This window comes from Acetobacter oeni (genome assembly GCF_011516825.1).
GTDB lineage: Bacteria > Pseudomonadota > Alphaproteobacteria > Acetobacterales > Acetobacteraceae > Acetobacter > Acetobacter oeni.
Genome location: NZ_WOTA01000019.1, coordinates 1 through 57,671 on the forward strand (window position 1 = coordinate 1; position 57,671 = coordinate 57,671).

Annotated in this window: 48 protein-coding genes and 1 pseudogene (1 of these 49 running past the window's edge); 18 read left to right on the plus strand and 31 right to left on the minus strand. The window is 57.2% G+C overall.

From position 1 onward, the window contains the following. Window positions 1-111: 111 nt before the first annotated feature. Window positions 112-297, minus strand: a pseudogene (locus GOB90_RS12420) (HNH endonuclease); the annotation flags it as partial. Window positions 298-502: 205 nt separating this feature from the next. Between GOB90_RS12420 and gluQRS the strand changes: the two are divergent. From gluQRS to GOB90_RS12435, 3 genes are all read left to right on the plus strand, one after another. Further along, a complete protein-coding gene (gene gluQRS / locus GOB90_RS12425) occupies window positions 503-1,390 on the plus strand; it encodes a tRNA glutamyl-Q(34) synthetase GluQRS (protein WP_146887931.1) in 888 nt (295 codons plus the stop codon). A 289-nt stretch (window positions 1,391-1,679) separates the two neighbouring features. Continuing rightward, the gene (locus GOB90_RS12430; RefSeq protein WP_146887929.1) at window positions 1,680-2,882 is read left to right on the plus strand and encodes a pyridoxal phosphate-dependent aminotransferase; all 1,203 of its coding nucleotides are present in this window, start codon (window positions 1,680-1,682) and stop codon (window positions 2,880-2,882) included. Window positions 2,883-2,992: 110 nt separating this feature from the next. Beyond that, on the plus strand, window positions 2,993-4,141 hold the full coding sequence (locus GOB90_RS12435) for a pyridoxal phosphate-dependent aminotransferase (RefSeq protein WP_146887954.1): 1,149 nt from the start codon (window positions 2,993-2,995) through the stop codon (window positions 4,139-4,141). Window positions 4,142-4,151: 10 nt separating this feature from the next. On the opposite strand, the gene GOB90_RS12440 is transcribed toward GOB90_RS12435, so the two are convergent. Further along, window positions 4,152-5,000, minus strand: a complete 849-nt coding sequence (locus GOB90_RS12440) for a 2OG-Fe(II) oxygenase (protein ID WP_146887927.1) — start codon at window positions 4,998-5,000, stop codon at window positions 4,152-4,154. Between the two features lie 198 nt (window positions 5,001-5,198). On the opposite strand from GOB90_RS12440, the gene GOB90_RS12445 reads away from it, so the two are divergent. After that, window positions 5,199-6,881, plus strand: coding sequence for a M3 family oligoendopeptidase (locus GOB90_RS12445; RefSeq protein ID WP_146887924.1), 1,683 nt, complete (start codon window positions 5,199-5,201; stop codon window positions 6,879-6,881). Window positions 6,882-8,651: 1,770 nt separating this feature from the next. Here the strand turns inward: GOB90_RS12445 and groL are convergent. The 6 genes from groL to GOB90_RS12470 all read right to left on the minus strand — a co-directional run bounded on the left by groL (window position 8,652) and on the right by GOB90_RS12470 (window position 14,200). After that, window positions 8,652-10,295, minus strand: coding sequence for a chaperonin GroEL (gene groL, locus GOB90_RS12450; RefSeq protein WP_146887922.1), 1,644 nt, complete (start codon window positions 10,293-10,295; stop codon window positions 8,652-8,654). Window positions 10,296-10,349: 54 nt separating this feature from the next. After that, window positions 10,350-10,643, minus strand: coding sequence for a co-chaperone GroES (locus GOB90_RS12455; RefSeq protein ID WP_146887920.1), 294 nt, complete (start codon window positions 10,641-10,643; stop codon window positions 10,350-10,352). A 486-nt stretch (window positions 10,644-11,129) separates the two neighbouring features. Next, the gene (locus GOB90_RS12460) at window positions 11,130-11,333 is read right to left on the minus strand and encodes a cold-shock protein (RefSeq protein WP_146887918.1); all 204 of its coding nucleotides are present in this window, start codon (window positions 11,331-11,333) and stop codon (window positions 11,130-11,132) included. A 121-nt stretch (window positions 11,334-11,454) separates the two neighbouring features. Then, window positions 11,455-13,293 carry an adenine deaminase gene (locus GOB90_RS12465; RefSeq protein WP_194300931.1) on the minus strand — a complete coding sequence of 613 codons (1,839 nt, stop codon included), beginning with the start codon at window positions 13,291-13,293 and terminating at the stop codon, window positions 11,455-11,457. A 268-nt stretch (window positions 13,294-13,561) separates the two neighbouring features. Continuing rightward, the gene (locus GOB90_RS19555) at window positions 13,562-13,690 is read right to left on the minus strand and encodes a hypothetical protein (protein WP_260175978.1); all 129 of its coding nucleotides are present in this window, start codon (window positions 13,688-13,690) and stop codon (window positions 13,562-13,564) included. A gap of 48 nt (window positions 13,691-13,738) precedes the next feature. Next, window positions 13,739-14,200 (minus strand): flavin reductase, encoded by a 462-nt coding sequence (locus GOB90_RS12470; RefSeq protein ID WP_146887950.1) that lies wholly within the window; start codon window positions 14,198-14,200, stop codon window positions 13,739-13,741. Window positions 14,201-14,381: 181 nt separating this feature from the next. Here GOB90_RS12470 and GOB90_RS12475 point away from each other — a divergent pair, with 181 nt between their 5' ends. After that, entirely contained in the window at window positions 14,382-15,452 is a 1,071-nt protein-coding gene (locus GOB90_RS12475; RefSeq protein ID WP_146887916.1) for an enoyl-CoA hydratase/isomerase family protein, read from the plus strand. A gap of 124 nt (window positions 15,453-15,576) precedes the next feature. On the opposite strand, the gene GOB90_RS12480 is transcribed toward GOB90_RS12475, so the two are convergent. Next, on the minus strand, window positions 15,577-15,831 hold the full coding sequence (locus tag GOB90_RS12480; RefSeq protein ID WP_242011995.1) for a hypothetical protein: 255 nt from the start codon (window positions 15,829-15,831) through the stop codon (window positions 15,577-15,579). On the opposite strand from GOB90_RS12480, the gene GOB90_RS12485 reads away from it, so the two are divergent. The 5 genes from GOB90_RS12485 (at window position 15,830) to GOB90_RS12505 (ending at window position 20,919) form a co-directional block, all read left to right on the plus strand. Continuing rightward, window positions 15,830-16,003, plus strand: coding sequence for a hypothetical protein (locus tag GOB90_RS12485; protein ID WP_173572082.1), 174 nt, complete (start codon window positions 15,830-15,832; stop codon window positions 16,001-16,003). The genes GOB90_RS12480 and GOB90_RS12485 overlap by 2 nt on opposite strands. Window positions 16,004-16,122: 119 nt before the next feature. Then, a complete protein-coding gene (locus GOB90_RS12490; protein WP_146887912.1) occupies window positions 16,123-16,812 on the plus strand; it encodes a tetratricopeptide repeat protein in 690 nt (229 codons plus the stop codon). A 66-nt stretch (window positions 16,813-16,878) separates the two neighbouring features. Continuing rightward, entirely contained in the window at window positions 16,879-18,270 is a 1,392-nt protein-coding gene (locus GOB90_RS12495) for a PQQ-binding-like beta-propeller repeat protein (protein ID WP_146887910.1), read from the plus strand. A gap of 49 nt (window positions 18,271-18,319) precedes the next feature. Then, a complete protein-coding gene (gene der, locus GOB90_RS12500) occupies window positions 18,320-19,852 on the plus strand; it encodes a ribosome biogenesis GTPase Der (RefSeq protein ID WP_146887948.1) in 1,533 nt (510 codons plus the stop codon). A 125-nt stretch (window positions 19,853-19,977) separates the two neighbouring features. Beyond that, window positions 19,978-20,919 carry a glycosyltransferase family 2 protein gene (locus GOB90_RS12505; RefSeq protein ID WP_146887907.1) on the plus strand — a complete coding sequence of 314 codons (942 nt, stop codon included), beginning with the start codon at window positions 19,978-19,980 and terminating at the stop codon, window positions 20,917-20,919. 30 nt (window positions 20,920-20,949) lie between these two features. Here GOB90_RS12505 and GOB90_RS12510 read toward each other — a convergent pair whose 3' ends face one another. From GOB90_RS12510 to GOB90_RS19225, 5 genes are all read right to left on the minus strand, one after another. Beyond that, window positions 20,950-22,707, minus strand: coding sequence for an ArnT family glycosyltransferase (locus GOB90_RS12510; protein ID WP_146887905.1), 1,758 nt, complete (start codon window positions 22,705-22,707; stop codon window positions 20,950-20,952). Window positions 22,708-22,829: 122 nt separating this feature from the next. Continuing rightward, the gene (locus GOB90_RS12515) at window positions 22,830-23,204 is read right to left on the minus strand and encodes a hypothetical protein (RefSeq protein ID WP_146887903.1); all 375 of its coding nucleotides are present in this window, start codon (window positions 23,202-23,204) and stop codon (window positions 22,830-22,832) included. 231 nt (window positions 23,205-23,435) lie between these two features. Next, window positions 23,436-24,755 carry a dihydroorotase gene (locus GOB90_RS12520; RefSeq protein ID WP_146887901.1) on the minus strand — a complete coding sequence of 440 codons (1,320 nt, stop codon included), beginning with the start codon at window positions 24,753-24,755 and terminating at the stop codon, window positions 23,436-23,438. Window positions 24,756-25,074: 319 nt separating this feature from the next. Continuing rightward, on the minus strand, window positions 25,075-25,383 hold the full coding sequence (locus GOB90_RS19220; protein ID WP_338077540.1) for a CPBP family intramembrane glutamic endopeptidase: 309 nt from the start codon (window positions 25,381-25,383) through the stop codon (window positions 25,075-25,077). 3 nt (window positions 25,384-25,386) lie between these two features. Beyond that, complete coding sequence (locus tag GOB90_RS19225) at window positions 25,387-25,725, minus strand: hypothetical protein (protein WP_242011997.1); 339 nt, start codon at window positions 25,723-25,725, stop codon at window positions 25,387-25,389. Between the two features lie 137 nt (window positions 25,726-25,862). Between GOB90_RS19225 and GOB90_RS12530 the strand changes: the two genes are divergently transcribed. Further along, window positions 25,863-26,480 (plus strand): YitT family protein, encoded by a 618-nt coding sequence (locus GOB90_RS12530; protein ID WP_261765954.1) that lies wholly within the window; start codon window positions 25,863-25,865, stop codon window positions 26,478-26,480. A 298-nt stretch (window positions 26,481-26,778) separates the two neighbouring features. Here GOB90_RS12530 and asnB read toward each other — a convergent pair whose 3' ends face one another. The 4 genes from asnB to GOB90_RS19690 all read right to left on the minus strand — a co-directional run bounded on the left by asnB (window position 26,779) and on the right by GOB90_RS19690 (window position 33,604). Beyond that, window positions 26,779-28,554 (minus strand): asparagine synthase (glutamine-hydrolyzing), encoded by a 1,776-nt coding sequence (asnB, locus tag GOB90_RS12535; RefSeq protein WP_146887897.1) that lies wholly within the window; start codon window positions 28,552-28,554, stop codon window positions 26,779-26,781. 1 nt (window position 28,555) lies between these two features. Next, complete coding sequence (locus GOB90_RS12540) at window positions 28,556-29,572, minus strand: glycosyltransferase (RefSeq protein WP_146887946.1); 1,017 nt, start codon at window positions 29,570-29,572, stop codon at window positions 28,556-28,558. Window positions 29,573-29,790: 218 nt separating this feature from the next. Further along, a complete protein-coding gene (locus GOB90_RS12545; protein WP_146887895.1) occupies window positions 29,791-30,702 on the minus strand; it encodes a glycosyltransferase family 9 protein in 912 nt (303 codons plus the stop codon). Between the two features lie 307 nt (window positions 30,703-31,009). Beyond that, entirely contained in the window at window positions 31,010-33,604 is a 2,595-nt protein-coding gene (locus GOB90_RS19690) for a CotH kinase family protein (RefSeq protein ID WP_146887893.1), read from the minus strand. 304 nt (window positions 33,605-33,908) lie between these two features. Between GOB90_RS19690 and GOB90_RS12555 the strand changes: the two genes are divergently transcribed. Then, a complete protein-coding gene (locus tag GOB90_RS12555; RefSeq protein WP_146887891.1) occupies window positions 33,909-35,147 on the plus strand; it encodes an argininosuccinate synthase in 1,239 nt (412 codons plus the stop codon). 79 nt (window positions 35,148-35,226) lie between these two features. Continuing rightward, window positions 35,227-35,724, plus strand: coding sequence for an FKBP-type peptidyl-prolyl cis-trans isomerase (locus GOB90_RS12560; RefSeq protein ID WP_373322065.1), 498 nt, complete (start codon window positions 35,227-35,229; stop codon window positions 35,722-35,724). Between the two features lie 63 nt (window positions 35,725-35,787). On the opposite strand, the gene GOB90_RS12565 is transcribed toward GOB90_RS12560, so the two are convergent. Then, window positions 35,788-36,069: a hypothetical protein gene (locus tag GOB90_RS12565; protein WP_242011998.1), complete on the minus strand. Its 282-nt coding sequence runs from the start codon at window positions 36,067-36,069 to the stop codon at window positions 35,788-35,790. Window positions 36,070-36,188: 119 nt separating this feature from the next. Between GOB90_RS12565 and GOB90_RS12570 the strand changes: the two genes are divergently transcribed. The 3 genes from GOB90_RS12570 (at window position 36,189) to GOB90_RS12580 (ending at window position 38,297) form a co-directional block, all read left to right on the plus strand. After that, window positions 36,189-36,632: a c-type cytochrome gene (locus GOB90_RS12570; RefSeq protein WP_276510659.1), complete on the plus strand. Its 444-nt coding sequence runs from the start codon at window positions 36,189-36,191 to the stop codon at window positions 36,630-36,632. Window positions 36,633-36,723: 91 nt separating this feature from the next. Beyond that, window positions 36,724-37,719 carry a tryptophan--tRNA ligase gene (trpS, locus tag GOB90_RS12575; RefSeq protein ID WP_146887885.1) on the plus strand — a complete coding sequence of 332 codons (996 nt, stop codon included), beginning with the start codon at window positions 36,724-36,726 and terminating at the stop codon, window positions 37,717-37,719. A gap of 62 nt (window positions 37,720-37,781) precedes the next feature. Further along, window positions 37,782-38,297 (plus strand): CinA family protein, encoded by a 516-nt coding sequence (locus GOB90_RS12580; protein ID WP_146887882.1) that lies wholly within the window; start codon window positions 37,782-37,784, stop codon window positions 38,295-38,297. A 39-nt stretch (window positions 38,298-38,336) separates the two neighbouring features. Here GOB90_RS12580 and GOB90_RS12585 read toward each other — a convergent pair whose 3' ends face one another. The 5 genes from GOB90_RS12585 to hslV all read right to left on the minus strand — a co-directional run bounded on the left by GOB90_RS12585 (window position 38,337) and on the right by hslV (window position 42,607). Further along, window positions 38,337-39,524: a GGDEF domain-containing protein gene (locus tag GOB90_RS12585; protein ID WP_146887881.1), complete on the minus strand. Its 1,188-nt coding sequence runs from the start codon at window positions 39,522-39,524 to the stop codon at window positions 38,337-38,339. Further along, on the minus strand, window positions 39,524-40,060 hold the full coding sequence (locus GOB90_RS12590) for a heme NO-binding domain-containing protein (RefSeq protein WP_146887878.1): 537 nt from the start codon (window positions 40,058-40,060) through the stop codon (window positions 39,524-39,526). The genes GOB90_RS12585 and GOB90_RS12590 overlap by 1 nt, the downstream gene beginning before the upstream one ends. A gap of 176 nt (window positions 40,061-40,236) precedes the next feature. Next, on the minus strand, window positions 40,237-40,701 hold the full coding sequence (locus GOB90_RS12595) for a SufE family protein (RefSeq protein WP_146887876.1): 465 nt from the start codon (window positions 40,699-40,701) through the stop codon (window positions 40,237-40,239). After that, entirely contained in the window at window positions 40,701-42,017 is a 1,317-nt protein-coding gene (gene hslU, locus GOB90_RS12600) for an ATP-dependent protease ATPase subunit HslU (protein ID WP_146887874.1), read from the minus strand. Before hslU ends, GOB90_RS12595 begins: the two co-directional genes overlap by 1 nt. Next, window positions 42,014-42,607 carry an ATP-dependent protease subunit HslV gene (gene hslV, locus GOB90_RS12605; protein WP_146887872.1) on the minus strand — a complete coding sequence of 198 codons (594 nt, stop codon included), beginning with the start codon at window positions 42,605-42,607 and terminating at the stop codon, window positions 42,014-42,016. The genes hslU and hslV overlap by 4 nt, the downstream gene beginning before the upstream one ends. Window positions 42,608-42,863: 256 nt before the next feature. On the opposite strand from hslV, the gene GOB90_RS12610 reads away from it, so the two are divergent. Both GOB90_RS12610 and GOB90_RS12615 read left to right on the plus strand, forming a co-directional pair. Then, on the plus strand, window positions 42,864-44,618 hold the full coding sequence (locus GOB90_RS12610) for a hypothetical protein (protein ID WP_146887870.1): 1,755 nt from the start codon (window positions 42,864-42,866) through the stop codon (window positions 44,616-44,618). 291 nt (window positions 44,619-44,909) lie between these two features. Further along, window positions 44,910-46,508, plus strand: a complete 1,599-nt coding sequence (locus tag GOB90_RS12615; RefSeq protein ID WP_146887868.1) for a hypothetical protein — start codon at window positions 44,910-44,912, stop codon at window positions 46,506-46,508. Between the two features lie 55 nt (window positions 46,509-46,563). Here the strand turns inward: GOB90_RS12615 and eat are convergent, their stop codons facing one another. From eat to GOB90_RS12650, 7 genes are all read right to left on the minus strand, one after another. Next, on the minus strand, window positions 46,564-47,916 hold the full coding sequence (eat, locus tag GOB90_RS12620) for an ethanolamine permease (RefSeq protein WP_146887866.1): 1,353 nt from the start codon (window positions 47,914-47,916) through the stop codon (window positions 46,564-46,566). Beyond that, window positions 47,913-48,719, minus strand: a complete 807-nt coding sequence (eutC, locus tag GOB90_RS12625; protein ID WP_146887864.1) for an ethanolamine ammonia-lyase subunit EutC — start codon at window positions 48,717-48,719, stop codon at window positions 47,913-47,915. Before eutC ends, eat begins: the two co-directional genes overlap by 4 nt. Then, a complete protein-coding gene (locus GOB90_RS12630) occupies window positions 48,712-50,097 on the minus strand; it encodes an ethanolamine ammonia-lyase subunit EutB (protein WP_146887862.1) in 1,386 nt (461 codons plus the stop codon). Before GOB90_RS12630 ends, eutC begins: the two co-directional genes overlap by 8 nt. A gap of 103 nt (window positions 50,098-50,200) precedes the next feature. Then, window positions 50,201-51,238: an AraC-like transcriptional regulator QhpR gene (gene qhpR / locus GOB90_RS12635; RefSeq protein ID WP_242012000.1), complete on the minus strand. Its 1,038-nt coding sequence runs from the start codon at window positions 51,236-51,238 to the stop codon at window positions 50,201-50,203. Window positions 51,239-51,398: 160 nt separating this feature from the next. Beyond that, entirely contained in the window at window positions 51,399-53,432 is a 2,034-nt protein-coding gene (locus GOB90_RS12640) for a phosphocholine-specific phospholipase C (protein ID WP_373322066.1), read from the minus strand. Window positions 53,433-53,442: 10 nt separating this feature from the next. Beyond that, window positions 53,443-55,908: a TonB-dependent receptor gene (locus tag GOB90_RS12645; protein WP_261765953.1), complete on the minus strand. Its 2,466-nt coding sequence runs from the start codon at window positions 55,906-55,908 to the stop codon at window positions 53,443-53,445. Between the two features lie 266 nt (window positions 55,909-56,174). Further along, window positions 56,175-57,671: the 3' portion of a response regulator gene (locus GOB90_RS12650; protein ID WP_306309436.1), read on the minus strand. It continues 501 nt past the right edge of the window; the window shows 1,497 of its 1,998 coding nt (coding positions 502-1,998); its start codon lies beyond the right edge, outside the window; its stop codon occupies window positions 56,175-56,177.

Genomic DNA, 57,671 nt, shown 5'->3' on the forward strand with positions numbered 1-57,671 from the left:
GATACTGCGCTCGGGTGATTTCAGTCCAGGCCATCTTGATCTCATCAGGTTCTCGCAAACCCATGAATCATAACCTGCTGAAATCACTCAACTCATTTTCGGTCAGACACTGAGGGCGATGACACTCGGCAGACGCATACGACGGCTTGGTGAGCGGACTTCCGTGTCATATTCGTTCAGCACGGAGACGCGATCAAGGCAGACGGCCTTGATGGTATCCTGCCAGGACCACAGAGAGAGCGGAAAATAGGAAAGCGGCCTGAAATCGGCGTTCAGGACGAGAGATGGATAGTGCATACTGCCACTGGTCAAAGCGCGTATCCTTTCCCGGAGACGGCTCATGATTCTTACGGCGGTTTCGGAACAGAACGCCGTGGATCACGCGTCGTCGAGAACTGTCGCAAAAACTATAGGCCCGAAAAATCCCGGACTGCAAGGAAGTGGCGTTTGCCGGAATATGAGATTTCCATGACAGATCTGTGTCGCAACGGCGGACTGATCTGTGGCCTCTGAGTTATGTCCGTCACGGGGAGTTGTAACGCGGTTTGCGCCCAGTCCGACGGGGCCGCTTCATCTCGGGCATGTGGCGGCGGGATTTTTTGCCGCCCGTCATGCCGCCCCGTCCGGTCGGTTTCTGCTGCGGATTGAAGATATTGATATGCGGAGATGTCGGCAGCAGTTCATCGATGAGACGCTGGAAGACCTTGCCTGGGCAGGGCTGCACTGGAGCGGAGCGGTTATCCGGCAATCCGGGCGGATGGGACTGTATCGGGAGACGCTGGAGGTTCTGACGGATCGGGATCTGGTTTATCCGTGTTTCTGCACACGGTCGGAGATTGCCAGGGAAGTAGCAGAAGCCGCGTCGGCGCCACATCATGCTCCGGACGGGAGTCTGGTTTATCCGGGAACGTGCCGGAGTCTGGATGCGGCAACGCGGGTGCGACGAATCGCGGCGGGTGAGCCTTATGCGTTGCGGCTGGATGTGAGGCGGGCGATGGCGGAGATCGGAGATGGCCCCCTCACCTTTCGGGAAGCGGATCGGGGCGATGTCGTCTGTGATCCGCTTGCGTTCGGGGATGTGGTGCTGGCGCGGCGGGATATTCCGGCATCCTATAATCTGTGTGTCACACAGGATGATGCGGCGCAGGGCATCACGCTGGTTACGCGGGGCGAGGATTTGCGGGATGTGACCGCGATTCATCGACTTTTACAGGAACTGATGGGCTGGCCTGCGCCGGACTATATGTTTCATCCGTTGCTTTGTGACGCCATGGGGAGGCGGCTTTCCAAGCGTGACGGAGCGTTGTCGATCCGGGCGATGCGGGAGGCCGGAATGACGGCCGGGGCGGTTCGGGCGGCGGCGGGTGTGGGATTGCTGTCTGAAGGCTGAAGCTCCGGACGCGGCTGATCTTATCCGGCATGTTCTTGCGAACAGAGCTGTGGAGCGATGCTTTGAACAGCGACTTATTCCGATGACCGCTTTTTCGTTCCGGTGTCAGGCCCGTTTCTGGAAAGACATGGAATACGGTGTGGGTACAGAACAGTTCATTCGCTGGAAAATGGTGCGGATGTGATGCGTGCGCTGTTCCGCATCGACGCGAAACCTTCTAGTGTGCCGCGTCGCCCGCGGACGGCGTGTGGCCGGGGTTGCATGGCGTTTACTTCTCAGGATCGGGATTATGTCTTTTATTGCTGACCGTCTGAACAAAATCAGTCCCAGCCAGACCATTGCCATTACGGCAAAGGCGTGGGCGCTCAAAGCGGCGGGTCGCGATATTATCAGCCTGTCGGCAGGTGAGCCGGATTTTGACACGCCGGCCAATATTGGGGCTGCGGCGATCAGGGCGATTGAAACGGGTCAGACAAAGTATACGGACGTGGCCGGCACCCCTGCCCTGCGTGCGGCGGTTGCCGAGCGGTTCCGGCTTGATTCCGGGCTGGACTACAAGCCTGAAGAGATCATCGTTTCCACGGGCGGAAAACAGGTGATTTTCAATGCCATGGTCAGCACCATCAACAAGGGCGACGAGGCGATTATTCCGGCTCCGTGCTGGGTTTCCTATCCGGACATCGTGGCGCTGGCGGATGGCAATCCTGTGATTGTGCCTTGTCTGGCCGAGAATAATTTCAAGCTGACCGCAGAGGCGCTGGAGGCGGCGATTACACCACGCACGAAGTGGTTTTTCCTGAACTCGCCATGCAATCCGACGGGAGCCACCTATTCGGCGGAGGATCTGCGTCCTCTGTGCGATGTGCTGCTGCGGCATCCTGATATCTGGATCTTTACTGACGATATCTATGCAAAGCTGGTTTATGACGGCTTCAGGCCTGCGACGATTGTTGAGGTTGAGCCGAAGCTTCGGAATCGCACGGTGACGATGAACGGCGTGTCGAAGGCCTATGCGATGACGGGCTGGCGGATCGGGTTCTCCGGGGCACCGGTGGAACTGACGCGTGCGATGAACAAGTTACAGGGGCAATCCACGTCCAACCCGTGTTCCATCGCGCAGGCGGCGGCCCTGGAGGCACTGACGGGTCCGCAGGATTTCATCGGGACGATGTGCGAGACGTATCGCGAGCGGCGCGATCTTGTGGTGTCGATGCTGAATCAGGCGAGCGGGCTGACCTGCTCGCGTCCGGAGGGGGCATTTTATGTGTTTCCGTCCATGGCGGGATGTTTCGGCAAGCGAACAGCTTCGGGCAAGGTAATCGAGACGGACGAGGCCTTTGTCACGGCGCTGCTCGATGAAGAAGGCGTGGCGGCGGTGCATGGATCGGCGTTTATGTTCGCGGGGCATTTCCGGGTGTCTTATGCAACGGACACGGAGAGTCTGAAGGAAGCCTGTACGCGCATTCAGCGTTTCTGTGCCGGACTGCGCTGAGGGGAACGGGTGTGACGGAGGTTTCAGGGACCGGAGTTTCTGAGGTCGGGGCTTCTGGTCCCCGGCTGGCGAAGCGGCTTGAAGGATTGCCGGCGCCGGCAACGATAGAAATGGCGCGGCGGGCGCGGGCGTTACGGGCGGAGGGTCACAATGTGATTTCTCTGGCGTTGGGCGAGCCTGATTTTGCGACGCCGTCTTATGCTGTCGAGGCGGCGCATCGGGCGGCGCTGGCGGGGGATACGAAATACCCGCCGGTGGATGGCAAGCCGGCGCTGAAAGCGGCGATTGCACGGAAGTTCAGTCGCGAGAACGGGCTGGCGTTTGAGCCGGATGAGCTGATTGTCTGCAATGGCGGCAAGCAGGTCATTTTCAATGCGTTCATGGCGACGATCAATCCGGGTGATGAGGTTGTTGTTCCGGCACCTTACTGGGTGAGTTATCCGCTGATTGCGCGGATGTTTGGCGGGATTCCGGTTCATCCTGAATGTGACGAAGTGGATGGATTCAGTCTGCGGCCGGAGCGTCTGGCGGCGGTCATGACGTCGAAAACGAAGTGGCTGGTGCTGAATTTTCCGAACAACCCTTCGGGGGCGCTCTGTACGGATGAGGACCTGCGCGGGATTGCGGCGGTGCTGCGGGATTATCCGGATGTATGGATTCTCTCTGATGAGATCTACGAGCATCTTGTGTTCGACAATCATTCGTTCCGGTCTTTTGCAGCGATTGCGCCTGATTTGCGAGGCCGTGTGCTGACGATGAACGGGGTGGCGAAGGCTTACGCCATGACGGGATGGCGCGTGGGGTATGCCGGCGGCCCGCGTGAACTGATTGCGGCGATGCGGGTTGTTCAGGGCAATGCGACGTCGGGGGTCTGCACTGTGGCTCAGGCGGCAGCAGCAGCGGCGCTGGACGGCCCTTCGGACATGATCCGGGAGATGGTATCGACCTATGCGCGGCGGCGCTCGATGGTGGTGGACACGCTGCAGGCTGTTCCGGGGTTTACCTGTGCGGTGCCGTCTGGCGCGTTTTATGCCTATCCGGGAATTGCGGCCTGTCTTGGAAAAACGACGCGGGACGGGCGACTGTTGCGGACGGATACTGATTTCGCGATGGCGTTGCTCGAGCAGGCTTATGTCGCCACGGTACCCGGCAGCGCGTTCGGGCTGTCACCTTATCTGCGACTGTCCTGTGCTACGGCGGATGCTGATCTGAAAGAGGCCTGCGCCCGAATCGCCAGATTTGTTGAGACGCTGCGCTGACCGGACGGGACTATTTGTTCCGCCTGTGCGTCAGCTGAGATTGCAGCTGGCGCAGTGACCTGACAACGGGCGTGGGGAAAATGTCTCTCAGAGCTATCTGGACACGACGATTGAGAGGCATATCGGGACGCCGGAAGTAGCGTGTCTTGTTGAACGCTGTGTGCAGCGGGTTGCTTGTCTGCGTATAGAAATAGGCAATGAGAGCCAGGCGCGGGCGTTCGCCGGGCAGCGCCGTCGGGTAACCATGCGCGGCGATCGTTGACTGACCCATGATGACAGTTCGGCCGAAGAGCGGCAGGATGCTGACGGCGGCGCGATTTTCTTCCATGTTCCACAATTCGAGCGCGCCACCATCCGCTTCGGTCCAGTCCGTGTTCAGATAGGTGATTACCGCGACACGATTCCGGAATCCGGTTGTGGGATGGGTCTGGAAATCGACATGAATTTCGAAATGGCCGTTTGCGTTGGCCTGGTGAATACCTCCGCCCAGGAGTGTGCTGTCGGGCATCAGGGCATGGATGCCTGTAATGGATTCCAGAAAAAATATAAATTCGGAAGAATTTGTGAAGGCAAAATAACGGGCTGTCTGGGGCGGCAAACCCGCCATGCCATCTGTCGCCCGTTTCTTCTGGAGAGCCGTATAATGCGGAACCCAGTGATCGGAACGAAGGCTGTGTATCTCGTCCGCTATGGTCTTGAGAAAAGCCTGCTCGAACAGGCCGTCGAGCACCAGATGAGGAAACGGGTCCGCATATTCAAAGGTTTTGGCAAGGGTCTGCGCTTCTGTGGAAGAAGGAGAACACCACAACGGAACATTGGCTTGTGCCGCTGCAGAACTCAGAAATTCTTTCGTGGACATCAGACTCTGATCTTTCCACAGGCAGAGAACAGACGAGGCATCATATTCAGCTCATGCGTATGTTAATTTTTAATGCTCACCTGGTATTTTTAGGTGACGAAGATTAACGAAATAAAAACATAGGGTGGGCGAGGTCAGGGTTAAGGTCGTCATTTTATACCGGTGGACTGGACATGATGACGGTGGCACGGTGTTGTCATGATTCCAGCATTTCCCTCCCTCACCTTTCCCCGCCCCACGGAAACCAGCCTGACGGATGGTTTCGGGGCAGTTGTCGCTCTGCTTGATGCGGGTGATCTGAGAGCGGCACTTGAGCGGTTCGACCGGGAGCGCCGCACGCTGGATAGCTGGGCGTCGCTCGTTTATCTGCAATTTTCACAGGACACGACGAGTAAAGCGAGCAAGGCTGAGCGGGATTATGCCGATAAGCTGGGACCAAAGGCGACGGCGCATGAGGTGACGATCAAGAAGCGTCTGCTGGCTGATGCTGACCGGGCGGCTCTGGTTGAAATTGCTGGCGCGCATGTTGTGCAACTATGGGAAAGGGATGTCACGACGTTTGATTCCCGGATTGAATCGGCGCTTGAGGAAGAATCGCGTCTGTGCAGCGAATATACGGCGCTGCTGGCTTCGGCGCGGATTACGGTTGCGGGGGAGACGGTCAATCTTTCAGGTCTTGCTCCCTGGCTGGAGAACGCGGACCGGAGGGTTCGTCATGAAGCGGAACAGGCGCGCTGGGCTTTTTTTGCCGAGCATGGCGACACACTCGACACGCTGTATGCCCGACTGGTTACGTTGCGAACGGAGATGGCGCGGACGCTGGGGTTCGGGAGTTATATGCCGCTGGGCTATCGACGGATGCGGCGGGTGGATTATGGACCGGACCAGGTGGCCCGGTTTCGCGAGGAGGTTCTGACGCATGTGACTCCGCTGGTGGCCAGGCTGCTGGAGGAACGGCGGGCGGAAATGGGCTGGGACCATCTGTGTTACTGGGATGAGAACTTCATTGATCCGAAGGGCAATCCGAAACCGGCTGGCGGTTACGATCTGCTGATTGAACGGGCGCAGACGATGTTTGACCGGATGTCGGGCGGGCTCGGGCCGTTTTTTTCAGAGATGGTGAATGGTGGTTATCTCGATCTGAAAAACCGGGACGGCAAAGCAGGCGGCGGGTTCTGCACGGCATTTCCAGATGTGGGGATGCCGTTCATTTTTGCAAACTTCAATGGCACGCATGGGGATATCAGTGTTTTCACGCATGAGATGGGTCATGCGTATCAGAACTGGCGCAGTCGGGATCTGCCATCGATTGATGAGTTATGGCCGACGATGGAGGCGGCGGAGATTGACTCGATGGGGCTGGAGTTTCTGACCTGGCCGCATATGGAACTGATGGTTGAGGATGGAGCAGCGGATCGGTTTCGTCGGATGCACCTGATCGGATCACTGAGTTTTCTGCCCTATGGTGTCTGTGTGGATCATTTTCAGCATGAGGTTTATGCCCGTCCTGAGATGACGCCTGCGGAGCGACATGAAACATGGCGACGTCTGGAGCGGCTGTATATGCCGTGGCGCGATTATGGAGATATTGCTTATCCCGCGAAGGGCGGACGCTGGCAGGCGCAGGGGCATATTTACAAATCTCCTTTCTATTACATTGATTATACGCTGGCGCTGTGTTGCGCGATGCAGCTTTGGCTAAAGTCCCGCCGGGATGAACCCGGAGCGATGGCAGCTTATGAGGGGCTATGCGCACGGGGTGGTTCGGCACCGTTTACGACGCTGGTTGCCGGGGCGGGACTGGTTTCACCGTTTGAGCCGGGTGCGCTGGCGGATGTGGTTCGGGAGGCATCGGGGGTGCTGGGCGTAACAGCAGCGTAGGGCAAGTCTTATAGAAAACGCGATTCCGGCACTGGAAAGGGAGCCGGCACTCATCATGGCAGGATGGATTTGGGCCGATATGATTGCGTTCTGAGCTCTCCGCTGGTGCTGGCACGGTTTGTTCTCCACCAGTTACGGAAACGGAAGCATAGATGCGGATACTTCGGGATCGTGGGTTATGACCGGTGTCGGGTTCTGGCTTTTGGGCAGTTCAGGAAAAGATGACTAGTCAGTTCTTCAGGGAATCGGCGGGTCGCTGATTTCCGGAGTGATCTTCAGCCTCGACCTAAAAACATGGCGGAAGCGGAACGGGTTTTGCGAACTGGTGGCGTGACATGGCAACCCGGCACAATGATCACTGGTCTGCCGTCATCGGCGTCGTAACGGGGAGATTGTCCGGTGACTGCTATGGATATGGAAAAGGTGCCGTTCCTGCCTGGACTGACTCCTGGCGTAATCTGGTACGATACGGAAGACGATCAGTCCGCAGAACCAACTCGTGAGTGATCTTTTCCTGAGCGCAGATACGAGCGGGTCGGATCGTGACCGGTATCCGCGTGGCTCAGAATAGCGTGGAGACGCACATGTGTCAGCAGATCGAGCCGATTGCGCGAAGACAGTTTTCATTTACGCTTCCGCCTGTTCCAAAATTGCTGCTGATGCACGAACAGGCATGAGGTACCAGCAACGTAAACTCCGACACGGATATGGACGCCGAACTCATGACGAACATGGCGTGAAGAAGTAAGGTGTACCGTGCGGGTGGGGCCTGCTATTGGAACCCCACAAAGCGCTCCGCCTCAGAAGGCGTGCTACGGCTTGGAGATTAATCACCGTGTCGCCGCGCATTGCTCCTGACTCCTGTCAGAAAGCCATCCGCACCTGCCTGTTTTTTTAAAAACGAGCTGATAAGAATGACTGTCATCACTGAACGATACACAGACAGGGTTCTCCGAAAACCCGGCATTGCGCCATCTGGCGCATGGCTCCGGCAAAGAGAACATCACGGTGTCACCGTGTGTGCGACGAGCACCCTCTTTTCCCGTGTTGTCTTGCTCAACGGAAAAACCTTCAAAGCCGGTTCGGGCCAGTGGATAGAAAACAGGCGATCAGAAGAAAACATCTTCGCTTTCCGAAAACAGCAGAGATATCGATTTTCGAATCAGTGCTTTCCTCAACCTGCGTGGCTGACACCGAGAAGCATCCGAGCATAAGATGATGTGCACTTTCGGTAATCAGACCGGCTCTGCGTGAAAATTCAGAACTATTTCTTGTCATCACCTGAAATAGTTCCCGGGAGAAAACGGCGCGCACCGGGCGGTACAAGACTGCGAGTTTTCCCCTGTCCAATGTTAGCCATTTTTTCCTGGACAGCACACTTGCCATGGCAGTGAAGCGTTTCCCGGATCGGGGCTTGCCATCAAAACCGGCTCCGCTTCGCTTTTTGCAGAGGGAGATTACTTCTGATGAGGCTCTGAGAAAACAATAAACTGTCGTTTATTCAGTCCGATAAACCCCACGAAGGCGCGGATAATCCCACGAAATTTCATATTCATAACAGGTTAATTCCAGAGATTCCGACGAGCACTGTTTTCCGGCAAGGGCATAGCCTTGATGAAGCGGGAGGGGAGTTGCGCCCTCGTTCTGGAATTTTTCGGTCGTCAGGAATTCTCTCGTTTCGCTCCGGACAATCCGTACTCATGAACAAATAAAAAAAGGGAGAGCGAAACCGCCCTCCCCTTTTTGGTGTGAAACTGACAGTCGACCGGATCAGAAATCCATGTCGCCCATGCCGCCCATTCCACCGCCACCTGGCATCGGAGGAGCTTTCTTTTCCGGACGCTCGGCAACCATGGCTTCCGTCGTGATCAGCAGGCCAGCAACCGAAGCTGCGTCCTGGAGAGCTGCACGGACAACCTTGGTCGGATCGATGATGCCGGCATCGACGAGATTCTTGTACTCGCCAAGCTGTGCGTCAAAGCCGTAAGCATATTCGCTGGACTCAAGCACCTTGCCGGCAATAACCGCACCGTCTTCACCCGCGTTGTGCGCGATCTGACGCAGCGGAGCCTGAAGAGCCTTGCGGATAATCTCGCCGCCGACCTTCTGGTCTTCGTTGTGGTAATGCAGGTGAGCCAGAGCCACGGATGCACGGGCCAGAGCGGTTCCACCGCCCGGAACGATGCCTTCCTCGACAGCAGCGCGGGTTGCATGAAGCGCGTCATCAACGCGATCCTTGCGCTCCTTCACTTCAACTTCCGTCGAACCGCCGACGCGGATAACGGCAACGCCACCGGCCAGTTTCGCAAGACGTTCCTGCAGCTTCTCACGGTCGTAGTCCGAGGTGGTCTCCTCGATCTGCGCACGGATCTGGTTGCAGCGCCCCTTGATGTCGTCGCCGTTACCGGCGCCCTCAACGATCGTGGTGTTCTCTTTCTCGATATGCACCTTCTTGGCGCGACCGAGCATTGGCAGTGTGACGTTCTCAAGCTTGATGCCGATGTCTTCGCTGATGACCTGACCACCGGTCAGGATCGCGAGATCTTCGAGCATCGCCTTGCGACGGTCACCGAAGCCCGGAGCCTTGACGGCAGCGATTTTCAGACCACCACGGAGCTTGTTGACGACCAGTGTTGCCAGAGCTTCACCGTCGACGTCTTCGGCGATGATGACCAGCGGACGACCGGACTGAACAACGGCTTCGAGAAGCGGCAGGATCGGCTGAAGCGAGGACAGCTTCTTCTCGTGGATGAGGATATAGGGGTTATCCATATCCGCGATCATCTTCTCCGCATTCGTGATGAAATACGGGGAGATGTAGCCACGGTCGAACTGCATGCCTTCGACGACATCGAGTTCAGTGTGGAGGCCCTTGGCTTCCTCAACCGTGATGACACCCTCGGAGCCGACTTTCTGCATGGCCTGCGAGATCATCTCGCCGATTTCATGCTCGCCGTTCGCGGAGATCGTGCCGACCTGCGCCGTTTCGGCCGGGGTCGTGATCTTCTTGGTGTTTTTCTTCAGTTCTTCGACGACGGAAGCGACAGCCTTGTCGATACCGCGCTTCAGATCCATCGGGTTCATGCCAGCGGCAACGGCCTTGTGGCCTTCACGGACGATGGCCTGAGCCAGCACGGTGGCTGTCGTGGTGCCGTCACCGGCGACGTCGTTGGTTTTCGAAGCCACTTCACGCAGCATCTGCGCGCCCATGTTCTCGAACTTGTCGGCGAGCTCGATCTCTTTTGCGACCGACACACCGTCTTTGGTGATGCGGGGCGCGCCGAAGCTCTTGTCGAGGACGACATTACGACCCTTCGGGCCGAGCGTTACTTTTACGGCATCAGCAAGAATATCAACGCCACGCAGCATACGCTGACGCGCGTCACCGCCGAACTTTACGTCCTTAGCAGCCATGAGAAATTCTCCTTAAAGGATTGAAAACGATCAGAAAGGGGGATCAGAGCCGGATCAGGAGGCGATCACGCCCATAATGTCGCTTTCTTTCATGATCAGCAGTTCTTCGCTGCCGATTTTAACTTCGGTGCCGGACCATTTGCCGAACAGCACACGGTCGCCAGCCTTGACGTCCAGAGCCACGATCTGGCCCTGCTCGTTACGGGCGCCGGGGCCGACCGATACGACCTCGCCTTCCATAGGCTTTTCTTTAGCTGTGTCGGGAATAATGATGCCGCCAACGGTCTTCTCATCGCTTGTTACGCGACGAACCACCACACGGTCATGCAGGGGACGAAATTTCGTCATTATGGATCGCTCCACATTCTTATTTTGGGACGGCACCCTCAGGTCAAGCGACGCCGCCTCTTGCCACGCGCTCTACGCCGCGGTGCGTTAGCACTCCCACCCCGGGAGTGCCACAGATGAGATAGGAGTGCCCTGAGAGAGTGTCAAGGCGGGTTGGCACTTTTCTTTGTTGAGTGCCAGATTTCTGAATTTATCTGCATTTTTCCAAAAATGGAGATACAGATAACCCATAATTCAGGCACTTCTGTTTTCGCCGGATCACAACGGAAAACAGGCACTGTAATTATGACAGATACAGGAAATGATAAGATCAGCCGGTCATCGTGCCCGATGAGAGAAGACCGGTCAGGATTCAGCCTGAATGTTCAGGCAAACACATTCAGAGCCAGCGCGGATGTGAAACACGACCCGCCGTCAGGCCCTGACTGTATCAGTTCAATCCGCAGGGTGCCTGCTGGCCGTTTTCACGACCAGTGGCACGCAGCCTCAGATTGTTTTCAGGTTCGTCGCGGCGGCTTTGCCGCGCTCGGTGACCAGTTCGTAGCTGACTTTCTCATTCTCAGTGAGACCCGTCAGGCCCGCAGCCTGCACGGCAGTGATGTGGACGAAAACGTCCTTGTCGCCATCGTCAGGCTGAATGAAGCCGAAGCCCTTTGTCGCATTGAACCATTTTACTGTGCCGGTGGGCATTGGAAACATCCTTCCTCGTAGAGCGCGACCCGACCAGAGGACGAGCGCACCGGTCAGTTGGACAACCACACTCTGTGGTGCCTCTGACTTATGTACATCCGCTCATGATCCGGTCCGATTGTCAATCATGCTTACTATTCATAAGGACGAAAAGCGGGAGCTGCTCCATAGCCGGAACGGTGATAAGACCCTTATCGGTAATGCGAATATCCGGAATCACTGAAAGCGGGATCAGGTTGAAACCCATGTAAGGCAAGGTGCAGCCGAGTTCGCTCCATACCTGCTTCAGTTTTTCGGTCTGCTGCGCGACGATCCCTGCCCGTTCATCCGAGAGAAGCCCGGCGATGGGAAGCGGAACGAGCGCACTGACTTTGTTATCTGAAATAACCACGACGCCGCCCCGGCTGTCGCGCACGGTTTCTACGGCCAGACGCATGTCGGCTTCGTTCCGGCCGGCGACAATAATGTTGTGAGCATCGTGTCCGACGCTGCTGGCGACGGCACCTTCCGTAAGCCCGAAGCCGCGAAGGAGACCGTGTGCGACTCCTCCGTTCCGTCCGTGTCGTTCGAGCACCGTGACAAAACACAGGTCGTGTTTTTCGAGCAGCACGTCCCAGTTACGGGCTTCTTCAAGCGCAATCACCTCGTGGAGAAGCGCGATATCGCCCGGGCCGCTGATGCCGATCACATTAGCGTGACAGGGACCATCAGGCAGGGATGGGATGAGTTCGCCGATCTCAGGCAGAATTACGGTTCTGTATGCCGCCTCCGGGTAACGGTAGCGGGATTCGGAGAACTGACGGTCGAGAACCGGTGTGATTTTGCGGTCTGAGACGACATGACGGCCGCCATACCAGGTATCCTGAACCTCCATGGCGTCATCGAGCAGGACAAGATCGGCGCGACGACCGCCGCCAAACCCACCGATTTCGTTATCCATGCCGAAACGGGTTGCGCCATGGAGGGAACCCATACTCCATGCCGTTTCGGTCCTGATTCCGGCCATGATGGCCTGGCGTACGACCCAGTCCTGACCGAACAGAGACAGATCATCGGCGTCGCGATCATCGGTGCAGACGCAGATACGCTTGGGATCGGCACCCATTTCGGTGATGGTTTTGATGGCTTCCGGCAGGGAATGCCAGGGTGTGGTGGGCGGGCCGCCGCGCAGAAAGATCCAGACTCCGGCTTCGAGCAGGTCGTCGGCTATTTCGCCGGTGATGGCTTCGTGCGTATCGGTGACGCCGGACGCGGCGTATGCGGCAACGAATTCACGTCCGAAGACATGGCCGCTGACGGGATGACCGCGTTTGAGAGATTCAGCGACGATGGCGTGGCTGCGGTCGTCACCGTGGCAGAGCGGAACGAAATCCATTTTCTCGCCCAGAGCGACGGCTTCGGGCCAGCGATCGAAAAGAGCACCGATCTTCTCAGGCGTGAGATCGCCTCCGGCGGTTTCGCATTGTGGCGATGTAGCCGGGACAGTGCTGGGCACGGTCAGAAATACGTTGAGAGGGGCATGGCGGGCGTCTTCGAGCATCCATTCGATGCCCGCGACATCGGCGACATTTCCGATTTCGTGGCTGTCGCAGAAGATAGTGGTGGTGCCGTTAAGCAGGGCCGCTTCCGCATAGGCGCAGGCGGTCATCATACTGCTTTCGATATGCAGATGCGGGTCAACGAGGCCGGGGGCCAGGATGCCGCCCTGCATGTCTCTTACCTCACCCGGGGTCTGACCGGTTGCGCGCCAGCTTCCGGCCGGGCGAAGGGCGGCGATACGGCCACCGCTGATCCAGAGTTCACGATCGGTTAGCATCCGGTCTGAATAGGTTGAAAGAACCCTGGCTCCGGTCAGCACGAGGTCCGGAGCGGCACGGCCCGAGGCCACAGCAGCGAGTTGCCGGGTCATAGTGTGCAGCGGGGACACGGAGAAACGGGTCAGGGGCTGAATGTCTTGCATGACAGAAGTATAACGCCCGCCGTGGTTTTTGTCTCGCGAACAGAACCACTTTTAACTTTACGGCGGTTTGTGGGGAGCGGGTCGTGAAAGTGACAGGCGGCGGACGCAAACCATGAATGCAGGGGATGGTTTTTCACAACCTGCGCTATTTTTTTTGGGGGGGGTGCACGACTTCCGGAGCGAAAGGAGTTCCTATGCAGGCGCCGTTACCCGAGTTCCGGTCTCTGACAAACGGAAATATCAGATAAGTTCGGCAGACGGAATGGCTTTAACCGCCGGGCAGTGACCAGTCGAGCCACGCCATGAGGCCGACGAAGACAATGAGGATTCCATGCATGACGAGCAGCGCCCGCATGGAAATGATTGGCACATCGTTCTTCGTTTCTTTTTTTGCCATTTGCGTTCACTCCGCTGTGTATGTCACCGGCACATGTCGTTCCGGGAGCTACTTAGCCTCGATATGGGGAAGATGGTGATAGGCGCGATTAAAATAGACCAGACCGCCGGTCGGACCGCCAAGCCGCAAGGCATCGACAGCGCCGAAAATGACACTGTGGGTTCCGACTTCCACGATCTGGCTGATGCGGCAGTCCAGAGAGACCGTGGCTTCTTCCAGGACCGGCGCACCGGTTTCCAATGTCGTCCAGTGTCCTTCCTGAAATCGCTCTATCATATCGAATGCGCCGGCAAAACGCTCTGAAAGCGGGCCCTGGGTGCCGGAGAGCACATTAACGCACATGGCGGCATTGACGGTGAAAGCCGGACGGACGCGGGCGGAACGATTGAGGCAGACGAGGAGTGTTGGCGGCGTATCCGTAACCGAGCAGACGGCTGAAGCTGTAAAGCCGGTCGCATTATCAAGCGTTCCGGTTGTCACGATGGTTACTGCCGCGCCCATGCGCGCCATTGCTTCCCGAAAGGCACCGGTTTCAACCGCCACGCTGCTGCTCCTGCTCTTGTCCGGCCTGAACCCGGCTCCTGAAGTGTTCACCCGTACGGGATTCCGGGGATTGTCACAACCGGATATAAAGAACTCATGAATGCACCGGACCGCAGGCTATGGCGGTCGTGGAACAGGAGTATACGTCATGACGGAAGTTCTTTCAGCAGATGGCGCCAGTCGTCCCTTTTTTACTGAACGACACGGTCATCTTGCACGCATGACCCTCGATATGCCGAAGAAGCTGAATGCGATCGACGCGGCGACAGCGGAGGAGATGCTGACTGTTCTGGATCGCTGGCGGGACGACGCTGACATTCATACTGTTCTTCTCGATTCATCTTCACCACGGGCTTTCTGTGCTGGCGGAGATATCCGGGCGATCAGGGACATTATCGCGCGCAGCGGCTCTGTCGCGGCTCATACGAGCATGGCGATTCCTTACCGGACGATGCTGGCGATTGCCCGCTATCCGAAGCCGGTCGTGACTGTGATGGACGGTATTGCAATGGGGGGCGGGATCGGGTTTGGCGCGCACGCGCGACACCGGATCGTTACGGAGCGGTCGACTCTGGCGATGCCTGAAACAGCGATCGGTCTGACGCCGGATGCGGGAGGAGGCTGGCGGCTGGCACATGCGGACCCGGCTTATGGTCTGAGATTCGCACTCACAGGCGCGCGCATGAACGGGATACAGGCTGTAGCGACGGGGTTTGCGGATCACCTGCTTCACTCGGACAATCTGCCGTCTCTGACGGAAGCACTGACGAATGTAACTGAGGACAGGATCAATCATGTTTTGCAGGAGCTTGCGGAGATACAGGCCGGAGAAGCTGGCCTGCCTGCCGGTTCCGTGACGGTTTATGATGTGCTGCCCCTGACGCCTGCCGAAGGATTGCCGGTTGTGATGCAGCGCCTTGAGAATGTCATTGCAGCAGGCGGCGACGTGGCCTGGGCCGAAGGAGATCTTGCCGCTCTGAAGGCTGCGTGCCCTTTTTCACTGCACGTAACATGGCTGATGCAGCAGAAGCTGGCGGATATCGAAATGATTACGGACGGGTTTTCGCTGGAAAGCAGTGCGGTCGGGCATATGCTGGCACGGAAGGATTTTTCTGAAGGCGTGCGGGCGCGTGTCATCGACAAAGATAACACCCCTGTCTGGAGTCCTGCTTCGATTGCTGCCGTGGATGCTGATGAGGCGAAGCAATGCGCGGCGTAGACGGCACGGCCTTCTTCATATTTCCGGATGTAAAATGCGGTTCGTACTTTGAAATAATACCGGGCTGATGTCTGGAAAACAGTATCCTCTGAAAACAGACAGGTTTTTTAGCGAGATATAAAATTCAGTAGCTGTTCTGAGAGGATGGGGGCACGTTTGTGTAAGACTTATTAAGGCGGACGGCATTCTGTTCCGCTGTCAGCCCGGTGGGGCCTTCCGCCACATTGCGGGCGACATTAGGCATCAGGTCCGGGCGGCTCCAGCAATCGACCCCGCTCCATCCTGCCGTGCAGTAAGGCTGCGGCGGTGGCGGTGTCTCAGGAGGCGAACACCAGCCGGTTCCCTTCTCCAGTTCCGTCGCGGTGCAGTCGCGTCCCATGGCGAAGCTGCCTATTTGCGGCGCTGAGCAGCCGCTGAGCAGCAAAAAAACGGCAGAAAAAAAGAAGCGGGTGCTGGACATAAAAGAGAGTATGGAGCCGGGAGGTGAAGAAACGCTTACCGGCACGGTTATGTCGCATATTTTGCAGGGATGCCGTTTGCTGCATTCCTGATGCGCGGCTATTGTCCTGCGGATAAGGGTTTTGTGCCGATCTGTCCGTGTTCCGCGACACTGAGGCGCGCATCCGATGAAAGCAGGGCATCAGCCCGCAGATAAAGAGAATATGTGCCGGTGGTCGACGAAATTTTCAGAGAAGTGGACGATGAATTGCGGGCCGAGCGCATCCGGCGTCTGGCCAGACGATTTGCGGGGCTGGGGCTGGGAATTGTCGTTCTTGCCGGTGCGGGTGCCGGTGGATGGGAGTATTACCGCTCAACGCAACAGGCGCGGGCGGAGCAGGCCTCCCTCACCTATTTTAAAGCACTTCATGACGCAGGAATGGACGAGTCCGCGAGCGGAGCGAGTGCGCCGCTGACGGGTGTGCAGAAAAAGGGTCTTGCATCGCTGACGCAGCTCAGTGGCGTGGCGCCTGCCGGGCTTGCCACTTTATCGAAGCTGAGGGTTGCGGCGGCCAGCGCGGCGCATGGCGATGTGCAGAGTGCTCTGACGACATGGAATTCCATCGCTGCCGACCGACAGGCGGATCGTAATCTGCGCGACCTCGCCACATTACTCTGGTGTCAGTGGCAGATCGATTCCGGCGATGTGGCGACGGTCCGTTCGCGCCTTTCGCTGCTGACCGATAACGGCAAGCCGTATGCCGCGCTGGCTAATGAGGCGCTGGCAACCCTTGATATCCGCGAGGGACAGGATAAGTCGGCGCGTGGCCGTCTGACCCGCCTGACGCAGGATTTCGCTGCGCCTGAAGGTGTTCGTATGCGTGCCAACGCCCTGTTGCAGACGCTTGGCCAGGCTGGCTGAGCGTTCGTTATTTCCACTTCATTCAGAGACCGACCCGCCGTGTCCCAGCCGCTCGAAAGCGATCCGATGTCCAGATGTCCTCGTAACAGCCGCCGCGGCTTTCTTCGCACATTGCTTGCCGGCGCAGCGGTTGTTCCCGGCCTGGCGGCGTGCAGTGTCTTTGACGATGATGAAAAGCCGATTCTGGCCGGGCACCGTATTCCGGTCGTCAGCGGGCGGAACGGACTGATAGTACAGAAGACCAGCGACCCTCTGACGCCGATTACAATTCCGGCGTCTTTCCAGTCTGTAGACTGGCCGATCAGTGGCCGCGTACCGTCTCATGTCTCGACCAATTATGCCTGGAACGGTCTGAAAGAGCGGTGGTCGAAGTCGATTGGTCACAGTATATCCGAGCCGGATTTTCTGGCGTTCGCTGCGTTGGGCTCGAACGGGCGCGGTGTTATTCAGGCGACCCCGGTCATTCATCAGGGCCGGATTTTCACGATGGACGCCATCGGGAATGTACATGGCTACACATGGCCAGCCATGAACCACCTCTGGCACTTCAATCCAAAGTCTCACAAGTTGCAGTCGAGCAATATCGGTGGGGGTCTGGGGGCCGCCGGTGACACGCTTTATATCGTCGACGGCATTTCCGAGACCGTGGCCGTGGAAGCGGCGACCGGTGCGGTCAAATGGCGGATGAATGTCGGGACGCCCGGCCGCTCGGCGCCGACGATTGTGGACGGACGGCTGTTCTTCGGGACAATTGACGAGCGGTTTTTTGCACTGGACGCGACCAGCGGGCACCAGCTCTGGGATTATAATGCCTCACCGGCTGATACGGTGATGTTTGGGCAGCCTGCCCCGGCGGTAACCGACGGGGTGGTGCTCACCGGCTTTGGCTCCGGCGATCTGGTTGCGCTTCGCGCGGAAAGTGGCGAGGTTGTCTGGAGTGATACGCTGGGCAATCCTGGCGGGCAGAGCACCGTGCTGGATTTTGCCTGCGTGCGCAGCATGCCGGTGATTGCCGGTGGCACGGCCTATGCCATGAGCGTGGCACGGATGATGGTGGCAATTGACATGCGATCAGGGCGCAGGCTCTGGGAGCGTGCGATTGCGGGACAGAATCCGATCCTTTGTGCAGGCGACTGGCTGTTTATTATCAGCATGGACGATCAGGTTGCCTGTCTTGACCGGATTACGGGGCAGGTTCGCTGGATTACGCAGCTTCGTCAGTATATCCGGGTTGATGCGCGCAAGGACGGCGTGACCTGGACGGGTCCTGCACTGGCCGGCGGAAAGCTGATCTGTATCAGCACATTGCCTGAGAACGGTATTGTGACGCTTGATCCTGTGACCGGCAAAATACTTTCTCTGGATAAAATGCCGGCGGAAACGACGGTCGAACCTATTTTCTCCGATGGCCAGATGCTGGTCATCGATAACCGGGGCGTTCTTACCTCTTATGGCTGATCAGAAACGCTCCGGGCGCACGACCCGGTCACGCACACAAAGGTCGCCGATGCGGCCGGAGCCGGCGCTTCCTGTCTCAGGACTGCCAACGGTTGCGATTGCCGGTCGCCCGAATGTCGGCAAATCAACGCTGTTTAACCGGCTGGTTGGCCGGCGTCAGGCGATTGTAGCGGATACGCCCGGTGTAACGCGGGATCGCAAAGAGGCTGAAGCGGTTCTGCGGGGCCGCATGGTGAGGCTGATTGATACGGCGGGTCTGGAAGAGGCGGCACCGGACTCATTGTTCGGACGGATGCGGGCCTCGTCTGAGATGGCCGTGCTTGAGGCGGATGTGGTGCTGTTCTGCATTGATGCCCGCTCCGGCATTACGCCGGCTGACGAGCATTTTGCGACCTGGCTGAGAAAACAGAATCGTCCGGTCATGCTGGTGGCCAACAAGGCGGAGGGCAAATCCGGAGCGGCTGCGGCGATGGAGGCTTTTTCGCTCGGACTGGGAACGCCGATTGCGGTGTCGGCTGAGCACGGCGAAGGGATTGCGGATCTCATGAGCGAGATCGCGGAGGCTCTGCCGCCTCCGACTGAAGCTGAAAAAGCGGCTGAAGAGATACCGGCCCGGCGACGCAGAGCTAAAAAAGTCGAGAAAAAAGAAGAGCCTTCTCTCAGCTTTGCCGCTCTGACGGGACCGGACGAACCTTCAGACGATACGGCTCCGGATGAGTTTGCTGACGAGGCTGTCTTTATAGAAGACGAAACGGCGGCGCCGGGACGCCTCAGGATTGCTTTTGTCGGACGACCGAACGCGGGAAAATCGACGCTGCTGAACCGGGTTCTTGGCGAGGAGCGAATGATTACCGGGCCGGAACCGGGTCTGACGCGGGATTCGGTGGCTGTGATGGTCAGCGACGAGCATGGCGAGGTTCAGGTTGTCGATACGGCCGGTTTGCGGCGCAAGGCCCGGATCGATGAAAAGCTGGAGAAGATGTCGACATCCGCGACGATTGAGGCGCTGAAACTTGCGGAAGTTGTGGTGCTGGTCGTGGATGCGACGCTGGGGCTGCATGAGCAGGATCTGCAGATCGCGCGTCTTGTCGAGCGCGAAGGTCGCGGGTGCGTGCTGGCCCTGAACAAGTGGGATGCGGTTGAGGATCGGGTTGCCGTCCGGAAGGCCATTTTTGATCGTCTTGAGATCTCGCTGACGCAGATGCGCGGGCTTGAGGTTGTGGCATTCTCGGCGAAGACCGGGGCTGGTGTTCAGAAGCTGCTGCCAGCGGTTCGCCGGACGGCGGAGATCTGGAACACCCGTGTCCCGACCGGCGAGTTGAATCGCTGGTTTGATGCTGTTCTGGACAGACACCCGCCTCCGCTGGTGAGCGGGCGCCGGCTGAAGCTGCGTTATATCACGCAGGTGAAGAGCAGACCTCCGACATTTGTGGTGTTCGGGACAAGAGCGGAGATGCTGCCGGAGGATTACCGTCGTTATCTGGTCAATGGATTGCGTGAAAGCTTCGGGCTGACCGGAGTACCATTGCGCTTGCAGTTACGCGGGACGAAGAATCCTTATGCGGACGATGACGGTCGCTGAGCCCCGGGGGCCTGCGTCTGTACGACTGTGTTGGCCGCAGGGTCGGCTGCTTTTTGCGCAAGACATGGTATTTTTGACCGGCTCTGTTCCGTTACAGGCTTTACGGCAGAGCCCGACCGGCCGGGATGGCTGACGCTGTGATACGGACGCTGTCTCTTGTTGTTCCGTTTTATAACGAGGGTTCCGGCGTCACGTATTTTGCGCAGACCATTCTTCCTGTCCTGGAATCGATTCCGGACACATGCTGGGAAATTGTTTGTATTGATGATGGCAGCCGCGATGATACGCTGACACATCTGATCGCGCTGGCAGAACTGGATACGCGGTTCCGGGTTCTGGAGTTCTCGCGGAATTTCGGAAAAGAAGCGGCGATGAGCGCGGGAATAGATGCAGCGCTCGGTGACGCCGTTGTTCTGCTCGATGCTGATCTTCAGGACCCGCCCGAACTGATACCTGATATGGTTCAGGTCTGGCGCGGCGGGGCGGATGTCGTTCTCGGAAAGCGCATGGACCGGTCTTCCGACAGCTATATCAAGCGTAAAACGGCTGGCTGGTTCTACAGGCTTCACAACACGATGACTCAGGTTCGCCTGCCTGAAAATGTTGGCGATTTTCGTCTCATGGATCGCTCCGTTGTGGAAGCTCTGAAAAGGCTGCCGGAACGTCAGCGTTTTATGAAAGGCCTCTTTGCCTGGGTAGGGTTTCGGACGACCACACTGGAGTACGTGCGGCCGGCGCGAACTGTGGGAGCAACGAAATTTTCGGTGCTGTCATTATGGAATCTTGCGATTGAAGGACTGACCAGTTTTTCGACATTTCCGATCCGGCTCTGGACCTATCTCGGGACGGCAGGTGCTGTTCTGGCATTATTTTACGGTTTCTATATTGCTGTGAGGACAGTGATCGAGGGCAATCCGGTGCCGGGCTATGCCTCTCTTTTCGTGGCGATCACATTTTTTGGGAGTATTCAGATTATCAGTATCGGTATGCTTGGTGAGTATATCGGTCGTATTTATATGGAGACGAAGCAACGTCCGCTTTATATTGTCAGGCGCACGTATAACTGAATCGTCTCATCTCCGGTGCCGTCGATCAGATCAGTTGCAGCGCAGGCGTCTTATTCCCGCCGCCAGAGCGACAAATTCTCCGCTTGTCCATATGCCGTTCGCACCTTCTCCATGCGCGGTCAGCCTGATTGTGCGGTAGTGACCAGGTGGAACCCCGACTACCGGAGCAAATGGCGCGGCCCAGGTCGTTGTCTGCCCGTCGGTTGTCTGGATAGTGGTGACATCCAGTCCCTGAGGGTAAGTAGGAGGGATCATCTGAATACGGGACGGGGACAGGAGGCGGATAAGTCTTACGTCCGCCGGGCAGCGGAAATTCAGCGACACGGCGTTGGCGTTGCGGGTGATGCTGACCGCCGATGCGGCGACCGGACGCATTGTTGCGGCAAATATGAGAGGAAGCAGGCCGAACACGGGCAACCATGTCGTGATTCCGGAGATTTTCCCGAAACGTAGCAATCCGTTGAGAACAAAAGCGACGAGCAATGCGGACCAGAACCATGCCGCATGAGTCAGCAGCTTTTCATTCAGTTCCGGTGCCGTATCCATTTTGAAGATGATGAAATCAAGGCTGTCCCATGGCATCAGGCCGGCGATATCGAAGCGGTCGTGAAACGGAAAGTCCGTATCAGCCGTCATCAGGGCCAGGCGGTTATCGAGAAATTTTGAGTTATGCTGTAGCAGGATCGCGGCGTTCAGGATGGAGACGAGCATCAGACCCGCGCCAGCAAGACGCGCGGGCAGGCCGCGCACGGCAGTCAGCCAGAAGGCCATGCCGACAGCCATGGCAGGCATGACGACGACCCAGAAGCGTGCCGGCCAGGATTCCGCTTCAGCGCCCCAGATCATTGGCGGCAGGTAAACCCCCAGAAGAACAAGGGCCTGAATGGCCAGAACTGACCGGCGCCAGGCTCCGATGACGAGACCTGCCACAGCGAGGAGACATGCGGGACTGACTGTGAGGAGACCATGTCTGAATTCGGTAAGATGGACCATGAAGCGGTCGAACACCGTAGCGGTGCGGGGCGTGAACACGGCATCCGCGCCGGCGACCAGATGTCCGAACAGGGCGAACTGATGCCAGAGGAACAGTCCGCCCGCGAGCAGACACAGACCTGCTCCGGCGATCAGACCGGTTTGGTCACGACGTTTCCACAAATGTATGGCGGCGAACGATATCAGCGTCGCGGCGAGCAATGAGGCCCGGATGTGTACGAACGGCAGGGCCAGAGCACAGAAGACACCGGCAAGAACAGCATTTGTCCTGTTTTGTCGTCCCAAGGTCCATGATGCGGCGAGTAATGCCATCATCATCATGTCCGTATAAAACAGATGCGTATATGGAAGGACCGGGAAAGTCAGCATGACGAAGCCCGTGACGAGCAATGCTCTGGCTGACCCGAATACGGGACGGAGCAGACACGCAAGGCTGAGAACGGAAGTCAGCGCACAGATTACGGAAACCACCCGGCGTCCGCCTGTTCCGAACAATCCGACAAAGGGCGAGGCAAGGACGGACATGACAACGGGATGTCCGGGGATCGGCATGAAACCGTTGCTGACTATGCCCTGAAATTCCGGCATTTCCTGCGCGAAGCGGCTTGTCGGCATCCGGAAACCACCGGTGTGCCAGAAGCTGAGAGCCCGATAGATATACTCCGGTTCATCGCCTGTTACGGGCATTCCTGCGAGACGTAACTGGGCACAGAGAACCGCCGCGAGAAGAATAATTATACCCGCGACAAAAAGTTTATTTTTATAAATTGATGATATTCCAGAACGGGCTTTCATACTTTCCTGTTTATATACGAATCATCTTTGGTTCGACTCTGGTATGACGAATTATTATTTCGTGCAAACAGGCAGCAGGTCTGACCTTGCGGTCGACCTGACATTTCGATGTCGTGACGGTGTTATTTACTGAATTTGTTGCCAGCAGCTTTGAGCGTCGTCGTCATTTTAGTGAAGTTTGCGGCGATCCGTTGCTGAACGGCAGTACTGCCTTCGTGGATATGACTGATCTTATCGCGGGCTTCATTGCTGGCAATGGTTTCCTCGCGATTGGCTTCTTTCGAGACGCAGGCGTTATAGGCGCGGGCGGCTTTTTCATAAGCAGCGGCGCGGTCGACGCTGCTGTTGTATTTGTCGACGCCGGATACGTCCAGGGCTGGCGCTGACGGTTCGCTGCCGCAACCGGATGCGGTCCATACCGTAGCGGCGCGGGTGGCTGTACCAGAGACACCGAGCGAGAAAGCGGCAGCAAAACAGAGAAAGAGGCAGGTCTTCATGTGGTTTCCTTCCGGCCACGCGCCGGGACGATGGTTCAGGTTTCTGTGGCCCGCGAAAAGAACGACGGTGCCGGGATGAGGCTGAAGACGGGATGTTATATCCGGACAGTTACCCTCCCGATGCCGCCGAACCTGTCGGGTATCTGACCGATCGGGATGAGAGGCTGTCATTCCTCCCCTGCCCGTTCGTCACCTCGCGGTTTCGAAGCTCGTCCGGCGTTAACATCAGCTTTAAGGCAAAAAGCAGGCAAGCTGGCCGCGTGGTTCACCGATCATGGTCTCATCACGCATGATGGCCTGGCCGCGCACGATGGTGGCGACGGGCCAGCCTGTGACCTCCTGGCCGTCGAACGGGGTCCAGCCGGCGGGCGTGACGATCCGGTCGTTGGTGATCCGGCGACGGGCTTTCATGTCGACGAGGGTGAAATCGGCGTCGTATCCGGCGGCGATGCGGCCCTTGGCCTGGAGGCCGTAAACGCGGGCGGGGCCAGCGGCCATCAGATCCGCGAGACGGCCGAGACTGAGGCGACCGGCGCTGACGTGATCGAGCATGAGCGGAACGATGGTCTGCACGCCGGTAAGACCAGCGGGACATTCGGGCCACGGTCTTGCCTTGGCTTCGAGCGGATGCGGAGCGTGATCGGAAGAGACGACATCGACGGTGCCGTTGCGGATTGCTTCCCAGCTTGCCTCGTAATGACTGCGGTCGCGGATCGGAGGGTTCATGACAGCAAGGCCACCGAGCTGGTCGTAGCAGTCGGGGCCGAACTGAGTGAGATGGTTGACGAGGACTTCGACTGTAGCGATGTCGCGGAATCCCTGGAGGTATTTCAGTTCTTCGGCGGTGGAAGTGTGGAGAATATGGGCGGGGCGCCGGGTTTTACGGGCCAGAGCCATGATGCGGCGGGTGCCGAGAAAGGCACATTCGACATCGCGCCAGACGGCATGGGTGCTGTAGGGCATACCGGAGTGGAACTCTTTTCGGCGGGCCTGGAGGCGGTATTCGTCTTCGGAGTGATAGGCGATGCGGCGGTGGCCGTGGCGCATGACGGCCTCAAGCCCGGTATCGTCTTCGATCATCAGATTGCCGGTGGAGGACCCGGCAAAAACCTTGACGGCGCAGACTCCCTCGAACTGTTCGTATTCAGCGAGATGTTCGGTGTTTTCTCTTGTGGCGCCGACGTAGAAGCCGAAATCGGTCCAGGAGTGACGTGAGGCATATTCCTGTTTCCAGCGCAGCATCTCGTTGTTTGTGATGGGCGGACTGGTGTTCGGCATGTCGAACACGGTTGTGATGCCGCCGAGAGCTGCGGCATGGGTTCCGGTCGGAATACTCTCCACGGCGGCATTGCCGGGATCGCGGAGATGAACATGGGCGTCGATAAGACCGGGGAGGACGTGCAGGCCGGCGGCGTCGATGGTTTCAGCGGCTTCGGCAGTTGCGGAGACAGTCAAGTCGGCAATGCGGCCGGAAATCACACCGATATCGGTTTTTGCTTCGCCCCAGGGGAGGATGCAGGTTCCGTTCCGGATGATCAGGTCGTAGCGCATGGGCCGGTCTTTCCTGTCGTGTGCGACGGATCGCAGCGTTTCGGTTTGTGTGTTTTGTTTACGCGATCGGGCGGCGGCGTCCTAGTCTGGATCGGCATTCGGGGATGCTGCCTCAGCGTGCAGATACATTTATCGGACGGGTGCGGTATCACGAGGATGCGGGCGGAATGGTCGATGGTCATTCGGGAAGATTTCCGATTACATATCAGGCTTGCTGAAGCGGAGGCGGTCCATCTGGTAACGCGGGAGCGTTTGTCTTCAGTTATTCCGGCTGGAAGCGGCGCGTTTCAGTCCTGCACCGCTCTGTCAGGCTGAATTCTCAGTGATGATGCCATGCGGCGCCGGTATAGAAAAAACGTCCATGGTCGACGGTGAAAATCAGGCAGCCGCAGAATGTATGTTCCAGACGGGTCAGTTTCAGAGATCTGTGTCGGGCGTAATCACGGGCGAAGAGGAAACCGCCGGCAAGTGTCATGACGATTGCGATCGGGTTGAGAAAGATGATGTGAGCAGAGCCGAAGCTGAGAGAACTGACGGCGATGAGGATCGTGGTTCGACCAAAGAGTGGCGCGTAACGGGTAAACAGGAACTGGCGACAGAGCATTTCCTGCGGCCAGACGGAGAGCAGTGGCTACAGGACCATGAGCGCGCTCCGGAATAATGGGCTGTGCAGGGGCAGGTTAAGGAATGTCCGTGGCCAGATCCACCAGCTTGTCAGCGTGATGAGGAAACCGGGTATTCCGAAGCGGATGAACAGCTTACTGCGTTCGTGATCCGGATCGTGAGGCGCTGGTGCTTCACGCTTTGTAGTGAGCCAGGCGAAGCCGGCGCCGAGCCAGAGTGCGGCGAAAAGCACGCCGGGACGACGGATGACGAGGATCAGGAGCGGGGCACCGATGAAAATGAATGCGAATTCGAGGGTGAGGCGAAGTCGGTAACAGGCGGAGATTACCGGTATGGATTGCAGCATACAGCTTATGTTTCCGGCTTGTGGCATGAAGCCGGGACAGGAAGACCGCTTGCGTGTAATCGGGCCGTTCGTTCATTGTAGTACGAACTGCCGGGATGTACGACGTGCAGAGGGATGGAATGAACAGCAGGGCCAGAGTGATTTCTCTTTCCAGGCGGGTGCCACATCGTCATACACTCTCTGAAGATATCTATGCTTTCCTTATTGGCTGCTCGATGATTGTGATCGGGCTTGCCTGTTTACATAAGGCGGGGCTGGTGACGGGTGGTGTGGCGGGGATTGCTCTGCTGGTTTCATATTTTGTTCCTGTTTCTCCGGGAGTTCTGTTTTCCCTCATCAACATTCCGTTTCTGATCTTTGCTTTTAAGGCAATGGGACATTCTTTTGCCCTTAGGACCGTGATTGTAAGCGTATCAGTCACGGTCCTGGCGCTGGGTGTGCCGGACGTGATCGGTCTAAGCTATATCGATCCTGTTTTTGCAGCGATTTTCGGGGGGACTATTATCGGTATGGGCATTCTGTCACTGGCACGACATCGGGCTGGCGTGGGTGGCACGGGTGTTGTGACCCTGTGGTTGCAAAAGAAGCGCGGGATCAATGCCGGGCGAACGCAGCTTGCGATTGATACGGTGATTTTGCTGGTGTCGTTGCTGGCTCTGCCCTGGCGGCAGGTTCTGATTTCAGCGCTCAGCGCGGCGGCACTGAGCGGAGTGATGATCGTGTTTCATCGACCGGAACGGTATCTGGGGCATTGAAGGACGGATGTCCCGCAAGCTCCCTGGACGGGTGCCTTTCGTTCCCGGCTTGATGTCTGATGCTGTCGCCAGGATTGAGCATCTGATGAGCCCCGCGTCCGATAGTCCTCCTCACTCCGATCATGATGGAGGGGTGGTATATTATTTATTTCTGCTAACAGCTCTATAATCGTCAGATGTTTTTATTTAGAAAAAACAGATGATAATTGTGTTTCGTAATTATTCATTACTCCCACCGTCCGGAAAACTCTGATTTTTTCTCAGTATTCTGATTTTATTACGTCTGTTCTCCGTTTTTTCAGGCAGAAAGTATCTCGAAAACGTCTTTTGTGCGGTCCATGCCTTCCAGGTGAACGCGATGCCAGAGGGCGTAGAAAAGAAGAGTCCAGGCAGCGGGGGCGGCTTTGCGGACAGAGGCGTTCGCGAAGAGAGTGCGGACGCTGGCAGGATCGGCTATGGCTGCAATGAAAGGTTGCCGGGCCATGAGTGGTCCCAGGCGGGAGGATTCCTGTGCGATCCATTCTCCGACGGGCACGGTAAAGCCTTTCTTGGGAGCAAAAGGATCTGCGTTCGGGAGTTCGCGTTCGAGCCAGCGGCGGAGGAGGTATTTGCCTTTACCGTCCCGGATACGCAGGGTGTCGGGGAGGCGCCAGGTGGCGTTGGCTATGGCCGGATCGAGCAGTGGCGTCCGGCCTTCGAGACCATGATCCATCAGGCAGCGGTCGAGTTTGAGAAGCAGGTCGTTGGGAAGCCATTCGGCCATGTCGATGGCCTGAAAGGCTGAAAGACGCGTGGGGATATGTGTCAGATCGCGTTCGGTGGTGGTGAGGCTGTTACGCCAGTGGGCGGAGTGGTCAGGACGGAGCACGTCAAGACCATCAAAGATACCTTTGCGGCGCATTTTGCGACCGCCGCGCCACCAGGGACGGAGGGCACGGCGGTACCGACCGTAACCGGCGAAAAGTTCGTCGCCGCCTTCACCGGAGAGAACGACCGTGGCGCTTTCGCGGGCGCGGCGGGCAAGGAGCCAGGTCGGGACGATCGCATAATCAGCGACCGGATCGTCCATGCATCCGGCTATAGCGGGGAGATGCCGCCAGAAATCTTCTCGCTTGATACGAACGATTTCGTGAATCGCGCCTGTTGACTGAGCAAGGTGGGCGGCCTGTTCGCTTTCGTTGGCGACGTTGCTGGTATCGAAGGTCGCCGTCCATGTCAGAAGTCGTGCGCCCTGCCCTGCTTCACGACGCAGGCGCGACATGGCGGCGAGGACGGTGCTGCTGTCGATGCCACCGGAGAGGAACAGGCCGAAAGGGACATCGGCGCGTTCATGGACACGGACGCTGTCCATGATGGCTGCGTCGAGACGTGTCAGCGCAGCGCGTTCGTCGATCTGCTCGACGGGGCCGGACGGAAGAGCTGACTGGCGTGTACGGTGTGTGATGCATCCTGATTTTATATGGAGGGTTTCTCCTGGCAGGATGCGGGAGATGCCTGGAAAGATCGTGGGGCTGCCGGTGGTGAACTGGAGTTGCAGAAGTTCGCTGCGTTTGACGGGATCAATGCCGGGCGGGACAAGACCGGCGGCAATCAGGGTGGCGGGTTCCGAGGCAAAGGCGATACCGTCCGGAAGTTCGCTGATGTAGAGCGGCTTGATACCAAACGGGTCACGGGCGAGAACCAGAGAGTTCTGGTCACTATCATAGATAGCGATAGCATACATACCGCGCAGGCGAAGGGCGAAGGCAGTTTTGTCACGTTGCCAGAGACGGAGGGCGGATTCGCAATCGCTGCCGGTGGTGTAATGATCGTTTCCGATCTCGGCACGCATGTCGGGATCGTTGTAGATCTCGCCATTGGCGATCATGGCGGCGGAGCCGGCATGAATGGGCTGGTCACCCCCTTCGAGATCTATGATCGACAGGCGGGTATGGATAAGATCGGCGCGGACGAGGCGTTCGATTCTGATGCCGTTCGGGCCACGATGGGCGAGCGCTGACGCGAAACGATCAAGCGTAGCATCGTCACGTGGTGCGGCGCCGGGTTTGTAAACGATACCGCCGATCCCGCACATCTCAGGCGCCCTGGTAAGCGTCGGGGGCGACGCGCCGGAGAAACACGGACCAGGCCGCCAGAACGGGTTTGGGAGCAAAATCGTGTTCGTAGGTGGCGCGACCGGCAACGGCGAGGCGGTGGGCCAGAGCATGGTCGGACAGGACGGTCTGCATGGCGGCGGCGAGCATTTTGTCGTCATCAATGCTGGCGAGGAGGCCATTGCGTCCGTGGACGATAAGTTCACGGGGACCTTGTGAGGCAGCGGCCACGACGGGACGGACGGCGGAGAAGCCTTCGATCACGACGTTGCCGAGCGGTTCGTGGCGCGAGGGGCAGACGAACAGGTCGCAGGCGCGGATGAGGCCTGGCGGATCGACCCAGCCGGGCATGTGAACACGGTCAGAGACACGCTCGGTACGGGTCAGAGTTTCCAGGGCTTCGCGTTCCGGTCCCTCCCCGGCGATCATCAGGTGGACGCCGGGGACGCGGGCGATGGCGCGGATGAGAACATCAAAGGCCTTATTGGTGTGCAGACGTCCGAGAGCGAGGATGAACGGAACACCATCGGGAATTTCGGCAGGACGTTTCGGGGCGACGTGTCCGATGTCGGTGGCGAAATTGGGGACATAGTGAACCTGGCTTTCCGGCCAGCCCTGTCGTGTCATCCAGGAGACCAGCCCGCGGGTGTTGCCTATGAGGTGGGTGCATCGGCGGTAATAGGAGAGGTCATAAAAGCCTCCCAGGCGTCCGGTGAGCGTCCACGGGCCGGTCGGTGTGAAACGGGCGGCGCGATTCATCCAGGCGACGACGACAGTGGGAGAGAAGTTTTTCAGGGCTGCGTTGAGGCGGGGCCGGGTGAGGAGGTCGGCCTGCCCGCCGAAGCGGAGTTCGCGCGGCGTAAGGTTTCCGGCCTGGAGCCGGACGAGACGTTCGGCATTACGGCGAATGACCGGGAGAACGTCGAGACCGCTTTTTGCCTGAGCGATACAAAGACGTTCGAAGAAAAGCTCGGCGCCTCCGGCTGCGGCGCCGGCCATGACGTGGGCGACGCGAACCGGAGTTACGGGGGGCTCGGGCAACGGCAGTTCGCCGGGATCCAGGATTTCCGGTACGGATTTATGGAATGGCTCCGGGGACAAGGTCGATGAAAGGGACGCAATCGTCCGGACATGGGGCGGCGTTCCCGGGTGCGGTCCGGGATATGGGTCTGGTATTGAGTCGCCCCCGTCCCGGAACAATTCATTTTTTATGCCGCTCACGATTTTTGCTCCGGGGCAGCGACTGGCAGCATGGTCAGGGCGCGATCAATGACGGCCTGTATTTCCAGCCCGGCTATGGGCGCTTCGCCTTCCGGGCCGGGTGCGGCGATCCATGTGGCGTTCTGACCACTCGGGGCGTATTCACTGGCTTTTGAAGGGCCGAACAGGCCAAGCGTCTGAATGCCGGCGGCGGCGGCCAGGTGCATCAGGCCTGAATCATTTCCGATAAACAGAGCGCAGAGTTCGAGCATGGCAGCAGTCTCTGCGAGGGTGAAGCGTCCCCCGGCGTCGATGCTGCCGGGGATAGCGAGGAGCGGAGCGGCTGTTTGCCGTTCGGTTTCTCCCGGACCATAGAACACGGCGAGGCGCATGTCAGGTCGTGCTTCTGAGAGTGCTGTCCAGAGAACAACGAAGTGGTCGGCGGGCCAGATTTTACCGGACCAGTTGGCAGTGGGGCCGAGCGCGATCAGGGGCTGTGTACCGAGGAGGGCGCGTGCTTTTTCCGTGTCCCGGGGATCTGTCCAGATCACCGGCATGGGCGGCGGGGCGAGCCCGAAGAGTTGTGCAACGTGGGCGAGGCGCGGGCCAGGCCGGCGTCCGCCGCGCATGATCCGACGCCGGCGCGCCCACAGGAAGAAGCTGGTGGCGGAACCGCGCAGATCGACGATGAGATCCCATCGGGTCAGAACACAGTGACGCCAGAGATCGATCCAGTGGAGATCGTAGCGGCGTTTGGTAACGGTGATGACCCGATCGAGCCCGGGCATATGCTGAAACAGTCCGGCGGCAACAGGACCGCAGGCGATGGTAAAGCGGGCGCCGGGGCAGGTCTGGCGCAGATATTCCAGAAGACCGGTGGAAATGACCGCGTCGCCGAGGCGGCTTGCCGTGATAAAAAGAATGCGCATCGGAGCGAGTGATAGCGCGGCGCGGGGGGGATGGTCGAGAGGGCGTAACCTGCGCCGGGCAGGCCTCGCCCGGAACGCATTGCGCAGGAAAATATTTATCGGAGATGACACCGGCTGGCCCGCGGTCGTCATGAGGGACAGTGGCTGGCTGAGGCGGAATTATTTTTTGGAAATCGGTTTTGTCTGCTTTCAGATGTTCAGCCTGTTTCTATCGGGATTCCAGGACAGAAAGATGGTTTCCGGCGCAGCCTTTCCCGTGCGGGATGGAGGAAATCGCGCCATGCAGCGCGATTTCCCTTATCTGGAATCAGATCCCGGCTGTGTATGAGAACACGCCATCCAGATATGTAATCCGGCGGCTGACCCAGTCCATGACGTAGGCCATGGATGCCTGGTCATTGAAGCCCCAGACCTGGTAATCATTCATGAGTTCATCATCTCCGAACGCCGAGGCAAACCCGCGGAACAGCGAAAGAACGTGATCCGTTGAAATCACGCCGGCGTCACGAAGTTCTCTGTACCGGGATGTCAACTGAGGCTGCATCGTGTTCCAGAACAGCATCCATACGCCGTTTCCGTTGGTGGAATAGGACGTAGCCTGGGTGACGAGACCTATTGTTACCGGATCACGCGATGAGGCCGTGTGCTCCCAATACGTTCCGAATGTTTCATCCAGATCATAGGCCATGACATGCCAGGTTTTGGCATCCCAGGAGGCCAGATAAAGGTTGTTTGCGACGCCGTCCGAGTTGGCCACCACTTCACTGAAGAGCAGATAATCGATCCATGATGCGACATTCATATATGTTGCGGCGTCTGCGGCGAAGCTGACAGACGATGAACCCGCGCTTTCTATGAAACTGAACAGTCTTGTCACAGCGGCCCATTGCGTCGGATTCGACGTCTGGAAATCACCCTGATCCGCGTATCCGCTCATCGCCGGCGAGGCCACATCCCATTGCTCGTAATTAAAGCCGGCGTACCAGTTGCAGTTTTGCCAGTCTGCGACACCGGCATGATCGAACTGAAGGAGATAATGATCGGGGTTGCTGTCATCGATCAGCCAGTCGTCATTGTCGCCCCCGGTCCGTTCGATATAAAGGCCCTGATAGGTTCCGTTCACGTACAGTTTTACCGGGAAACCATCGGTGCTCATCGGCGCGGATGCCGGCTGGCTGCCTGTGGCGCCATTGGCACCTACAGCGTCTGCCGGAAAGATCATGTTATCAGGATACGTTCCGACGCGACGAATATCGCACCAGAAGCGGTTGGCAACGATATCGCGGCACATTGACCGGTCAAGGTAATAGGCTTTGAGCGAAAGCTTTGACTGTGCGTTCCATGAGCCGAACTTGACCTGGGTTTTTTTGCCGGATTTCGTGGTCAGCTTGATACTGTAGCCTTTTTTCGGATCATCGGAGGATGATTGTCCGTTGACCTTTGCGGAACCGTTCAGGGTGAAAGCAACCTTTCCCGCAACGGAATACTGAACCACGCAATCAGTCGATGCTGTGCCGCGACCGACCGGCATGTCGCCATAAATATCCATGCGCGCGATCACGTCCGGCCGGTCGATGAAGTGATATGTGGCGCTGTCTATGGAAAGATCCGACGTATCGGCTTTTGTCGCAATCGTTACGTCCGCGACACCACCGTCGAGAACCGCCGTGCCAATGCTGCTGTCGGTTGCTGTTATGCAGTATTGCAGATCTCCGCATGGCGCATCTGTATCGACGTAAGGAAGAGTCGACACCGAGGCTATCTGCGACAGGGCGGATGTCGAAATGCCCTGCGGGCCTCTGAAGATCAGAAATGTGGGAGAAACGCCCCCGGATGGTGTTGTGGTGATGGACGGAATATCCGTTGTCGCATCCGTGGTCACAGTCGTGGTGCCCATCGACAGAGGCGGGCTGGCCACCTGAACCGACAGAGCCCCCGGATTCGTCAGACCTGTATTATTGGTCGCCGAAATGCTGATGGTTCCTGAGGAGACAGCCGTATAGAAGACTGTGTCTGTTACCGAACTGCCTGCGGTGAAAACTGCGGTCGCCGGGGAGAATGTTCCGCCTGCCCCGTTATCGGAAAGCGTGACTGTCGTATCCGCTGACGGGCCTGTTCCGTCCGGTGTCAGGGAGAGCGTGACGGGTGTTCCGGCGACGGCGGTTGTCGGGCCGGACAAGGCATATGTCGTTGACGGAGCGGCTTCGGCCACGACTGTGACGGACAGAGGCGACGGATTTGTCAGGCCTGTGCTGTTTGTCGTGGACAGGGAAACGGTGCCGGCATTCGCCGGGGTATAGGATGCTGAAACGGCACCGGTGCTGTCTTTCGGGAGCGTCACCGAGGCGGCGCTGAATGTTCCGCCGGCGCCGGCGTCTGAGAAAGTGATGACTGTATCCGTGGCCGGGCCGCTTCCGTTTGCGGCGACGGAGACAGTCATGGCCGTTCCGACGACCGCGGTAAGCGGGCCGGTAAACGTGTAGGACGTGCTGTTGACGACGTCCGTGGAACTGCTGCCGTTTTCCCATCCGGACAGGGCGTATGAACCGTCGGACTGTTTCGTTACGGCCAGCACGTAGGTGTAGCCTGCGTCCGCGGATGCATCGCCACCTTTGAGAACGAAATAGGAGTAATCGGTCGTAGCCGTTGTCGTAACAACGGCGGGATCGGCGCCCCAGGATGTCCAGGTTTTGCCAAACTCGAAAAGCGATACAGTATCGGCGGCGATCTGACCTGTTGCCGGAGGGGTCGCCGTCGGGCCCGGTGCCCAGCCAAGAATATAGGCGTATTTCGCGGTATTACCGTCTCCGTTCTGCAGACCGTCCTTTGGCACGGTGATTGTAATTGTATTTCCACTTATTGACGCGACTGCTCCGTTGACAGTCAAAGAAAGATTAGCCACTCAGGTAATGCCCTGTTTTCTGAATTATATTTATAAATTTTTTTGTTATTCCGTGAGACGATTGCCTCTGAACCCGAACCTCACAGCAGGGCTCCCGGAATACTTTCTGAATACATGACCCCACCCGTTTCAGGCTGATCCGCTCTTCGGGTCACCAGGAACGGCTCTGGTCCTGAAGGCCGACAGAGTGCTAGTGGACAGCGGAAACTGTCGCGCGATCCGTCCGGGGCCATCGGAAGCCATTTGATTTGGGGTGGTGCGGCAGGTTATTGGATTACATTCAGAAAAACCGGAGAAATCACGTATGACGCCGCCCGAGGGAAAACGTATCAAGAAGGTCGTGCTGGCCTATTCGGGCGGCCTCGACACGTCGGTGATTCTCCGCTGGCTGCAGACGACGTATGGCTGCGAGGTTGTGACCTTTACGGCTGATCTTGGTCAGGGCGAGGAACTGGAGCCGGCCCGGAAGAAGGCTGAGATGTTCGGCGTCAAAGAGATCTTCGTCGAGGATCTGCGCGAGACGTTCGTGAAGGATTTCGTGTTCCCGATGTTCCGGGCGAACACGCTCTATGAGGGCCAGTATCTGCTGGGGACGTCGATTGCACGTCCGCTGATCGCGCAGCGGCAGATCGAGATTGCCGAAGCTGTCGGGGCGGATGCGGTTGCGCATGGCGCGACGGGCAAGGGCAATGATCAGGTAAGGTTTGAGCTGGCGTATTATGCGCTGAAGCCGGACATCACGGTGATTGCGCCCTGGCGTGAGTGGGATCTTACCTCGCGCACCCGTCTGCTGGCGTTTGCCGAGGACAATCAGATCCCGGTGACGAAGGACAAGCGGGGCGAAGCGCCATTTTCAGTGGATGCGAACCTGCTGCATTCGTCATCCGAGGGGAAGATTCTTGAGGACCCTGCGGTGCCGCCGGAAGAGCTTGTCTTTCAGAGGACGATTGCGCCCGAGGATGCGCCGGATGTCGCGACGGAGATTACGGTTGATTTCATGTCGGGTGATCCGGTGGCAATCAACGGCGAGGCGATGTCTCCGGCGACGTTGCTGACGAAGCTGAACGAACTGGGCCGGGCGAACGGGATCGGGCGTCTGGATCTGGTGGAGAACCGCTTTGTCGGCATGAAATCACGCGGGATTTACGAGACTCCGGGCGGCACGATTCTGCTGACCGCCCATCGGAGCATCGAGTCGATCACGCTGGACCGTGAGGCGATGCATCTCAAGGACAGCCTGATGCCCCGCTATGCGGAAATTCTGTATAACGGGTTCTGGTTCTCGCCAGAGCGGCGTATGTTGCAGGCACTGATTGACACGTCTCAGCATTCGGTGAGCGGGCGGGTTCGTCTGAAGCTCTACAAGGGCAACGTCATCTGCGTGGGTCGCGAGAGTCCGAACAGCCTTTATGATACGCGGGTTGTGACCTTTGAAGAAGACCAGGGCGCCTATAATCAGCAGGATGCTCAGGGTTTCATCAAACTCAACGCGTTGCGTCTGCGTCTGGGCGCGCAGATCGGCAGGCGTGGCGGCTCTCTCTGACGTTTTCCATGTTCCGGGCATTTCGTTTTGCGGCGGGCCTGGTTCAGTAATGTTTTTCGTCAACAATTTCTGAGGTGAAGTGGTGCGTTTTTCGCCGAATTCGAAAAGACTGTTTCCTTTCGCGCTCGCCGGGCTTCTCAGCCTTCCCCTGGCGGCGTGCGGACACAACGAAGAGCCGGAACTCACCCCCGAGCAGATCATGCACAAGGAGATCTCGCAGCCGGGCGTAAAGGTTCTTCCTGACGGGCTGGCCTATAAAGTTCTGACATCCGGTCCGAAGGATGGCGCGTCACCGCGCAAGGGCGACAGCATGATGCTGATCTATGAAGGCAGGCTGCCGGACGGATCAATTTTTGACAGTTCTGACCAGCATGGTCAGGGCGCTTATATGCGGATGCCGCTTGATGGTCTGGTACCAGGCTGGATGGAGGCTTTGCCGATGATGCATGTTGGCGACACATGGATGCTTTATGTTCCGGCAAAGCTTGGCTACGACCAGCGTGAAATGGGTATCATTCCCGCGAACAGTCCGCTGATCTTCAAGATCCAGCTTCTGGGGGTCGAACACGCCGAATAAACGATTATCCTGCCAGGATCCGGGGCTGATGACCCGGTTCCTGCATTTTTTCCTCGACGTTGCCTATCCTGATACTTTCTTCCCTTTGGAAGCTTTTTTTACGGGGAAATAGGCTTTGCAGGCCGGTGTCAGTTTGTCGCGTTTTGACGCCAGACAGGCGGCTATTTTTTTCTCGTTCGGAATGTAAAATGTGCAGAGTTTGACTGCGTCACCTTTACAGGCGGCGGTCTGTTCCTGCCGTGCCGTGTCAGCCCGGGCGCCATGAGTATCCGCAAGGGCTGCTGTCAGCCCGATCAGTGTACAGAAGGCCGCGAACCTGCGAGTGCGGCAATAAACAAAAGCCATGTGATGCTCCTTTACAGGCTGTGTTCTGACTTAACGCTCTTTGCGGGGCTGTCGTAACTTTCAAAATTCAGACAGGACTTATGCATTTTTATATCCGAATGAGCGTCCGTCTTGCCCGCATGTTGCCCGCGCTGTTTGCCATCGCATTTCTGAGCGGCTGTTCCCGGCATAAGAGCGGTCATTTTCTGTATGGCTCGAACTGCGGCATCTGTCATCATGGGGGACAGGGAATGGCCGGTTCCGTCCCGCCGCTGACCGGGCGGATTGACCGGATTGCATCAACGCCTGAGGGCAAACGATATCTTGCGGGTGTGCTGATGAATGGTCTCAGCGGACCCATCCGGGCAAACGGAACGTCTTATGAAGCGGAGATGCCGCCCTTCCGGTATCTTTCCGATGAAGAGGTTGCTCTGATCCTGACTTATCTGTCCGGGCAGGGTTCAACAACGCCGGCACCGGTCATTACGGCAGCAGATGTGGCTGAGGCCCGCGCGCATCGGGTCGGTGCGAGCGGTGTTGCAACAATGCGCGAGGCTCTCGACCGGGCACATCCCCTGCCCTGACAGAATTTATCTCCGGAAAGCTCTCCCATGCGGAAGAGACCGTATTGTTGCGGACTTGACCGGAAGAGGTGAAACACCCGACAAAGCAGGCATGAAACGCGTATTCTCCGGCATTCAGCCGACCGGCATTCCTCATCTTGGCAACTATCTGGGCGCGATCCGTAACTGGGTTTCGCTACAGGCTGACCATGAGTGCATTTTCTGTCTTGTGGATCTGCATGCCATCACGGTCTGGCAGAACCCCGAAGATCTGCGCAAGCAGACGCGGCAACAGACGGCCGTTCTTCTGGCTTCGGGGATCGACCCGGTCGGGCAGATTCTGTTCAATCAGTCCGCAGTCAGCGCGCATGCGCGGCTGGCATGGATTTTTAACTGTGTCGCACGGCTCGGCTGGCTGAACCGGATGACGCAGTTCAAGGACAAGGCAGGCAAGGATCGGGAGAATCACTCGGCGGGCCTCTATGTTTATCCCAATCTGATGGCGGCGGACATCATGGCCTATAAGGCAACCCGGGTACCGGTTGGCGATGATCAGCGGCAGCATATCGAACTGGCCAATGATATTGCACAGAAATTCAACCACGATTATGGCGTTGAATTCTTCGGGACGATCGAGGCGTTTGTGCCACCGGAAGCGGCGCGGGTGATGAGTCTGCGGGATGGCACGAAGAAGATGTCGAAATCCGATGCCTCGGCACAGAGCCGGATCGACATGACGGACGATGCGGATACGATCGCGCTAAAGGTTCGACGGGCGAAAACGGACCCTGAGCCATTGCCTGTTTCGGCTGAAGGTCTTGACGGCCGGCCGGAGGCGCGAAACCTGGTCGGTCTTTATGCCGTGCTTGCGGGACTGAGTGTTGATCAGGTTCTGGAGCGGCATGGAGGCGATGGATTCGGGCCATTCAAGCAGGCGCTGACGGATGTGCTGGTCAGCAGGATTGATCCGATTGCCAGTGAAACGCGTCGCCTGCTTGCGGATACGGCCTATCTGGATACGGTGTTGCGGGATGGTGCGACGCGGGCCGGGACGATGGCTGAACCGATCGTGTCCGAGGTAGAGAAGATTGTCGGGTTCCTGAAGTGATGTTTTCGTCGCTACCCTGATCCTGACGAACCGGCTCATCCGGATATTGCGGAAGGCAAGTCATGGCGGACAGCGATGCTGGCGGAGTAATTCTGCCGGATGCAATCTTAAGTGTGGCGGCTGATGTCCTGGCCGCACTTAAAACAGCAGGATTGCGGGTTGTTACGGCGGAGAGTTGTACGGGTGGTCTGGTGGCAGGAGCCCTGACTTATCATGCCGGGTCTTCCTCATCGGTTGTTGGCGGATTCGTGACATATTCCAATGCCATGAAGCAGGCCTGCCTTGGAGTATCTGCCGCAGTTCTGGCGCAGCGGGGAGCTGTAAGCGAGACTGTTGCGCTGGCGATGGCCACCGGAGCGCTGCTTGCGGGAACTGACGCGGATGTGGCGGTAGCAGTGACCGGGATTGCGGGGCCGGATGGCGGAAGTGCTGAGAAGCCTGTCGGGCTGGTATGGTTCGGCGTGATCCGGCGCGGGCAAAAGGCGCGGGCTGAGCGGCATGTCTTTTCCGGAGATCGGACGTCCGTTCGGGCTCAGGCAGCAGAACATGCGCTAAAAATGGTGATGACCGTCATTTAATCAGAAAATCCTCGCCGGTATCCGGATTACGCTGTGCTGTTACGATTTGGAATACGTGAACTGTTTCGATCTGACGGGGCTCGGGGATTCGGCGAGTGTCACAATACCGCCGCCGCGTTTCTTGCTTTCATACATCGCCAGATCAGCGGCTTTCAGGATCTGAGAAGCCTCCAGTCCTCCGGTTGCCAGGAAAGCGATTCCGATACTTACCGATGACTGCAATTCCTGGCCTTCGAACAGGAACGGCAGATCGAATGCATGACAAAAGCACCTGGCGATCCGCAAAGCTTCGGCCGGGTCCGACAGGCCGTCGAGACAGGCCATGAACTCATCCCCACCCATACGTGCCACTGTGCAGTCAGGATAAGAACGTATGCAGGCAGAGAGACGGCGGCCTGCCTCCGTCAGAAACATATCGCCGGCTGAATGGCCGAAATTATCGTTGATCTGCTTAAACTCATCGAGATCAATGACGCAGACAGCCGGTGGCGCAACATGCTTCGTCCGGGTCCGGATTGTCTCCGCAAGCGTTCTGTTGAAGCTGGTGCGATTTGGCAATCCGGTCAGGGCATCGTGTGTGGCATCATGCAGGAGCGTTGCTTCCGCCTGCTCTCTTTCCATGACTCGGGCGATATGTCCTCCGATATTCATGCACAGGCCTACAACAGGTTCTTCGGCTTTGACCTCCGCGCAGGAGAAAAAAATCAGCAAAACCCGGACCGCGCCGTCGGCGATGACAGGAAACCCGAGAGCATGTGACAGCGATGCGGGAGTGCCGGCATTTTGTCCGGGCATCCAGCTCAGGATTTTTTGTTCTTCCACAATCTGTGAGGCGATGCCTCCGGGCTCAAACAATCCTGACGAACGGCATGCGGAAAGCGCGTTTTCAAGTGCTTTCTGCGTGGAAGGGCGACACAGGTGCGGAGCGGACAGGCTGAAGCCCTTTTGCTCTCTGAGAAAAGCAAGCCCGCAGGTCATCCCCAGACTTTTGCACGTTTCTTCCAGTGTGACTTCGATCACTCGCTGTCCGGATGAAGTAGTATTGGCGTAGCTGACGATCGTCTCAAGAAGTTTCTGCTGATCATTCAGCCGATAAAGTTCGCGCAAACCGCGCTCGGCGATAGCTTCTGCTTCCCGCCGGATTTTTCGTTCTCGCTCAAGACGCCTGAGAGTGCGACGATAAAGCGCCTGATAGTCCCCCGCGCTGCATTCAGCGTCTTCCTCCATCAGTCAGCGAGCCAGCGGATAATCATGTCATTTTCCCGGGCTGATCCCGCCGGGAAACGCTCGATTGTCACTCTTTCGTTCCACTGCGCCGCAGTGCCCATGACAAAGCCATGAGCAAGATCCAGAAGCTTCCTTGATGATTTGTAAGTCATCTGAAGTGCGCCATCCGGTAGTTCCTGAAATTTGAAAAACGGACACCGGGCGCCCGAATAAAGCTTCATGACTTCAGGGTGGATTATGGTGTTGACCGAAAGAACAAAAGCTCTTGAGGAATGAAACGGCTCAAAAATTTCAGGATAAGTGGTTTTCAGCAACGGCATTGCAGTTTCGCCAAACCAGTGCAGAACCGAACTTTCCGAAACATTAAGCCGAATGGCGGCGGCTGTCACGATGGCCTGTATCTCAGCGTCCGGATAGTCGCCCAGAGAGGAGTAAACACCATCCAGCCCGGCATCATCCAGAAGGAGTTCCCACGTTTCAGCGCCGTACTGCTCACAAACGGCATCTTCGAGCAGGTTGAAGACGATGCCCTTCATTATATTCCCGATCAGGATAAATTACTCTTCTGATCAGTTCTAAACAGATTATGCTCATATCCGGTTAAAACTTCACGCCAGATTACGAAATTCTGTATGACAGCACAGACCGGGCTACAGGTCGGTTTAACTCCCGAACGCTTTTTGTTTTGCGGTGGAAACCGGATGATGAACCGTTACCGGATCTGTTCATCCCGCTCCTGCTGCTGTGCGGCGGCAGCGCGGATTGCCCGGGCCATGGCTTCGATACCATTGCCGCGATTGGTGGAGAGGGCCTGAACGAGGCCGAGATCATGGAGAAAAACCGGGTCGGTCGCGCGGATTTCTTCCGGTGTTCGTCCGGAATACACACGCAGAAGAAGCGCTACGAGTCCGGAGACAATGGCGGCATCGGAAGCACCTGCGAAATACATTGTCCCATCGTCACAACGGGCTTCGAGCCAGACCTGACTCTGACAGCCAGGGACACGATGGGCGTCGTCGGTCCACTCCTTCGGAAAAGGGGGCAGTTTCCGGCCCAGTTCGATGATGTACTGGTAGCGGTCCATCCAGTCATCGAAGAGGGCCAGTTCATCGCTGATTACGGCAATGGCTGCGGCGGCTGTTTCGTCTTCCGGACGGACAAAGGGATCGGCCGCCATCAGAGGATGAACCGGCTGAGATCGCCTTTACTGGCGAGCGGAGCGACGCGGTCACGGACAAGATCGGCGGTAATCGTGATTGTCTCGCCTTTATGCTTTGAAGCCGTGAAAGACACCTCTTCAAGCAGCTTTTCCATAACGGTAGCGAGACGGCGGGCACCGATGTTTTCCACACGCTCGTTCACGTCAGCGGCGAGTTCCGCGAGCGCATCAACCGCCTCGTCGGTGAAGTCGAGCGTGACGTCTTCTGTGCCGATCAGAGCAATATACTGTTTAACCAGCGAATGCTCCGGCTCGGTAAGGATGCGCCGGAGATCTTCACGGGTCAGGGGCGCAAGTTCAACGCGGATCGGCAGACGGCCCTGCAACTCAGGCAGCAGGTCGGAGGGCTTGGCCAGATGGAAGGCACCGGACGCTATGAACAGGATGTGGTCTGTTTTTACGGGACCGTATTTTGTGGAAACAGTTGTGCCTTCGATAAGTGGCAGGAGATCGCGCTGCACGCCTTCACGGGAAATATCGGCGCCCCGTGAGCCGCCTTCCGACCGGGCACAGACCTTGTCGATCTCGTCGAGAAAGATAATGCCGTTGTCCTGCGCGTGAGCGATGGCTTCGCGGGTCAGGGCGTCGTTATCGAGTAATTTGTCGGCTTCCTCCCGGGCGAGCTGCTCACGGGCCGCTGCAACGGTGAGACGGCGCGGCTGGGCCGTGCGCCCCATGATGTTTTTCATCATATCACCGAAATTAATCACCGAACCCGGTGGCATGCCCGGGATTTCCGGGCTGCCCTGCCCACTGGTCGGGTCCGGCGCAATGGCGATTTCGATTTCCCTGTCCTCGAGCTCGCCATTGCGAAGCATCTTGCGGAAACGGGATTTCGTATCGGCGGATGAGCCTTCCCCGGCGAGCACGTCGATCAGCCGGTTTTCAGCAGCTTCTTCCGCGCGACTCTTTACATCCTTGCGACGCTGATCGCGCAGCATGGTGATGGAGGATTCGATGAGATCGCGGATGATGCTTTCCACGTCCCTGCCAACATAGCCAACTTCGGTAAATTTAGTGGCTTCTATTTTCAGGAACGGCGCCTGAGCGAGTTTGGCGAGACGACGGGCGATTTCGGTTTTACCGCAGCCTGTCGGGCCGATCATGAGGATGTTCTTGGGGACCACTTCCTCACGCATGGCTTCGGGAAGCTGCGCGCGGCGCCAGCGGTTACGCAGGGCGATGGCAACGGCACGCTTGGCATCGGTCTGACCGACGATGAACCGATCCAGTTCGGTGACAGTTTCCTCAGGCGAGAAGTGGATAATGCTCATCGGTCTCCCTTTCCGTCTGACTCATTCAGCACTTCGAGTGTGACGGAGTGGTTTGTGTAGACACAGATGTCACCGGCGATCTTCATGGCGCGTGTGGCGATCTCCGTGGCGGTCAGCCCGTCAACCGGCAGAAGAGCCCGGGCGGCCGACAGGGCATAGTTTCCGCCGGAACCGATTGCAATGATGCCATCCTCGGGCTCCAGCACGTCTCCGTTGCCGGTGAGTGTAAAGGAGTGAGTCTGATCGGCGACAATCAGCATGGCTTCCAGACGCCGCAGATACCGGTCGGTCCGCCAGTCCTTGGCAAGTTCGACACAGGCGCGCTCCAGCTGATTCGGAAAGCGTTCCAGCTTGCCTTCAAGGCGTTCAAGCAGAGTAAAAGCATCGGCTGTAGCGCCAGCGAAGCCGGCGAGGATCTGGTCTTTCGGGCCGATGCGACGGACTTTACGGGCATTACCTTTGACGACGGTCTGGCCGAGGGACACCTGTCCGTCGCCAGCCATGGCAACTTCGCCGTCGCGGCGAACGCAGAGGATGGTTGTTCCGTGCCAGCCGACCGGATCGTGGGGGGTAATCTGATGCGTGTTCATGTCTGTATGAGATAGCCTTTCCGGGACGGATCACAAGGGGTGGTCATCGCGGACCGTCTTGTTGCGGACGTGCCCGCCCTTAGCGGGTGAGGAGCCGCGGCCGGAAACCGCCAGGACAACGGGTAAGGAATTGCCGGTCGGGGGCATGAGGTCTCGTTCGCACTTTCCTGAGCCGGAACTTGTTTACGATGTCGGCACCAATTATGAACGATCACTGTCCGAATTTACTGCACGCAAATACCTTCCGGAAGATTTCATGATTTCATTTTTTATGAATGTTTTCGGGAATCTCAAAAAATCGGTGGTTCTGGTAGCTTTTCTCGCAGTTCTGGGAACTGTAATTCTGTTTATTCGTCAGCAGTTTCTGACGGGTGATGAGCTCAGATATCTGCTTTATGCGACTTCTTTCATCCGGCACCTGACTCTTGTCATGCCTGTGGAGGAATGGAGCGCGGTTACATTGCAGGCAGCCCGTTTTCCTTCCACGACGTTGCCGTCAGGAGGAAATAGCGCCGTCGTCATGAATGGCGTCTATTTACCGGTATTTCTTTCGCCCGTTGCGGGATTATTTTCCCTGGCCGGCCTGCGTTTTGTCACTCTTCTCACGGGCTTCTTCGGTCTGTTTCGTCTGTTTCGCATGGCAAGCGGCATAACGGGACAAAATGCGGCTCTGGCGGCTACGATGATTGCGGCTTTATCACTTCCGCTTATTGCATATCTGCATGTTTTTTATATGGAGGCGTTTTTATTCACCTTTACGGTCGTGAGTTGGGAACGCATCTGTTACAGAGACAGAAATGCCGGATGGAAACAGGATTCACTGACCGCTGCTATTCTGGTTGCCATCCCTTTTATTCACATGAGAGGATGCGTTGTAGCGGTCTTTCTGTCTTTTCTTCTTTTGCAGAAAATATGGGCCAGCAATCAGAAGAAAAGAGCCGTTCTGATTTCCGCCTGTGCTGCCGCAGTCGGTGTGGTTTTCATTCTTGCGAACCTTGCTGTTTACGGAGCGATCACGGGGCCGGTGAATTCGGCCAGACCACCATTACCCGGCGAATGGTTTTCTGTTATTTCCATGCAACTTTTTAATGTTCGTCATGGCTTCTTTGCCTATGCTCCGATCTGGATCATCGGCTACGCCGGACTACTTTACGGCTCACTCGGGAAACCAGTACCTCTGGCGCGACAGGCGCTCATACTGGCGGTGATTGCGGCTTTTACCGGAGTAGGTGTTAATCCGGGTGAATGCTGGCCTGCCCGGTTCTGGTGTCTCTCCCTCCCGATGCTCACGGTCGGACTGGCCATCTGGATGCGACATGCCCGTGGTTTAGCAACCTGGCTTGCGTTTTTATTACTGCTTTTGCCCACCCTGTTAAATACAGGGCTTTATTTTTATGATCCGAATGTATTTGTCGAAAACAGACAATTCAGCGCGACATGGGAAATTCTTTTTCGACACCTGACATCTGCATTTCGACCTGGATATCTGCTTCCGGTCGAAGATGATGACCCGGCTGACATGCTTGCCGCGGCGTATTTCACCTTCGCCTCCATGGCTGTCATTCTGCTTTGCGTGGGAGCCCTTCGCTGGCGACTGATGAGCCTGCCTGTGATTGGCATCTTTCTCGCGATTGCCGATCTGTCACATGTGAAACTGGTTCCTTGCTCCGGAGAGGCCGGAATAAACGAACCACATCGTCTGGTGGTATCCCCTTCTCCGCCGATCCGCGCGTTTTCAATCATGTCTGGCAGGCCGTATGAGTCCTGGTTCACTCCGGGACAACTGCACCGGTTCCATGTGTCGGTCTTTTCCGAAGCGGGAAAGTCAATGTCGTGGAGCATACCGGCGAACCAAGTTGTAACCGTGTCCTGCAATGTTCCGGTTCGGCAAATGGAACTCCGGACAGATGATTTCGACCTGACAGATGAAGTAAACTATCACATTGATTTTGCGATTTCACGTTCTGTTCTCAGAAGGTGGTTTGCCGCACGGTCCTGCCGGGAATTATGACAATATATTTCAAAAAAAGAGGCTCTGATACTACCTGCCTGGAAAATCTGCAGAAGATTTCTGCTTTCAGCAAACTGGAGACTGACATCGACACATGGTTTACATGCATGACAATCCTTCAGGAATAATTTCTTACCTTCCTGAATGTCCAATCTGCAATTGCAACGTAATCATCTCTCGTTTATCTGTCCTTCATACAAGCGCGACAAAGTAAATTGTCGGATTTTCTTTAATAATCGGATAGCAGACTCAATGCGTGCTCCGATATCCCTGTATCTCGGAGTTTGCCTCATGATGCCCTCTTCCCTTGCAACCCTGCGTGAAACAGGACCGTTGGCGCGGCTGTGGCAACTGATCAGGCAGAGTCCGGATCGTTTCACTGAGATATTCGGGCTGTTTATTGTTATTGCTGTTTATATCCGGTCATACTGGCATAATCAGGCAGTGCCATGTGCGGGTTCACGATTTCCGCAAGGCTGGTGGGGCTGGTTCGACCAGTCAAATTATCTTAAATCTGCCCTGGCATTCAGTCACTCCGATCTGACACCGGATCAGCACTGGTATCCGTTTGGTTATTCCTTGATGGGTGCTTTGTTTGCCTCTTTTGGTTCGCATCTTTACTTTCTGCCTGACCTGCTGTGTCTCATCGCTGCCGGATATGGTTTTATCTCTTTCGCGCGTGCTTGCGGTGTAAGATCTGTCGTTTCGGTACCGCTATTTTTACTGGCCACATGCGGGAGTGCCTCTCTGAGGGCAGTGTGGGCCGAACCTTGGAATACGACACTTTCTGCGGCACTGATCTGGAATGCACTGAACCTCGCAACCCGACTTACACTTGTTTCGGACTCTGTTTCCTCCCTGGCATCCTCCCGTACGAATTACTGGCGGTTTCTTATTCTGGGCGCATTGCTGGCCGCAATGCCTGTGACCCGCCCTACCGATCTGCTGATCGCCGGAGAAACAGGCATCTTCATGCTGCTGGCCGCGGTGATCTTACGAAAATATACTCTGAAGGATTTTCTGACGCGTGCCGCTTTTCTGATCTCTGGCGCTGCAATACTTCTGGGTCCGTGCTTTATGCTTTATCTTAGTATATACGGCATGAAGCCCAGCCAGTATATGATCATTTCCAGAGAGCTTGGTTTCAGGCTCGAAGGGTTGTGGTGGAAAACCTATATTCTGCTGATCACGCCCCGTCCGTGGTTTCCGGATGGCGTCGGTCTTATGCAGCGTTTGCCGTGGATTGCACCGGGCATAGCCGCTATTGTGGCCCTCCCGCTAATTGTAACACGTCGTACCGTATTCCCTCTGACGCTGCTTTCTGTCCTGATTGTTACATATTCTCTGCTTTTTTTCTCATATGTCGATCTGATTCCCGGTGGTCTGTGGCTTTATAATAATGTTCATTACTTCAAATGGCTTTTCCCGGGCCTGACTCTTCTGGGATATTTTGCTGTTCATGCAATAATTTATGGCTCACACCGACGATCTGTTCTTGCCCTGATTCTGATGGTCTATCTTATAACCTGTGTGAGACTTTTACCTGCCCAGGAAGAGGCTGCTTCCGGCCCGGAATGGATGGTACAGATAGCGGAGAAAAAGCCCCGATGGGAAGAGGCATATTTCGGTCCGTCGCGTATACAGGATATGAGCGGAACCTGGCGAAACATTAATGATTACAGAGGCTTTCCTGATAGCCAGGGAGTACGCTGGATAGCACTGGCGCATCCGTTTTCGGGCGCAATCCGGCCTTTCACTGAACTGGACGGGAAACTACACCCTGTTTCAGAAACGGGAGACATTCATTACTGGAAAATGCATATTAGCTTTAGACTGAATGCCTGCTGGCTACCTCCTTACGCCTGCGATAAAAAATCACCCCGCTGGTAACCCTGTTCCGCCCAGGCTTATCAGGCTGGCGGATATGAAATCGGTATGCAGACTCTCATTCTGTGTCAGATGACCTGGAAAAACGCATACTCATTCCGAGAGCAACGGCCATCATTGTGATGAATACGGTGAACAATATCGGGTTTTGTATCGTTATAAGAATCAGGGCAGCAGCCGCTGCGGCCAGTGCGAAACCCGGGACGACCGGGTAGCCTGGGGCGAGCCAGGTGCGCTGCATATCCGGTGCAGTTCGGCGAAGGCGGAACAGGCTGCTCATAGTCAGCACGTACATGGTCAGCGCGCCAAAGACGGACAGGGTGACGATAGAGGCCGTAAGCCCCTGGCCTCCCCATGACATGAAATCGTCGCTGAATATGGCAAGGATGCCGACAGCACCTCCGGCGAGGGTTGCGGTCCACGGAGTCCGGAAACGCGGGTGGACGCGGGCGAGCACGCGGGGCAGACCGCCGTCATCGGCCAGGGCGTAGATCTGCCGTGAATAGCCCATGATAATACCGTGCAGTGAGGCGACAAGGCCGAACAGACCGAGCCAGACGAGCATGTGAAGCCAGGGACTGTGATCGCCGACAACCATACGCATGGCAGCGGGGAGCGGGTCGTTTAGGCTGGCGAGAGTGCGCCAGTCGCCAACGCCTCCGGCCAGGATCATGACACCGAAAGCAAGGAGAACGAGTGTTGCGATGGCAGCGATATAGGCACGAGGCAATGTTTTGCGGGGAGATCTGGCTTCCTCGGCAGTAAGAGCGACGCCTTCGATAGCCAGGAAAAACCAGATGGCGAAGGGCACGGAACCGGCGATACCAGTAAGAACAGACCAGGAGAAATGGTCTGCTCCTCCCCATCCATGGGCGATAAAGCGTGACCATGAGAACCCGGGCAGGACGACTCCCATGAAGATCAGCAGTTCGATGATGGCGGCGACGGTGACGATCAGTTCGAAACTGGCGGCAATCTGAATGCCAACGATATTGATGGCCATGAAAGTAAGGAAGGCCAGGGTGGCCCCGAGCTTTGGCGGGAGGGCCGGGAACTGGACGTGAAGGTAGGAGCCTATGGCGAGCGCGATGGCCGGAGGCGCGAAGACGAATTCGACGGCGGAGGCGTAGCCGGCGAGCAGACCTGCCCGGCGACCGAAGGCGGCGGAAACGTAGACAAACGGGCCGCCGGCTCTGGGCATGGCGGTGGTGAGTTCAGTGTAAGAAAAGATCAGAGCGAGATACATTACGGCAACGAGGATGGTTGCCACGAGAAAACCGAGTGTTCCGGCTGAGTCCCAGCCGTAGCTCCAGCCAAAATATTCGCCGGAAATGACGAGGCCGACGGCGATGGCCCAGAGCTGGACAGTACCAAGACTATGGGAGAGTTCGGGGCCGGTTTTGTTGCTCATGGCTCGCTTTCCCATGATTCACTCTCTCGTCGCGGAAGAGCTGTGAGGGTTGTACTTTCGTCTTTCAGACGGATACCGGTGCCCCCCAGTTTCCGGGCAGCGGAGAGCAGCCAGCAAAGTTTGTGACAGGCGCCCTGAATGGAGAGTCCGTTTTCATGGATGTTGGAAATGCAGTTCCGTTCGGAATCCTGACGACCTGGACGCGGCAGCCAGGTGATGTAGAGGCTGAGGCTGTCGGAGACGCTGAGACCCGGTCGTTCGCCGATCATCATGACGACGCAGCCTGCATTAATCAGGAAACCGATTTCGTCGCCGAGAGCGACGCGGGCGTTATGGGCGATGACGAGCGGAGCAATACGCCAGTTGTTGCTGAGGCTGGAAATAGCGGCTTTCAGGAGCGGAGGGACCTGGTGTTCGACGGCAATGGCTGAGAGGCCATCGGCGGCAACGAAGACGATGTCGTAGCCATTCACCGGTCCGGGCAGGCCGCGCAGGAGCACGGCGGATTGCGGAGCGAGGAGGCGGCCAAGATCCGGGCGACGCACAAATGCGGCGCGGTCAGCGGCTTCGCTGCGGACTTCGATGACCTCTGCCGTAGAGGAATCAATGGACATGGCGAGGCCTGACGGGTTCAGGCAGGCGTGAACCGCGCGGCGGGCGCGGGCATGGGCAGCCTGCTGAGCGCGTACTTCTGCTCCCGAGAGCGTGTCGCCGGCACGGGTCAGACCGATTCGGGCACGGGTAAGGTTGCGGAGACGCTTCCAGGGATCGGCGGAGACGGAGTCCGGGACGGATTCAGTCACGTAACGGCCTCGCGAGTCCGGGAAGTGCCTGCGGGGGGTTGACTTTCAGACGCCGTCGGGGATCGAGGAAAGCCATCCGGTCGAGCCAGGTCTCGAATTCCGGGGCGGCGCGGACGCCGCAGACGGAGCGCAGAGTGAGCATGTCGTGATAGGACAGACTCTGATAGCTAAGCATCACGTCATCACCGCCAGGCACGGTGATGAGAAAATTTACTCCGGCATTCGTCAGAAGCAGCATCAGGCTGTCCATATCATCCTGATCAGCCTCGGCGTGATTGGTGTAACAGACGTCACAGCCCATCGGCAGGCCCATGAGCTTGCCGCAGAAATGGTCTTCCAGACCGGCGCGAATAATCTGTTTGCCATCATAGAGATATTCGGGACCGATGAAACCGACGACGGTATTGACCAGGAGCGGGCTGAAGGCGCGGGCGACGGCATAGGCGCGGACTTCGGCGGTCTGCTGGTCAATGCCGTGATGGGCGTTGGAGGAAAGTGCGGCCCCCTGCCCTGTTTCGAAATACATCACATTCGAACCGGTGGTTCCGCGGTTCAGTTCGAGTGCGGCCTGATGGGCTTCTTTCAGGAGCGACAGAGAAATGCCGAACCCTGCATTGGCTTTCTCCGTTCCGGCAACCGACTGGAAAACGAGATCGACGGGTGCGCCACGTTCGATCATGGTCAGTGTACCGGTGATGTGGGTGAGCAGGCAGCTTTGCACGGGCATGTCGTGACGTTGCCTGATTTCGTCAAGCATGTGCAGAATGTCGATGCCTGTGGCAATGTGGTCCGATGCGGGATTGATTCCAATAACGGCATCGCCGACCCCCAGAAGCAGGCCATCCAGCAAGGCTGCGGCGATACCGGGCAGATCATCGGTGGGGTGATTGGGTTGCAGTCGGGTTCCGAGACATCCTGATAATCCCTGAGTGTTTCTGAACGCGGTAACGACACTCATTTTTCGACCGACCGCGACCAGATCCTGCACGCGCATGAGTTTGCTCACCGCGGCGACCATTTCGGGAGTGAGACCTGCGGCAAGGCGGGAGATGGAGGCTGCGTCGGCGTCGTAGCCAAGGAGCCAGTCGCGCCAGTCTCCGACGGTCATGTGGGAAATCGGCGCGAAAGCGGCGGGATCGTGGGTGTCGACGATCAGGCGGGTCACTTCGTCGGTTTCGTAGGGAATGACGGGTTCGGCCAGAAACTGTGTCAGCGGAAGGCTGGCCAGGGCTTCGCGGGCAGCAACACGTTCAACGGGATCGCGGGCAGCCAGACCGGCAAGTTCATCGCCGGAACGCTGCGGGGAGGCGCAGGCGAGAAGGTGTTTCAGATCACTAAAAACATAGGTCTCGCCGAAAAGGCTGATGCGATGGGACAAAACGTCGGGATTCCGTTTGAAGCCTCAGTGCCGAGTGATTGTATTCTAGGCAGATAAGCGGGTCTGGTCCCGTCCGTGCGTCACAATCGTTTGACATACTGCATCATTTTGCCTGCTGCTGACGGAAAGCCTGCGGCGATATTCCATACCATTTCCGGAAGGCCCGGCTGAACGCGCTGACTTCCGAATAACCCAGCAGAAAGGCAATCTCACCTACGGGCATTGTTTTCTGCCTCAGATAATCAGTGGCCATGGCGCGGCGGGTTCCGTCAACAAGATCGGTGTAGGTGACGCCAAGATCATCGAGTCTGCGCTGAAGGGTCCAGCGTGGCACGCCGAGAGTGTCGGCCAGTGCGGGAAGTTTTATGGCTCCATGTGGCAGGGTGCGCCGGATTTCTTTTCTAACCCGGGAAAGAAGATTCGTGCTGCGTTCGGGCGTGGCGGGATTATGAGCCAGGCTGAGCAGACTTTCCCGTAACACGGCCAGCAGGGCAACATTGGCGCCGGGCATAGGAATTTCGAGCTGTTCTTCGGTAAAGAGGACCGCGTTCATCCCGCAGCGGAACTGAACGGGGGCTGCGAAAGCATCATCATACGCGCTGACTGGGGCATGACGGGCATGTTCGAGCCAGATGGCATCCGGAGCCCAGTCGGAGCCGAGGACGTGGCGGAAGACGTTACAGAACATGCCCATTGTTAGTTCCGCATCCTGTCTGCGGGCGACGATGGCAGGATCGGTAATCTGGTACTCAAGCCGCAGACCACTTTCAGTACGGACCAGGCGAGTGTGAGTATTATGCTGATGCCAGGGGAACAGTGTGGCCAGATTTTCGACTGCGTTTGCAAGTGTCGGGGATGCCAGCGCGATGAAGCCGATCAGACCCAGCATATCAGGCCGAAACTGCCGGCCATAGACGAGGCCGGACTCGCAATATCCGGACTGACGGGCAAGTTCTTCGAACAGGGCGCAGTAATCGCTGAGTTGCAGGGCTGCTGTAGGAGAGAGATCATCGACGATATCCAGCCCGACTGCGCGGGCGATGACGGTTTCGTCACATCCCTGGCGACGGATAAACGAACCGGCTCCTGTCATGGCGGCGGCCAGAACACTGCTTCTGTTTTCGGGTCGTTCGGGTGTCATGGTTCGTAAAGACATCCTTTGTTCATGCTGCCCCGGTCTCGCGCTGCCATATGCGCTGGAAGCTGCTCTCCTGATTTTATTGTTACTTCGTTATGATGATCTGTTTCGGGTGGTCTCTGTCAAGTACAGACCGGTCTCGCGATAATCAGCTTACGAAAATTCAGGCATTGATCCGGCTGATATGAGGATCGCTCCGGCTTGGCTGACCGGTTTGCATATGGCCGGCAAAATGCAAATGTGTGTCAGGGTGCGTGCGATCTGTCAGTGTCAGATCATACCAGTGGTCGGCATTACTCACGGTCCAGATCTGCTCGACCGTTTGCGATGGATTTACGACAAAATTTCGGAGCATGTTGGATTCATAAGCATTTTTCACGACACAGCGGATCTGGTGCCGTTTAGTATTAATGATCGTCAGAGCCACTTCACCGGTCTCGGGTCGCAGCGACAGGGAAACGTCAGGAGCGGATCGCCCCGCGAAGGCGCGATAGAATCCGTCCGGACCATGAATGACGACAGAGGCTCCGGCTGTCATTTCGACGGGCACATCAACGGCAGTTCCCTGACCAAGCGTGTAATGACAGGTGGGACTGCCGCATACTGTAAAAGTCAGAACCGCGCCCTGCCCGCCTCTGTTCGCCAGTAAGATGTGCCCGTTACTGACATTGGCTTCCAGCGTGTATGGAATTGCCCGGGCCCGTCTTTGTCCCGCTTCCTGGCGAGGCATTACCTGCCGTGCAGGCAAGGCCGGCGCTGGCAGGGAGCAGGACTGACGGGTTTGCGTGAGATAGGATTCTGTATCCGGGAGAGTGACCTCCCATCCGGGGTCATTCCGGGTGAAGTCGAAAACGGTGGTCAGATCACCACAAACCGCACGCCGCCAGGGAGTGATGTTGGGAGCAGTGACGCCGAAGCGTGTTTCCAGAAAGCGCAGGACGGAGGTGTGATCGAAAAGCTGGGAGTTGACCCAGCCCCCTTTTGTCCAGGGCGAGATGATAATGGCGGGGACGCGCGGCCCAAGGCCGACAGGAACACCGTGCCAGGATTCTCCATCTGTGGACACGGAGCAGTTACCTGTCTCCGGCGTGAGGGCCGGAACCGGAGCGGGCATGTGGTCAAAAAAGCCATCATTCTCATCGTAATTGAGGATGAATACGGTTTTCGCCCAGGTGTCCGGATGACGGACGAACACATCCATCAGGCGGGAGATCAGTGTTTCACCATATCCGGGAGGGGCATCCGGATGTTCGGATATGGCCTGGGACGGCACGATCCAGGACACCTGGGGCAGCGTTCCTCCCGCGACGTCTTTTTCAAATGCCCTGATAAGGAAGCGGCCTTCGGATGTCGTGGCGTTCTCCCGGGTTGAACCCGGGACGATCCGGCGGGCAGACTGGTATTGCCACGATGATCGTGACACGCCTCTGAACGGGGCGAAGGACTGGAGCGGGTTATCGGTGAAGTTATCGTATTCCTGATAGAGTTTCCACGAAACGCCGGCTTCCTGCAGGCATTCAGGGTATGTCTGCCATCGGAAAGGAGCGAAGGCGGAGTTATCGAGACTGATATCCGCGGATGAATTGCCGTCATCGACGTTAACGATAACCTGATTGTCCGCATGTCCGGCACCGAGGCCGCTGGTCCCGGTAAAGAGGAACAGTCTGTTCGGATTAGTCGGGCCGAAGATGGAGGCGTGATATGCATCGCAGATGGTAAAAGCGTCGGCCAGCGCGTAGTAATACGGAATGTCATCACGCGTAAAATGGCCCATGGTCATGGGAGTTTTGCGACTGATCCAGATATCCCACTCATTCCATTCCGCCTGCGAGGCTTTCCAGCTGTGATCAAGGCTGGCAAGGCAGGCGGCCGAGGTATGAACGGTGTTCATCCGGAACGGGAGGACGCGCCTGCCTCTGCCCTTTGGCTGGGAGAAGACCGGGGCACCATCGGGCAATGTCCAGGCGCGGGGATCACCGTAGCCTCTGACACCGCCCAGACAGCCGAAGTAATGATCGAAAGAGCGGTTTTCCTGCATCAGGATCACCACATGTTCGACATCTTTTATTGTCCCGCTAACACGGCGTGGCGGGATAGAGAGGGCTTTGCGGATGTTTTGAGGCATGAGTGCCGCGCCTGTAACGGCAGCGGTGCTTTTCAGAAATCCTCTTCGGCCTGTCCGGAATATCGTCACGATGGGCGGGACATCAGAAACTGACAGACATGGAACCGAAATACTGACGGGGTGCGCCGATCAGGAAAGACTGATCATCACCCTGCATGGAATTTCCGTTCTCGCCTGTTGTAGAGATATATTTGATGTTGGTGAGGTTATAGACGTTGAAGCTGAATGTCACGTCCTGGAAGAAGCCAAGCCGCCGGTCATACTGAGCGAGATTTCCAAACCGGTACATCGCGCCGAGACTGGTAAGCCAGTATGAAGGAACATGCAGGTCTCCGGTATAGGTGTAGCTGCGTTGTCCCATGTATTGTGTATCGATATGTGCGCTGGCGTGATGCCATGTGTAGGACAGGCTCGCTTTATACATAAAGCGGGGGTAATTGACGATCTGCTTTCCGGCTGTTGCGTAGGTCGTGCCATCGCTTGTGACGTTATTATCGTATGTAGCGTGATTCCAGCTGATGGAGTTGTAAAGCGACAGTCCTTTGACCGGCGTGATGGTCAGCCCCGCATCTACGCCATTCATGGTAACGCCTCCGACGTTCATGACTGCTGAATAAGGGTTGGTGATCGAACCACTTGTGATCTGCTGGAGCCGATTGTGAAAGTTGGTGTGATAGGCGTAAAGGGATGCTGCGAGCAGGTGATCCGTGTAGCGATAACCGACTGAATAATTCCAGTCCGTTTCAGGTTTCAGCTTCCCTTCTCCGACCGTCTGTTGATAGGCACTCTCCGTCATGGCGAACGGTGATGCGCCACCTTTATAGCCGGAGATCGGGTAGGATTTTACATTTTCCGCAACATCGAAGAAAAGTTCATGATTTTTCAGGAAATGCCAGTCACCGCTGATATGCGGCAGAAAGGCTTTTGCGGTCGTGACGCTGCCGGAGGCAATGGCGTCCGTTCCTGTATAGGCAGCGATATTCGCTGTTTCGCTGCCGCTGACGGTTTGCCATAGCGACTTGAAACCAAAATGCAGGTTAAGATTCGGCAGCACATGCCAGGTGTCCTGGACGAAGGCCGTGAAGCTGTTGGAGTTGAAGGACTGCCCCCAGAGGCGTGCTGTCGCGTCCGGCAGACTTCCCATTGCGTTAATGGGTGTTCCCTCCCCGAGAACCGGCTCTTCATAGGCGTTGCGGCCGACATCGACGTGATAGTGTTCATACCATATGCCGGCACTGATGCTGTTATGGGCAATTTCGTAGGACAGGGCAGAGGTGAATCCGCCGCGCTGCGCTTTCTCGATGGTGATCTGTTCGAAGAGCGGAGAGCCGTTTGGCATAAGGCCGTTTGAATACCATGGATAGGGGCTGGTCCAGAAGCCACGTCCATACTGTCCCTGCCCGTAGATGACACTTTTCCAGCGAAGGCGCGAGGTCAGGGCGAAATCCATGTTGAGGCCGCCAAGGTAATCGCGCTCTACTGTTCCGCCATCGTAATAGGAGGCGTCGTACGGATCTGACATTTTACTGTACCCGGCAGGAAGAGCTCCGCCGGGTTTGTCGTTCGCGGCGAGCGCGAGACGATAGGCTTTTGCATAACCGTCGGGGGTGCCGATAAAGTTATCAAGACGCGATCCGCCGTTATGTAGCATGTCGAATGACAGATCCTGATACTGATACTGCTCGAGATCACCCCAGTCGAAAAGCGCGGAGATCTGGCTGTCATGTCCGATCGGCTGCACGAGTTTAGCGTTCGCCTGCTGCATGAACTGATTGCCGCCGCCTTTCCATTTGTTCTCATCATTACGCATGTAGGACACATACATCCGTGTCCCGGTTTTGTTGAGATCGCCGGAATCCAGACGGATAAAGGTATGCATTGTCAGATTGGAGCCAAACGTCTGTCCGAGCTGGCCACCAGCTTTGTGTTTAGGATCAGATGAAAAATATTCGACCGAACCGCCAAGATTGGAGGTACTGGCGATGGATTCGGCCCCGGCCCCTTCGGAGACGACCATTCTGCCCATATTCTCCGAGGACCAGGCATTGATGACATTGAGGCCGTTGAAGGAGTGGTATTGCTGGTCGCCCAACGGAATACCGTCGAGGGTCATACCGACCTGATTTTGCAGAAAGCCGTGCATGAAGAACATCTGTGACCAGATATCCAGTCCCTGTGCGTCTGCCGTCTGGAGCATGATACCAGGCATTTTAGCCAGCACTTTAAGCACGCTGACACCCGGCACCTCTTCCTGAATCGACTTTGCTCCGACTACAACCTGTGATCCATGCGAGCGGCGGACACTCTGCACCGAGACAGCCTCATCGCCTGCAGCCTGCATGACGGCTGCGCGCTTCCTGCTGACAGGAGTTGTAGTCCGGGCAGGAATATTGGCCGATTTTCCTGACAGATGCCAGGGCTGGTCTGCCTTTATTTTTGCCTTGCTACGGGGCGTGCTGACATCCGGGTCCGCCGACAGAGCTTCATGACTCTGAAACGTAAATAATGTGATGGCAGCAACAATGTTTGCGACGTATCTGAAGTGCACAGTGGTCCTCCTCCGGAGATCGAGCCCGCGACACTCGCCTCGCCATGGAAAGAACCCGCCGGACAGCGTGGTTCGTTTTCCTTTCATGTTCTGAGGAAAGTAACCATTTTTGGCCAAAACCGGCTTGACGACCTGATACACAATGTTGACAGATGGAAACGAACCGAAGCCCGCCACAACAGGGAGGAAACCTGTATTTTCTTTCCTCGTATGCGGGATCTTATACTGGAATTAACTGATCATTTTACCGGAAGAACGACGGGTAATCAGGCGGACAGGCGCTCTTCCACGCCTGACAGCAATGCTTCACGGGTGAATGGTTTAGGGAGCACCCGTGCGTGTTTCGGCAGCATCGCTCTGTCCGCGAAGCCCGTCACGAACAGAATTTTCAGGTCAGGACGCAACACGGCGATACGGCGGGCGCATTCGTCTCCGTTCATTTCGGGCATAAGCAGGTCCATGATGATAAGACCAATGTCAGGACGTTTTTCGACAAGCCTGATAGCCTGCGCGCCACTGTGGCTTTCCAGAACTGAAAAACCTGCTTTTTGCAGAAAACCTACTGTTACCGCTGCCACATTCGGATCATCGTCTACAACGAGAACACTGCGCGCTTCTGACAGATCCGGCGCCGGACTATCGTTTTTACGCGGACTGGCTTCAAGGTCAGTCTGCGACTGCACGATCGGGAGCCAGAGCGCGACAGACGTGCCGGCTCCCGGCGTACTGGTGACCCGCACGTCACCTCCATTACGCCGCATGTAGCCGTAGACCATGGGCAGGCCGAGACCAATGCCGCTGCCTACGGATTTGGTGGTGAAGAACGGCTCGAAAATACGCGCCTGTGTTTCCGGAGACATACCGATGCCGCGATCAGTGACGGTGATCAGGACATAATGACCCGGAGGCAGATGACGATCGGCTTTTTTATTTTCGCCGGAACTGCTTTCGACTGCGTTTGAGGACGTCTCGGGCCTGATGATGGCGTCACGGGCCGAAATGACGATTTCTCCACCTTTCGGCTGGGCGTCGCGGGCATTCAGGCACAGATTGACAAGCGCCACCTCAAGCAACGACGGATCGGTGGATGCCAGTGGCAATTTTTCGTCCGGGATATCCAGGCGGACGGGAATGGCCCTGGGGCCACCGCCGCCGATGCTCTGGGTCAGCAGACCCTGCATCTGGCCAAGCAGGACGGGAACGTCAACTGCGCGTCGGGCGAGATCACGGGGTCGGCTGAAGTCCAGAAGTTTCTGGGTCAGGACCGCACCACGACGGGCAGCATCCATGGCGTTGGTAAACAGGCGCGCGACGTTGGGATCGGTTGGAGGCTGAAGGTCGGTCACGAGTTCAAGTGACCCCAGGACGGCGGTGAGGAGATTATTGAAATCATGTGCGATACCGCCGGCAAGAGTGGCGATAGCCTGCATTTTATCGGCCTGACGGGCGCGTTTTTCCATTTCGATCAGATCTGTGACATCCTGATCGATCAGAACGGAAACAGTTCCCAGGCCGGATCTGTGGAGAGCGGGCGTGACAGCCCCGTTATCTGCGATCACCCTGGCATCGGACCCGGCCAGCGTAACGCGTGAGATTCGGTGCCACCGCTCTCTTCCGGACGGATCCGGCCTCATGACCAGATCCTGTCTGCTGTTGCCCTGGTCCGCGGACGGGGATGGCAGAGAGGAGAGCAGTTCCTGCTCGGTATGTCCGAGACAGTCTTCCACGGAATGCCCGAGAGAGGCAGCCGCCAGATCGTTGAG

Excerpts from the sequence above, each read along its gene's own strand:
- asnB (WP_146887897.1), bottom strand. The coding sequence starts at position 28,554 with ATGTGCGGGATCGGCGGTATCGTTTACAAACCCGGCGCCGCACCACGT.
- GOB90_RS12590 (WP_146887878.1), bottom strand. The coding sequence starts at position 40,060 with ATGAAGGGCATCGTCTTCAACCTGCTCGAAGATGCCGTTTGTGAGCAG.
- GOB90_RS12585 (WP_146887881.1), bottom strand. The coding sequence starts at position 39,524 with ATGGAGGAAGACGCTGAATGCAGCGCGGGGGACTATCAGGCGCTTTAT.
- GOB90_RS12615 (WP_146887868.1), top strand. The coding sequence starts at position 44,910 with ATGATGCCCTCTTCCCTTGCAACCCTGCGTGAAACAGGACCGTTGGCG.
- GOB90_RS12580 (WP_146887882.1), top strand. The coding sequence starts at position 37,782 with ATGGCGGACAGCGATGCTGGCGGAGTAATTCTGCCGGATGCAATCTTA.
- der (WP_146887948.1), top strand. The coding sequence starts at position 18,320 with ATGCGGCCGGAGCCGGCGCTTCCTGTCTCAGGACTGCCAACGGTTGCG.
- GOB90_RS12485 (WP_173572082.1), top strand. The coding sequence starts at position 15,830 with ATGGCGAAGCTGCCTATTTGCGGCGCTGAGCAGCCGCTGAGCAGCAAA.
- GOB90_RS12555 (WP_146887891.1), top strand. The coding sequence starts at position 33,909 with ATGACGCCGCCCGAGGGAAAACGTATCAAGAAGGTCGTGCTGGCCTAT.
- GOB90_RS12475 (WP_146887916.1), top strand. The coding sequence starts at position 14,382 with ATGACGGAAGTTCTTTCAGCAGATGGCGCCAGTCGTCCCTTTTTTACT.
- GOB90_RS12430 (WP_146887929.1), top strand. The coding sequence starts at position 1,680 with ATGTCTTTTATTGCTGACCGTCTGAACAAAATCAGTCCCAGCCAGACC.
- eat (WP_146887866.1), bottom strand. The coding sequence starts at position 47,916 with ATGAGCAACAAAACCGGCCCCGAACTCTCCCATAGTCTTGGTACTGTC.
- qhpR (WP_242012000.1), bottom strand. The coding sequence starts at position 51,238 with ATGACACCCGAACGACCCGAAAACAGAAGCAGTGTTCTGGCCGCCGCC.
- GOB90_RS12455 (WP_146887920.1), bottom strand. The coding sequence starts at position 10,643 with ATGACGAAATTTCGTCCCCTGCATGACCGTGTGGTGGTTCGTCGCGTA.
- GOB90_RS12520 (WP_146887901.1), bottom strand. The coding sequence starts at position 24,755 with ATGCGCTACGACCTGATCATCCGGAACGGAACCTGCATCCTCCCCTGG.
- groL (WP_146887922.1), bottom strand. The coding sequence starts at position 10,295 with ATGGCTGCTAAGGACGTAAAGTTCGGCGGTGACGCGCGTCAGCGTATG.
- GOB90_RS12565 (WP_242011998.1), bottom strand. The coding sequence starts at position 36,069 with ATGGCTTTTGTTTATTGCCGCACTCGCAGGTTCGCGGCCTTCTGTACA.
- GOB90_RS12610 (WP_146887870.1), top strand. The coding sequence starts at position 42,864 with ATGATTTCATTTTTTATGAATGTTTTCGGGAATCTCAAAAAATCGGTG.
- GOB90_RS12480 (WP_242011995.1), bottom strand. The coding sequence starts at position 15,831 with ATGGGACGCGACTGCACCGCGACGGAACTGGAGAAGGGAACCGGCTGG.
- GOB90_RS12595 (WP_146887876.1), bottom strand. The coding sequence starts at position 40,701 with ATGGCGGCCGATCCCTTTGTCCGTCCGGAAGACGAAACAGCCGCCGCA.
- GOB90_RS19555 (WP_260175978.1), bottom strand. The coding sequence starts at position 13,690 with ATGGCAAAAAAAGAAACGAAGAACGATGTGCCAATCATTTCCATGCGG.
- GOB90_RS12460 (WP_146887918.1), bottom strand. The coding sequence starts at position 11,333 with ATGCCCACCGGCACAGTAAAATGGTTCAATGCGACAAAGGGCTTCGGC.
- GOB90_RS12435 (WP_146887954.1), top strand. The coding sequence starts at position 2,993 with ATGGCGCGGCGGGCGCGGGCGTTACGGGCGGAGGGTCACAATGTGATT.
- GOB90_RS12470 (WP_146887950.1), bottom strand. The coding sequence starts at position 14,200 with ATGGCGCGCATGGGCGCGGCAGTAACCATCGTGACAACCGGAACGCTT.
- hslU (WP_146887874.1), bottom strand. The coding sequence starts at position 42,017 with ATGAGCATTATCCACTTCTCGCCTGAGGAAACTGTCACCGAACTGGAT.
- GOB90_RS12440 (WP_146887927.1), bottom strand. The coding sequence starts at position 5,000 with ATGTCCACGAAAGAATTTCTGAGTTCTGCAGCGGCACAAGCCAATGTT.
- GOB90_RS12505 (WP_146887907.1), top strand. The coding sequence starts at position 19,978 with ATGGCTGACGCTGTGATACGGACGCTGTCTCTTGTTGTTCCGTTTTAT.
- GOB90_RS12570 (WP_276510659.1), top strand. The coding sequence starts at position 36,189 with ATGTTGCCCGCGCTGTTTGCCATCGCATTTCTGAGCGGCTGTTCCCGG.
- GOB90_RS12515 (WP_146887903.1), bottom strand. The coding sequence starts at position 23,204 with ATGAAGACCTGCCTCTTTCTCTGTTTTGCTGCCGCTTTCTCGCTCGGT.
- GOB90_RS12465 (WP_194300931.1), bottom strand. The coding sequence starts at position 13,293 with ATGCAAGACATTCAGCCCCTGACCCGTTTCTCCGTGTCCCCGCTGCAC.
- GOB90_RS19225 (WP_242011997.1), bottom strand. The coding sequence starts at position 25,725 with ATGCTGCAATCCATACCGGTAATCTCCGCCTGTTACCGACTTCGCCTC.
- GOB90_RS12510 (WP_146887905.1), bottom strand. The coding sequence starts at position 22,707 with ATGAAAGCCCGTTCTGGAATATCATCAATTTATAAAAATAAACTTTTT.
- GOB90_RS12495 (WP_146887910.1), top strand. The coding sequence starts at position 16,879 with ATGTCCAGATGTCCTCGTAACAGCCGCCGCGGCTTTCTTCGCACATTG.
- GOB90_RS12445 (WP_146887924.1), top strand. The coding sequence starts at position 5,199 with ATGATTCCAGCATTTCCCTCCCTCACCTTTCCCCGCCCCACGGAAACC.
- GOB90_RS12540 (WP_146887946.1), bottom strand. The coding sequence starts at position 29,572 with ATGGCCGGCGCCGCAGCCGGAGGCGCCGAGCTTTTCTTCGAACGTCTT.
- hslV (WP_146887872.1), bottom strand. The coding sequence starts at position 42,607 with ATGAACACGCATCAGATTACCCCCCACGATCCGGTCGGCTGGCACGGA.
- trpS (WP_146887885.1), top strand. The coding sequence starts at position 36,724 with ATGAAACGCGTATTCTCCGGCATTCAGCCGACCGGCATTCCTCATCTT.
- GOB90_RS12545 (WP_146887895.1), bottom strand. The coding sequence starts at position 30,702 with ATGCGCATTCTTTTTATCACGGCAAGCCGCCTCGGCGACGCGGTCATT.